General features: G+C 54.5%; 48 protein-coding genes, 1 pseudogene and 1 riboswitch (2 of these 50 cut by a window edge). Of the genes and pseudogenes, 30 read left to right on the plus strand and 19 right to left on the minus strand.

Annotation, left to right across the window (positions count from 1 at the left end; genetic code table 11):
• Nucleotides 1–117: the final stretch of an ABC transporter permease gene (locus FLT43_RS22225; RefSeq protein WP_087440622.1), read on the plus strand. Its footprint begins 720 nt before the window's first position; the window shows 117 of its 837 coding nt (coding positions 721–837); its start codon lies off the left edge, out of view; it ends in the stop codon at nucleotides 115–117.
• A gap of 63 nt (nucleotides 118–180) precedes the next feature.
• Nucleotides 181–1185, plus strand: a complete 1005-nt coding sequence (locus FLT43_RS22230; protein ID WP_087440623.1) for a hypothetical protein — start codon at nucleotides 181–183, stop codon at nucleotides 1183–1185.
• A gap of 739 nt (nucleotides 1186–1924) precedes the next feature.
• Here the strand turns inward: FLT43_RS22230 and FLT43_RS22235 are convergent.
• A complete protein-coding gene (locus FLT43_RS22235) occupies nucleotides 1925–2311 on the minus strand; it encodes a helix-turn-helix domain-containing protein (RefSeq protein ID WP_087440624.1) in 387 nt (128 codons plus the stop codon).
• 179 nt (nucleotides 2312–2490) lie between these two features.
• On the opposite strand from FLT43_RS22235, the gene FLT43_RS22240 reads away from it, so the two are divergent.
• Nucleotides 2491–2799, plus strand: a complete 309-nt coding sequence (locus tag FLT43_RS22240; protein ID WP_087440625.1) for a hypothetical protein — start codon at nucleotides 2491–2493, stop codon at nucleotides 2797–2799.
• A gap of 163 nt (nucleotides 2800–2962) precedes the next feature.
• Here the strand turns inward: FLT43_RS22240 and FLT43_RS22245 are convergent, their stop codons facing one another.
• Complete coding sequence (locus FLT43_RS22245) at nucleotides 2963–4168, minus strand: MFS transporter (RefSeq protein ID WP_087440626.1); 1206 nt, start codon at nucleotides 4166–4168, stop codon at nucleotides 2963–2965.
• A gap of 541 nt (nucleotides 4169–4709) precedes the next feature.
• Between FLT43_RS22245 and FLT43_RS22255 the strand changes: the two genes are divergently transcribed.
• A complete protein-coding gene (locus FLT43_RS22255) occupies nucleotides 4710–5150 on the plus strand; it encodes an OsmC family protein (RefSeq protein ID WP_087440627.1) in 441 nt (146 codons plus the stop codon).
• 181 nt (nucleotides 5151–5331) lie between these two features.
• Here FLT43_RS22255 and FLT43_RS22260 read toward each other — a convergent pair whose 3' ends face one another.
• Both FLT43_RS22260 and FLT43_RS22265 read right to left on the minus strand, forming a co-directional pair.
• Complete coding sequence (locus tag FLT43_RS22260) at nucleotides 5332–6174, minus strand: WYL domain-containing protein (RefSeq protein WP_087440628.1); 843 nt, start codon at nucleotides 6172–6174, stop codon at nucleotides 5332–5334.
• Nucleotides 6143–7474, minus strand: coding sequence for a helix-turn-helix transcriptional regulator (locus FLT43_RS22265; protein WP_087440629.1), 1332 nt, complete (start codon nucleotides 7472–7474; stop codon nucleotides 6143–6145). The genes FLT43_RS22260 and FLT43_RS22265 overlap by 32 nt, the downstream gene beginning before the upstream one ends.
• A 189-nt stretch (nucleotides 7475–7663) precedes the next feature.
• On the opposite strand from FLT43_RS22265, the gene FLT43_RS22270 reads away from it, so the two are divergent.
• The 5 genes from FLT43_RS22270 (at nucleotide 7664) to FLT43_RS22290 (ending at nucleotide 12328) form a co-directional block, all read left to right on the plus strand.
• Nucleotides 7664–8461 carry a nucleotidyltransferase domain-containing protein gene (locus tag FLT43_RS22270; protein WP_087440630.1) on the plus strand — a complete coding sequence of 266 codons (798 nt, stop codon included), beginning with the start codon at nucleotides 7664–7666 and terminating at the stop codon, nucleotides 8459–8461.
• Between the two features lie 145 nt (nucleotides 8462–8606).
• Nucleotides 8607–9833: an RtcB family protein gene (locus FLT43_RS22275; RefSeq protein ID WP_087440631.1), complete on the plus strand. Its 1227-nt coding sequence runs from the start codon at nucleotides 8607–8609 to the stop codon at nucleotides 9831–9833.
• Between the two features lie 229 nt (nucleotides 9834–10062).
• A complete protein-coding gene (locus FLT43_RS22280; protein WP_087440632.1) occupies nucleotides 10063–10443 on the plus strand; it encodes a BlaI/MecI/CopY family transcriptional regulator in 381 nt (126 codons plus the stop codon).
• Nucleotides 10440–11714, plus strand: coding sequence for a M56 family metallopeptidase (locus tag FLT43_RS22285; protein ID WP_087440633.1), 1275 nt, complete (start codon nucleotides 10440–10442; stop codon nucleotides 11712–11714). The genes FLT43_RS22280 and FLT43_RS22285 overlap by 4 nt, the downstream gene beginning before the upstream one ends.
• A gap of 29 nt (nucleotides 11715–11743) precedes the next feature.
• Nucleotides 11744–12328, plus strand: coding sequence for a copper amine oxidase N-terminal domain-containing protein (locus FLT43_RS22290; RefSeq protein WP_164776407.1), 585 nt, complete (start codon nucleotides 11744–11746; stop codon nucleotides 12326–12328).
• 173 nt (nucleotides 12329–12501) lie between these two features.
• Here FLT43_RS22290 and FLT43_RS22295 read toward each other — a convergent pair whose 3' ends face one another.
• Nucleotides 12502–13107, minus strand: a complete 606-nt coding sequence (locus FLT43_RS22295) for a hypothetical protein (RefSeq protein ID WP_087440635.1) — start codon at nucleotides 13105–13107, stop codon at nucleotides 12502–12504.
• Between the two features lie 393 nt (nucleotides 13108–13500).
• Here FLT43_RS22295 and FLT43_RS22300 point away from each other — a divergent pair, with 393 nt between their 5' ends.
• Nucleotides 13501–14064, plus strand: a complete 564-nt coding sequence (locus tag FLT43_RS22300) for an RNA polymerase sigma factor (RefSeq protein ID WP_087440636.1) — start codon at nucleotides 13501–13503, stop codon at nucleotides 14062–14064.
• 241 nt (nucleotides 14065–14305) lie between these two features.
• Here the strand turns inward: FLT43_RS22300 and FLT43_RS22305 are convergent, their stop codons facing one another.
• Nucleotides 14306–15352, minus strand: a complete 1047-nt coding sequence (locus FLT43_RS22305; RefSeq protein WP_087440637.1) for a lytic polysaccharide monooxygenase — start codon at nucleotides 15350–15352, stop codon at nucleotides 14306–14308.
• A gap of 691 nt (nucleotides 15353–16043) precedes the next feature.
• Between FLT43_RS22305 and FLT43_RS22310 the strand changes: the two genes are divergently transcribed.
• Entirely contained in the window at nucleotides 16044–16832 is a 789-nt protein-coding gene (locus FLT43_RS22310) for an arylamine N-acetyltransferase family protein (RefSeq protein WP_087440638.1), read from the plus strand.
• Nucleotides 16833–16987: 155 nt separating this feature from the next.
• On the opposite strand, the gene FLT43_RS22315 is transcribed toward FLT43_RS22310, so the two are convergent.
• Nucleotides 16988–17821, minus strand: coding sequence for a 1,4-dihydroxy-6-naphtoate synthase (locus FLT43_RS22315; RefSeq protein WP_087440639.1), 834 nt, complete (start codon nucleotides 17819–17821; stop codon nucleotides 16988–16990).
• A 2-nt stretch (nucleotides 17822–17823) separates the two neighbouring features.
• On the minus strand, nucleotides 17824–18504 hold the full coding sequence (locus FLT43_RS22320) for a futalosine hydrolase (protein ID WP_087440731.1): 681 nt from the start codon (nucleotides 18502–18504) through the stop codon (nucleotides 17824–17826).
• A gap of 369 nt (nucleotides 18505–18873) precedes the next feature.
• Here FLT43_RS22320 and FLT43_RS22325 point away from each other — a divergent pair, with 369 nt between their 5' ends.
• Together FLT43_RS22325 and FLT43_RS22330 are read left to right on the plus strand one after the other, a co-directional pair.
• Complete coding sequence (locus FLT43_RS22325) at nucleotides 18874–19638, plus strand: acyl-[acyl-carrier-protein] thioesterase (protein ID WP_087440640.1); 765 nt, start codon at nucleotides 18874–18876, stop codon at nucleotides 19636–19638.
• 220 nt (nucleotides 19639–19858) lie between these two features.
• Nucleotides 19859–21010, plus strand: coding sequence for a phosphodiester glycosidase family protein (locus FLT43_RS22330; protein ID WP_087440641.1), 1152 nt, complete (start codon nucleotides 19859–19861; stop codon nucleotides 21008–21010).
• 104 nt (nucleotides 21011–21114) lie between these two features.
• On the opposite strand, the gene FLT43_RS22335 is transcribed toward FLT43_RS22330, so the two are convergent.
• Both FLT43_RS22335 and FLT43_RS22340 read right to left on the minus strand, forming a co-directional pair.
• On the minus strand, nucleotides 21115–22212 hold the full coding sequence (locus FLT43_RS22335) for a hypothetical protein (RefSeq protein ID WP_087440642.1): 1098 nt from the start codon (nucleotides 22210–22212) through the stop codon (nucleotides 21115–21117).
• 187 nt (nucleotides 22213–22399) lie between these two features.
• A complete protein-coding gene (locus tag FLT43_RS22340) occupies nucleotides 22400–23236 on the minus strand; it encodes a helix-turn-helix transcriptional regulator (protein WP_087440643.1) in 837 nt (278 codons plus the stop codon).
• A gap of 128 nt (nucleotides 23237–23364) precedes the next feature.
• Between FLT43_RS22340 and fabF the strand changes: the two genes are divergently transcribed.
• The 5 genes from fabF (at nucleotide 23365) to FLT43_RS22365 (ending at nucleotide 29997) form a co-directional block, all read left to right on the plus strand.
• The gene (fabF, locus tag FLT43_RS22345; protein WP_087440644.1) at nucleotides 23365–24606 is read left to right on the plus strand and encodes a beta-ketoacyl-ACP synthase II; all 1242 of its coding nucleotides are present in this window, start codon (nucleotides 23365–23367) and stop codon (nucleotides 24604–24606) included.
• A 326-nt stretch (nucleotides 24607–24932) separates the two neighbouring features.
• Nucleotides 24933–26648, plus strand: coding sequence for an ABC transporter ATP-binding protein (locus FLT43_RS22350; RefSeq protein WP_087440732.1), 1716 nt, complete (start codon nucleotides 24933–24935; stop codon nucleotides 26646–26648).
• Between the two features lie 359 nt (nucleotides 26649–27007).
• The gene (locus FLT43_RS22355) at nucleotides 27008–27604 is read left to right on the plus strand and encodes an ECF transporter S component (protein WP_087440645.1); all 597 of its coding nucleotides are present in this window, start codon (nucleotides 27008–27010) and stop codon (nucleotides 27602–27604) included.
• Between the two features lie 63 nt (nucleotides 27605–27667).
• Nucleotides 27668–29209, plus strand: coding sequence for an ABC transporter ATP-binding protein (locus FLT43_RS22360; RefSeq protein ID WP_244194028.1), 1542 nt, complete (start codon nucleotides 27668–27670; stop codon nucleotides 29207–29209).
• On the plus strand, nucleotides 29206–29997 hold the full coding sequence (locus FLT43_RS22365; protein WP_087440647.1) for an energy-coupling factor transporter transmembrane component T family protein: 792 nt from the start codon (nucleotides 29206–29208) through the stop codon (nucleotides 29995–29997). Before FLT43_RS22360 ends, FLT43_RS22365 begins: the two co-directional genes overlap by 4 nt.
• A 36-nt stretch (nucleotides 29998–30033) precedes the next feature.
• On the opposite strand, the gene FLT43_RS22370 is transcribed toward FLT43_RS22365, so the two are convergent.
• Both FLT43_RS22370 and FLT43_RS22375 read right to left on the minus strand, forming a co-directional pair.
• Complete coding sequence (locus tag FLT43_RS22370) at nucleotides 30034–31338, minus strand: MFS transporter (RefSeq protein WP_087440648.1); 1305 nt, start codon at nucleotides 31336–31338, stop codon at nucleotides 30034–30036.
• Nucleotides 31339–31373: 35 nt separating this feature from the next.
• Nucleotides 31374–31871 (minus strand): helix-turn-helix domain-containing protein, encoded by a 498-nt coding sequence (locus tag FLT43_RS22375; protein ID WP_087440649.1) that lies wholly within the window; start codon nucleotides 31869–31871, stop codon nucleotides 31374–31376.
• A 173-nt stretch (nucleotides 31872–32044) separates the two neighbouring features.
• Here FLT43_RS22375 and FLT43_RS22380 point away from each other — a divergent pair, with 173 nt between their 5' ends.
• Nucleotides 32045–32323: a hypothetical protein gene (locus FLT43_RS22380; RefSeq protein WP_087440650.1), complete on the plus strand. Its 279-nt coding sequence runs from the start codon at nucleotides 32045–32047 to the stop codon at nucleotides 32321–32323.
• A gap of 82 nt (nucleotides 32324–32405) precedes the next feature.
• On the opposite strand, the gene FLT43_RS22385 is transcribed toward FLT43_RS22380, so the two are convergent.
• Entirely contained in the window at nucleotides 32406–33182 is a 777-nt protein-coding gene (locus FLT43_RS22385) for an HAD-IIB family hydrolase (RefSeq protein ID WP_087440651.1), read from the minus strand.
• A gap of 487 nt (nucleotides 33183–33669) precedes the next feature.
• On the opposite strand from FLT43_RS22385, the gene FLT43_RS22390 reads away from it, so the two are divergent.
• Nucleotides 33670–35559, plus strand: coding sequence for a sensor histidine kinase (locus tag FLT43_RS22390; protein ID WP_087440652.1), 1890 nt, complete (start codon nucleotides 33670–33672; stop codon nucleotides 35557–35559).
• Between the two features lie 45 nt (nucleotides 35560–35604).
• Here FLT43_RS22390 and FLT43_RS22395 read toward each other — a convergent pair whose 3' ends face one another.
• On the minus strand, nucleotides 35605–35850 hold the full coding sequence (locus FLT43_RS22395) for an NHLP leader peptide family RiPP precursor (RefSeq protein WP_087440653.1): 246 nt from the start codon (nucleotides 35848–35850) through the stop codon (nucleotides 35605–35607).
• 76 nt (nucleotides 35851–35926) lie between these two features.
• Nucleotides 35927–36862 (minus strand): methionine synthase I, encoded by a 936-nt coding sequence (locus tag FLT43_RS22400; protein ID WP_087440654.1) that lies wholly within the window; start codon nucleotides 36860–36862, stop codon nucleotides 35927–35929.
• Nucleotides 36863–37118: 256 nt separating this feature from the next.
• Here FLT43_RS22400 and FLT43_RS22405 point away from each other — a divergent pair, with 256 nt between their 5' ends.
• Complete coding sequence (locus FLT43_RS22405; protein WP_244194029.1) at nucleotides 37119–39020, plus strand: sensor histidine kinase; 1902 nt, start codon at nucleotides 37119–37121, stop codon at nucleotides 39018–39020.
• Nucleotides 39021–39599: pseudogene (locus tag FLT43_RS22410) on the plus strand (Rpn family recombination-promoting nuclease/putative transposase); the annotation flags it as partial. It lies immediately after the preceding gene.
• Nucleotides 39600–39738: 139 nt separating this feature from the next.
• Here FLT43_RS22410 and FLT43_RS22415 read toward each other — a convergent pair.
• On the minus strand, nucleotides 39739–40440 hold the full coding sequence (locus FLT43_RS22415) for an AIM24 family protein (protein WP_087440655.1): 702 nt from the start codon (nucleotides 40438–40440) through the stop codon (nucleotides 39739–39741).
• A 12-nt stretch (nucleotides 40441–40452) separates the two neighbouring features.
• Complete coding sequence (locus FLT43_RS22420; protein ID WP_087440656.1) at nucleotides 40453–40869, minus strand: MreC domain-containing protein; 417 nt, start codon at nucleotides 40867–40869, stop codon at nucleotides 40453–40455.
• Between the two features lie 203 nt (nucleotides 40870–41072).
• On the opposite strand from FLT43_RS22420, the gene FLT43_RS22425 reads away from it, so the two are divergent.
• Together FLT43_RS22425 and FLT43_RS22430 are read left to right on the plus strand one after the other, a co-directional pair.
• Nucleotides 41073–42107: a LacI family DNA-binding transcriptional regulator gene (locus FLT43_RS22425; protein WP_087440657.1), complete on the plus strand. Its 1035-nt coding sequence runs from the start codon at nucleotides 41073–41075 to the stop codon at nucleotides 42105–42107.
• A gap of 198 nt (nucleotides 42108–42305) precedes the next feature.
• Nucleotides 42306–43520, plus strand: a complete 1215-nt coding sequence (locus FLT43_RS22430) for an acyltransferase (RefSeq protein ID WP_087440658.1) — start codon at nucleotides 42306–42308, stop codon at nucleotides 43518–43520.
• A 22-nt stretch (nucleotides 43521–43542) separates the two neighbouring features.
• Here the strand turns inward: FLT43_RS22430 and FLT43_RS22435 are convergent, their stop codons facing one another.
• Nucleotides 43543–43983: an arylsulfatase regulator gene (locus FLT43_RS22435; protein WP_087440659.1), complete on the minus strand. Its 441-nt coding sequence runs from the start codon at nucleotides 43981–43983 to the stop codon at nucleotides 43543–43545.
• A 213-nt stretch (nucleotides 43984–44196) separates the two neighbouring features.
• On the opposite strand from FLT43_RS22435, the gene FLT43_RS22440 reads away from it, so the two are divergent.
• On the plus strand, nucleotides 44197–44487 hold the full coding sequence (locus tag FLT43_RS22440) for a helix-turn-helix domain-containing protein (RefSeq protein ID WP_255321581.1): 291 nt from the start codon (nucleotides 44197–44199) through the stop codon (nucleotides 44485–44487).
• 1599 nt (nucleotides 44488–46086) lie between these two features.
• Here the strand turns inward: FLT43_RS22440 and FLT43_RS22445 are convergent.
• Nucleotides 46087–46557 carry a helix-turn-helix domain-containing protein gene (locus FLT43_RS22445; protein ID WP_087440661.1) on the minus strand — a complete coding sequence of 157 codons (471 nt, stop codon included), beginning with the start codon at nucleotides 46555–46557 and terminating at the stop codon, nucleotides 46087–46089.
• 116 nt (nucleotides 46558–46673) lie between these two features.
• Nucleotides 46674–46763: riboswitch (cyclic di-GMP riboswitch) on the plus strand.
• Nucleotides 46764–46850: 87 nt separating this feature from the next.
• Between FLT43_RS22445 and FLT43_RS22450 the strand changes: the two genes are divergently transcribed.
• The 5 genes from FLT43_RS22450 to FLT43_RS22470 form a co-directional block, all read left to right on the plus strand.
• The gene (locus tag FLT43_RS22450) at nucleotides 46851–47564 is read left to right on the plus strand and encodes a 4'-phosphopantetheinyl transferase family protein (protein WP_164776592.1); all 714 of its coding nucleotides are present in this window, start codon (nucleotides 46851–46853) and stop codon (nucleotides 47562–47564) included.
• Between the two features lie 6 nt (nucleotides 47565–47570).
• The gene (locus FLT43_RS22455; protein ID WP_087440663.1) at nucleotides 47571–54323 is read left to right on the plus strand and encodes a non-ribosomal peptide synthetase; all 6753 of its coding nucleotides are present in this window, start codon (nucleotides 47571–47573) and stop codon (nucleotides 54321–54323) included.
• Between the two features lie 319 nt (nucleotides 54324–54642).
• Nucleotides 54643–55005 carry a protein kinase gene (locus tag FLT43_RS22460; protein ID WP_087440664.1) on the plus strand — a complete coding sequence of 121 codons (363 nt, stop codon included), beginning with the start codon at nucleotides 54643–54645 and terminating at the stop codon, nucleotides 55003–55005.
• Between the two features lie 127 nt (nucleotides 55006–55132).
• Entirely contained in the window at nucleotides 55133–56791 is a 1659-nt protein-coding gene (locus FLT43_RS22465; RefSeq protein WP_087440665.1) for a methyl-accepting chemotaxis protein, read from the plus strand.
• Nucleotides 56792–57140: 349 nt separating this feature from the next.
• Nucleotides 57141–57671 carry the 5' portion of an ABC transporter ATP-binding protein gene (locus tag FLT43_RS22470; RefSeq protein WP_087440666.1) on the plus strand. The gene runs 1215 nt beyond the window's last position, so the window shows 531 of its 1746 coding nt (coding positions 1–531); its start codon is at nucleotides 57141–57143; its stop codon lies beyond the right edge, outside the window.

Below are 57671 nucleotides of genomic sequence, written 5' to 3' on the forward strand. Positions count from 1 at the left end.
AACGAACTGAGCGCCGGGGATATCGCTTGGGCGGCTGCGGCGCCGCTTCTGCTTCTGTTGCTGGCAAGATGGTGCTGGAAGCGGGCGGTAAGCGGGTACAGCAGCGCGGGCAGCTAGTGAGGGGCCGGCGGTACGGCATGATTCATCATCATGACAAGATGAAGGAAGGAGAGCGTTGCTATGATGGACGTACGAGAGAGACAACGGTTCGAGACTGGCTTCTTCAATTGCCGGGCCATTCAGTTGTCTCTGGCGCTGCAAGAGTGGGGAATGCCGGTCGAGGCGCTCTATTATAACGCGTGGGAGAGCACGAAGGAGATTTACGAGCATTTATATGTGAAAAAATCGAAGCCATGGTTTTACCGTTCCCCTTGTCTGGAGCCGTCCGAGCTGGAGCTGATCGGTATTCCTTATGAACAGGTCCCTTATGCGGATGATGAGGAGATTGCCCCGCTGCTGCAGCGCATCGATTACGGCGCTTGCGCGGCGTTTCTCTGGATCTCCTGCGGGGAAGCGCCTTATGTGAAGCCGGGAACGTTCGGCGACCCGGAAGCGGCGCATTCGGTATGGGTCTGCGGGTGGTCGCCAGAGCCTGGCGGTTCGGGCCGCTATGCGATCCGCGATACGTATCCCGGCTATGAAGGGGATATATCGGAAGAGGACCTTCGGCGGATGTGCAAGGTTCCGGCGTTGAACACAGAGGACAGGGCCGTTTTTCTAATGCGCAAGCCGGAAGCGAAGGCGAGTCCGGACTGGAGCCGGATTCGCAAGAGGTATGAGGAGCGCATGGCGCGCCAGCAGGGGGATACTGCATACTATGAGATTGTCCGCGCCTATGCGTCCGGCGGCGGGACGGGGCCGTTCACAAATCTGGCCGAGCTGTATGACTGCCATGCGCATGCTTTCAAATTCATTGCAGGCTCCCGCTATGCCTTCTCCTGCTTCGTGGAAGCGGCGGAGGGGGACCGAAGCCTGGTGCAGTTGCTGCGCGGCATAGCGCGCAAGGCGGATATGCTGAAAAATTTCTTCCTCATGGCCATCCACGGCGGAAGCGATCATGCGGCAATCATCGCGCAGTTGTGCAGTGAGATTCAGGAGCTGGAGGAACTGGCTTGGGGCTATATCGTATCGCCAAGCGGCGTGGCTCCCGGCATCGCGCCGCAAGTAACGAATTTCCTCGCGTGAGGCCGATCGCAGTATGGAGCTTTTGCGACATTCATGCTCGGCTTGTGATGAACGGCGAGGCCTCTGATCCAACCCTATCCTATATTTCAGATCCAGCCAAGCTTCGGCACACTTCATACGTTTAATGGGCCTTTCAGACTGGAATTGATATTGCGAGAAAGCAGTCCCTGGACATATGGGGCAGAACCGAGACAAGCGAGGTAGAAAGTGCCGGATGGAGAAAGGAAAGTCCTATATTCCGAAATGCGGAAGAAAAGGAGAAGAAGTTCGAGAAGCCTATGTATACAAATGAGGAAGCCATTGCAACGATGAACCCGTTAATGAAGAAGATATTTCGGCGTTGATCTGACAGGCTATCATGTCAAAGTGAACAAGGATTGGTATACATTCTCTAAGAAAGGGGCGATCCTCTCGGCGCAAATTAATGGTGCGGGAAATGTTTATCAAGTTAGCCGGTCTAGTCTACGAAAATAAAGAAGACCATCTAATCTGTGAATAGACAATTGGAGGTACGCTATCATGAAACCGTTCAGAGTATTTCTTTATTCCATTGTTTGACCGTTACGGCGAAAGTCAATGAAAAAGGAAAGATTTACGGGGTGGACCAAGCCGGCCCAAGGAAATAAAGATAGGGCGGCATGAAAAGAACATCGAGGCAACCCGATGGATATCCATCAGAGAGCGCACCGCTCTCTGATTTTTTTGCATTACGGCTCCGGGAAGCGGCGGGGGCAGACCATTAACGCCTCTTATTTTCTTTGGCAGCTTGGGCATCTATCGTTTCAAGAAAGTCCTTTGCGGTCCGAACGACATATTTGACCTCGTCAATCGATCTTTCCATCAGCGCAATTTTATGGAGATCAAGCAGCATTTGCTTCTCTTCGATGCCAGCCTTGCCGTGGAGCTTCTGAAAATGAAACAATTCGGCCGGTCCAATATCCAGTGCATGCATAAGCGATTCCAATGTTTTCAAGGTTACGTTGACTTTTCCGGATTCGATATCCGAAATTCGTGACTTGCTCATTCCTTCTTTACCTGTTCTTTCCGCAACCTGCTCCTGACTTAATCCCTTTGCGGATCGAATCATTCTTAGCTGTTCGCCAACAAGTTTTAGTAAATCTGACATGATAGTCACCTCAGTTAGAGGTTAGTAAAACATTGAAGAAAAAGAGATATCACTATAACATAACAAAGACAAAAATGTTATACTATAATAGAACGTTTCATAGAGATTCCAATTCAAGCAATTCAAGCAGATCAAGGAGGCAAAGCTGATAGTTCAGAAATCGATGTGGAGGAAGTAATATGTCCGATTGGGTAAAAGAAACCTTGCATCAACGCCTGGAATATCTAAGAGAACAAGTGGAACTGCAGCCGGAGATCGCAATATTGCAGAATAAACGGAAAGCATTGGAACGCGCATTGCAGCGCGAATTCGAACGACAAGAAAGCGGCTTGCACATGGAATGGCTGGATGCGCACGAGGAACTCGCCTTAGTTAAGATGGGCTGGTTCTACGCCAAGGGGGTTCAGGACGGATTGAAAATGCTCATTTTTTTGCAAAACTCGGAAGAAGAGCTGGAGAAAAGCATGACGACAACCATGAAATCCTAATTTGCAGCGGAAAAGGGCAATCCCTCTCCCGGCTTTTGATCAAGAGGGGAACAAGGAAGCCAAAAGGCCGAGTCAGGGTTCATGTACCCGGAACTCGGCCTTTTGCCTTGTGCATTCCAACTTACAGTCTGAAGAGTTTGCCTTCTTCATAGGCTTCCCAAGCTTACATTCTCTGCTCTGCCGATGCGGAACTCCGCTTCGCGTTGCGCTGTGACCAGGATGCGAGCCCCATCGTGGAGAGGAGCAGGATACCGGTCACCCAGAAGACGGCATGAATGGAGAACACGCCGCTGATCGCGCCGCCGACCAACGGGCCGAGCATGCCGCCAAGCTGATTCGCCGTCTGATTCAGGCTGAACGCGCGGCCCCGGAACTCGCTGTCCGTCGAGCGGACGACGAGGCCGTTCAAGGCCGGGAACACGGCGCAGAAGAAGATGCCGTAGGCGAACCGGATGAACGAGAACCACCAGATGTTGTGGAACGGAATCTGGGCGAGCGTTCCGATGCCGCCGGCGAGCAGGCCGATCATCAGGACGCGCTGGAACCCGACCCGATCGGCCATCTTGCCCCAGCGCGGCGCGAAGATGATGCTCGCTACCCCGACGAGGGAGAAGACGAAGCCTGCCGCGAGCGAGGCGTTCTTGTCGGAGATGCCGAGCTCGACAATGTACAGCGGCAGCACCGGCTCGATCGTCATGACGGAGAACTGGGTGCAGAGCGACAGAACGAGCACGATCAGGAGCGGCTTATTGTGGGCTGCCAGGCTGAACGTGTGCACGATCGAGACCCGGTCCTTGCTTGGCACGAACGATTCTTCCTTAACCCAGAAAATAATGAGCAGTGTCGCCAGGAAGCAGAGCACTCCCGCGCTGCCGAACGCAATCCGGTTGTCGAATATTCTCGCCAGCACGCCGCCCAGCATCGGCCCCATGATGCTGCCCGTCGCCGTCGCCGTGGACATCATGGACAGCGCATACCCGACCTTGCGCTCCGGCGTATTGGTGCCGACCAGAGCGATCGAGCCCGGAATGAATCCCGACAGCAGCCCCTGCAGCAGCCGCAGAATAAGCAGCTGAACGGGACTGGTGACGAAGGCCGTCAGCAGATAGATGACGCAGAGAGCCAGCCCGGCCCGGATAATCATCGGCTTCCGTCCGTATTTGTCCCCGACGGCTCCCCAGAACGGAGAAGAGATCGCTCCGGCGAGGAAGGCGCTGCTGAACAGAATTCCGGACCACAGCTCCAGATGATCCTTGACGCCGATCTGAATCAGGAAGAGCGGCAGAAAAGGAACGACCATGGAGAAGCTGGAAGAGACGATGAATGCCCCGAACCACAGTATCCACAGATTTTTCTTCCATGTTTCCATTAGATCTTCACTCCCGATATCCCTTTTTCAACGTACGTTTCGATTGGAGTGTCATTCTAACGGCACTCGATATGTCAGACCGAACACATTATCCGCTTCCTATTATACAGCAAGCAGTCAATCTTTTTTTGCTCCGGCACGGCCGGAGAACAGGAGCTTGCCTTCGTCGAGTGCGGTTGCCGCAAGGGAAATCGGCGGGGGAAAATATTTTTTATTTTGGGGGATTACGCTAATTATGAACCTAGTTGATTCACGGCCGAGGCCCCTTCTAAATAAGCGTCAGACGCCGCGCAGAAGCTCTCCGGGTCGGGGTGTCCGTTGATCACGAGAATATTCGGTTTCATAGTCGTTCCTCCTCTTAGGTTGTCTCTTCTTCTACTCACTGACCTTAACACCGCCGTTCGCGATATAATATAGGGGTGCATGTCTATAATCAGCATAGAACGAATGCTCATCTTGAGCATGATATTTTTCGTTCTCGCTATTCTTGCTTTTTAACTATGTTATAATGAAAGTTAAAATGTGGGAGAGGGGTTATCCTATGCCAGTTGAGACGTTTAGAGCAACCGCACATTTACAAAATGGGCTTGTCGTAAAGGCGAGAGCGAGAAACTTCGAGATTACGATCGATGAACCGAAATCGCTGGGCGGCACCGACACGGCTATGAATCCGGTGGAGGTCGTGCTCTGCGCTCTGGGGGCCTGCCAGTCCATCGTCGCCAGAGCCTATGCGCGCAAGTTCAAGATCGATCTTGAGGAGTTCTGGGTGGAATTAGAAGGGGATCTGGATACGGACGGCTTTATGAACAAGTCGGATGTGCGCCGCGGATACTCGGAAATCCGTTATAATATTCATATCAAAAGCAACGCCTCCTACGAGCAGGCGAAGGAATTCGTCGAGTTCATTGAACGCACTTGCCCGGTCGGCGACACGATCAATAACCCGGTGCGTCTCGTCTTGAATGACATTGTGTTAGAATAGAACAGTCCGGCCTCCTGCGATTGGGCAACCTTTTGCAGGAGGCTCATTTTATTTGCATCATTCACACAGCCCGTGTTGCGCATTTTGACTTTTCCAAAATAGAAGCGCTGTCCGACGATAGAATGCAGGTATATACATAGAACAGGCCAGTGGAAGTATTTCCGGACTTTTACCGTGCACTTTAATCGTTGTGGCTGCTCCCCGCCTCGCTGTCCTCTGCTGCGATGCCGTAGCGGGCGAGCGCCTTCGCCGCGCTTTCGCGCATGCGCCGCTGCAGCTTATCTCCATCCACGATGCGGACGCGCATGCCGAGGAAGCGGATTTTGGACAGCACATACTCGCATTCATCGCCCAGGAAGGTGAGCCGAATCCGGTAGGTGTCCTCCTCGTCCGCATACTCCACTTCCTTCTCGAAGCAGGAGAAGGCATACATGATCCGGGACAGCTCCCGGTTGTACATCCGGACGACCTCGATCACGGCATGCTCCTTGCGGGTGTCCAGGACGGCCGCGATTCGGCTCAGCCATATCTCGGCCATGCCGGCCGGCACCGGTTCCATGTCCGCCTCCGCGATGTTCCGCAGCCGCGTGGACATGAGCATGCGCCGCCGCGGATTGTACCAGAGCAAGTACCATTCGCGCTTCACCATGGAGTATTCCAGCTTGTAAGGGAAGCCGGACTGCGCAGGCTGCATGCCTCCATGCTTGAGCTGGTAAGAGACGCGGATGCCCTGTTGGGCCGCGATAATGCGGCGCAGAGGGCGAAGGAGCGGATGGTACGCATGGCGCTCGATGCTGGCGGCCTTCTCCGCAACATGCTCGGCCAGCTCGAAGTCGGCCTCGTCCCGCAGCGCCGCCGCCAGCTTCGCCAGCGTCTCCGGCGAGAATGCTTCTGCCGAGGCAGGATGATTCAGCATCGCTTTCAGCCACGAGCGCTCCTGCGAGGTGATGGCGAACGCGCCCGCTTCCCCCAGCTTGGACATAATCTGATAATTAAAAATTTTCTCGAACAGGTTCATCGCCATAGTACGCTTGAATCTCCTTCCACTCGGCAATCAGCTCCTGCCGGAGCTTGCGCGGCTCCAGCACCTCGCAGCTTGACCCGAAGCTGCGCAGCCAAGGCTTGATCTCCGTAATGCCGTTGACCGTAATCTCATAGAGGAACCAATCCTCGTTCTCCTCGATGATGCGTCCCCATTGTCCCTGCATCAGCACGCGCTCTTTGACGAAGTTTTTGCGCGCTCCTTCCGGGTTGAAGAACCGGGCCCGCACCGTGACCGGCTCCCCGGTATCAATAAGCCAACTGAAGCGCATCTGCTCCTCCAGCTCCCGCAGCCTTCGGCCGAACCGCTCTTCCGGCACGGCTTCTCCTTCCCGAATCTGCGTCAAGCCTTCCATCCGGTATTTCATCAGGCCGAGCCGGGAAGTGTGGCCGAGCAGATACCAGCGGCCGTATTGATGGTCGTAGACGATCTTGAGCGGGAGCACGGTTTCCTGCTTGCCCTCGGCCTCGCGCATGAAGAGCGGATTCGTATTTTGCGAGGCATAGGCTGTTCCCTTCTTCGGCGAGAAATAGAGAAAGGACAGCATCCGCCGCTCCCGAATCGCCTGCAGCGCCGTATAGAGATGCGCCTCATCCAGAATGCGCGAGAAAAAATGATATTTATATAGAAACGGTTCTGCCGCAACCCCGGCCATCTTCCTCCGCTTCATCGCTTGCTTGAGATTATCCCGCAAAAGATAGCCCTGCACGGAAGGAACCTGCGTATTCGCCATTACATTGACGTAATCGTATAGATCAATCAATTCCTCGTCTCTTAAGTCGTGGGTCAGATCATGATTCATCGAATACCGGTAAGGCCGGCCGCCCTTTTCCTTGCGAATGACGCCGATTTCCTCCAAATATTTCAGATCGGAGCGGACCGTCTTCTCGTCAGGCAGCGGATTCGGCTCCGGGATGCGGGAACTGCACTCGTCCATCAGCTCCATTGCCGTCAACGGCTGCTCCTGCAGGACGGTCAAAATGATCGCCAGGCGAAGACTTTCGGATTCTTTGACCGATTTGGCACGGAACAAGAACAGGAGCATCGGATCCGCCGAATCATAGTAGCTGAAGCGCAGCATCTCTGCGAACTGCTGCCCCTGATCCACAGGAAGCTGCTCGGTGACCGTATGTACAATCTCCTTCAAGCGGCGGATCGTCTTGTCGAAGGTGTGGACCGAGATGCCGAGCCGCTGCGCGAACTGGTCCCGGCTATATGCGCCGCTCGTCAGGACGAGCATGCGAAGGAACTGAATTTCTTTATCGAAGCTTTCTTTTGCCATCGTCTGAGAAGCCTCCTTATGAGCCCGGCTGGGCTTATCTTTCATTGTAGCAGGGGAGGCCTAAGGGGAGAACGGAAAACTTTTGATCTCCTCGTAATACTTTCGCCATGTTCCCGCTTCCGAAAATAAGCGAAGATAGGGGTGTGAAGCCGACATATTACCCATTTTGAGAAAAGAGGAGGGACTTCCATGTCCACACTATCCACGATTCATCAGAGAATAAAACAGGAGCTGTGGCAGATCGAGCGCCAGGAGAACGTGCACATCATCTATGCCTGCGAATCGGGCAGCCGGGCATGGGGGTTCCCGTCGCAGGACAGTGATTATGATGTCCGCTTCATCTATGTGCGGCCCGTGGACTGGTACTTGTCCATCCGGGACCGCAGAGACGTCATCGAGCGCCCGATAAGCGATCAGCTCGACATTAACGGATGGGATCTGCGCAAGGCGCTGCAGTTGTTCCGCAAGTCGAACCCGCCGCTGCTCGAATGGCTGCAGTCGCCGATTGTGTACGAGGAGTCATCCTCCGTGACGGAGCGCATTCGCAGCCTGTCTTCGCATACCTTTTCACCGAAATCATGCATGTATCACTATCTTCATATGGCCAAAGGCAATTACCGCGAATATTTGCAGGGCAGCCAGGTCAAAATCAAAAAATATTTTTATGTGCTGCGCCCGTTACTTGCATGCGGCTGGATCGAGAAGCATAATGCCATGCCACCGATGGAGTTTGACGCTTTGGTTCGGGAGAGCGTTCCCGAAGGCAGCGAGCTGCGCCGTAATATTGAACGGCTGCTGGAGCGGAAGCGCTCGGGGGAGGAATTGGATGTGGAATGCCGAATTCCTTCTATAAATGCGTATCTCGAAGAGCGCATCGAGCACTACACGCGTACGGCGGTTCATCTGCGATCGCCGGCTGGACAGCAACGTCAGGATCAAGAGCTCGATAAGATGTTCCGTTCCGCCTTGCAAGAAGTATGGGCATAGCTGCACAGTGGAGCCATCAGCAAAGCATCTTGTGAACGGAGCGGGCGGAAGGGAAGAACATGTTCAAGGAGTGCGAGGATGAATATTTTTGCTCTATTTTATATAAGCTCAACCACGGATGGTAGAGTAAGGAGAGTTGACAGCAATGGCATATATAACAACAGACGGCGTGCGGGTATGGGGCCAGCCGGAGGAGAGTGCGGTCGCCCAGGCGAAGACCTGCGCGCGCCACGGGCGCGTCGTCCAGGCGCTGCTGATGGCCGACCATCATAAAGGCTACAGCCAACCGATTGGGGGCGTCATCGTGTATGATGGGCAAATCTCGCCTTCCGGCGTCGGCTATGACATCGCCTGCGGCAACAAGGCAGTGCGGACGAATCTGTACGCGGCGGATATCCAGCCGCGCATCGGCGTAATCATGGACGAGATTGCGGGCAAAATTTCATTCGGCGTCGGCCGCAACAATAAGGAGCCGGTGGATAATGAGCTGTTCGATGATCCGGACTGGGCGGTCTATCAGGCGATTGGGCGTCATGAGCATGACACACTGAAGGCGCTGGCCCGCAACCAATTGGGCACTGTCGGCAGCGGCAATCATTATGTCGACCTGTTCGTGGAGCCGGAGAGCGGGAGACTGTGGATCGGGAATCATTTTGGCAGCAGGGGCTTCGGCCATAAGACGGCGAGCGGGTTCCTGAATCTGGCCGCCGGGCAGGAATTTCTCGGCAAGGCGCCAGGCGAGAGCATGGATCAGCCGCCGGTGCTGCTGGAGCTGGACAGCGAGCTCGGCGACATGTACTACCGCGCCATGAAGCTGGCCGGGCGGTACGCCTACGCCGGCCGGGAGTACGTCATCAGCCAAGTCTTGTCCATCCTCGGGGCGGAGGCGGACTTCGAAGTGCATAATCACCATAACTTCGCGTGGCAAGAGCGGCATAACGGGCGGGACACCATCGTCGTCCGCAAGGGGGCCACGCCTTCGGCGCCCGGACAGCTTGGCTTCATCGGCGGTAGTATGGGCGATATTTCCGTCATCGTGCGCGGCACAGATTCAGAGGAGAACCGGGATGCTTATTATAGCACGGTTCATGGCGCCGGCCGGATGATGAGCCGGACCCAGGCGGCTGGCCGCATGAACTGGAAGACGCGTACCCGGACGGGCGGACAGATCACGCCGAAGCAGATGCAAGAGGCGGTCCGGAGCTTCGGCGTCGAGCTGCGCGGTGCAGGCACCGACGAGAGCCCGTTCGTCTACCGCAAGCTGCAAGCCGTTCTCGATGCGCACCAGAACACGCTCGACGTGCTGCATGTGCTGAAGCCGATCGGCGTCTGCATGGCCGGTGCGAACGAGTTCGACCCGTACAAAGACTAGACATCTTAGCCGTCCTTTCTCAACTATCAACTACCTTCACATAACAAGCAGGGCACAAACACAGTGCCCTGCTTGTTCCGCGTTGGCAGAGAAATGACTATGCGGCCCGCGATGCCTTATAAGCGTTTGCTTACAAAAAAATGTTTTGTAACTTATTGACAACTGCGACAACTCGTCGTATATTCAAACTACGACGAGTTGTCGCAGTAATGTTCAGAGGTGCGCGCCAATGAAAAATTTAGGAAGACTGTCTGAAACCGAAATGGAAGTCATGGAGGTGATATGGGGATTAGAAACGTCTGTAACGGTTAACCAGATCATGGAAATATTTAAAAGCAAGGACTGGAAAACCTCCACGTTATCGACCATACTGAAACGGCTCATTGAAAAAGGTTTTTTGACAAAATCAATGAGTGGCAAGGTGAACTATTACAATCCTGCTTTGACATTGAGTGAGTACAAAAAGTATGAGACCCAAAGTTTTATTAGCCGCTTATACAATGGGAAAGTAAAAAATTTTATTGCTGCCTTGGTTGATGATAATGAACTCAGTCATGAAGACATCGCGGAGCTAAAAGATTGGTTTGCCCGCAAGGATGGTAAGAAATGATGTCTTTAGCCGTGTCCCTCATTATTGCATCATTCGTTGGAATGGGCATTTGGATCTTGCAAAGCAGCATAAAGCCTGTCACGAAAAGAGTATTTTCTCAAACATGGCATTATTTTAGCAGCATGATTCCGGTCTTTTTTCTTCTTGGCGGTACAGAGATTATAAACAGACTTATTCCTGTTTTACGTTCTGTCTTGACCGGAATAGGACCACCTCCAGCATCAGGAACGATTGCGGAACAATATGCGCACGTCACTCCGCTCGAGCATACGGCAACAAACAGCTCATTATTGATGAGGGAACTGTTTGACTATCTGGTACGTTTTGATCATCTAGAGGAACTTGTTCTATCCGCAACTTTAATTTGGGCTGTCGGAGCCATTGTCTTTCTTGGTGTAAATATTAAAAAATATCGGGCCTTTAAACAATCGGTCTTACAAGAAAGCTGGATATGTAATGCGGTACGATGCCCTGTAAAGGTAATCGTAAGTACTCGTGTAACAACGCCAATGGTTATGGGGTTGTGGAAACCTGTTGTTGTACTGCCGAACGTCCACTTTGAGGAAAAAAGGCTTGCCATGATACTATCCCACGAACTCGTTCATATACAGCGCGGAGATCTCCTTGTGAAGCTGTTGATGCTTATAGCCAATGCGGTTCACTGGTTTAATCCGGCAGCTTATTGGCTCAATAAACAGATAAATACGCTGTGTGAACTGTCTTGTGATGAAAAAGTCGTTAAGGAAATGGATATGGAAAACCGAAGATTTTACGGTGAAACGCTTTTATCCATGCTCGAATATGGCGTTATGCAGAAAAATGTAGTTTGCACCAGCAGTTTATGCAACACGAAAAAAAGCATGAAAAGGAGACTTTTAAATCTTATGAATGTGAAGAAAACAAACAAGTCTATTATGATGCTGTCCCTTGTTGCAGCAATTGCACTGGTTGGAAGCGGCGGATTTGCTGCGTATGCTGCCGGAACGGCTATGCCGTCTTCCGTATCCAAGGAAGTTGAAGGGCTTAATGTCAGCGTAGAATATCCAGACGGAAAAGTTGAATCTTTTGATAAGGATGGCAATCGGATAGCAGCCAAAGCGAAAGTTAGGTACAAGCCGAAGAAATTAACCACTGAGGAGATAGTCGATCGCACGAAAAAACATATTGAAAAGGGGCTTGATGTGCCGCAGGGATATATTGATGATCTGCCGCAAAAAGATTTGGATGCACTCAATGAGACATATGGCTTGGAGCTTCAAAAGTCAAAATAAAAGAAGGATTCGTAGGGGAGATGATGATTTTGTCAAAAACAAAATGGAAATTTATCTCTATGAGCTTGCTTGTCGTCCTGTTGACCGGAAAAATAACATATGCCGCAGAGAATTTTTTTTGGTCGGATGTTGAACCTGCCCTTTCCTGTTACACAAGCCGAGACGGGGAAGCTAAGGAAATGGGTGTAGTGGTAGATGGCAAAAAAGTTAGCCAGGATATTCTCCCTTGTGAAGAAGCAAAGAAAAACCGTGTAATCGTCCTGGTAAATGGGAACTATTTGCATACCGGAGCCGGAACCGGGGCAGAGCCGTTTATTGAGAAGGGTCGTACGATGATTCCGTTAAGGGCACTTGGGGACGGATTCGGATTTGAAGTAGGATGGGAACAAAGTGAAGGCAAAATTACGTTGAACAAAGGCGATAAGAGTATCATGATGTATACTGGAAAAACGGAGATGTTGGTTGACGGCAAAGAGGTAAGTTTTGAAGAGGCAGCACCTATGGTTAAAAACGGCGTGACATTCTTACCCGTCAGACAACTTGCTGACATACTTGGCGTTAAAGTTGACTGGGATGGTAAAACAAGGACCGCGACGTTTACAGAAAAAGAATAGATTTTCTCAGCCTTAGTTCAATTCAATGGACTAAGGCTATTTTATTTGGAGAGACTTATGCTCTGACCGGTGAAAGATTGGTTTAGAGACTGACCCACCTTGGTCATAAAGAAGATCCCCTTACGTCAACTGAGGATAATCAGTTAGCGATAAGGGGATTTTCTTCACTCAGTTTAATCTGTAAATGATCTCAGTCTGGCAGTAGACGGATACATTTCATTAGTGCTGACTTTGGCCGCGTACTTCTCATTAGGATAAGCTGCTTTCATCCAAACGATTTGATCCTGTTGAATGTTGGCCAACCAACCTGTATCATCACCAAATTCATTTGAAAAACTAACGTTGATCGTAGGCATTGAAGTTTGTGGCAAGGATACGACATGGAGATTCACATACACATCCGGGGAAACAGTATAATATCCCCCTACGACCGCACCTTGATTACCATTTATGTTTTTTGGGACATACATATTTATTTCACCTGAATTATAAGACATTGTCCCGATCTGATCCGTTGAGGTTGGGCTGAACTCGGCAAGCTTCTCTTCGATTTGTTCTTGCGTTAAAAAGATCGTTGTTTTCACGCCGTTATCGTCATACGACTCCAGTTTCCCATCTTTCAATGAAAGAACGTTAACATTCCTGCCCTCCAATGAAAAATCAATTTCGGCGGAATTTTTTTCACGGGCCGACACGGATCCGTTATCTGCCGCAAATACCGGAGTAGCCATTAACATCACAATAACAAGCATTAAAGAAAACAGTTTGTTTACTTTCATGAGTTTATTCCTCCCCAATTTTTTTTTGCAAAAGCGACAATAACAATTAGCAAATCGGCCTTCAATCAATAAAGACAATTCACCTCCCATAAGCCGCTATTATCTTTTCGGGGGTATTCTTGGGTGTCCGCTTCGGCATTAGGCAGCCCTACTCAGATATGCATCAGAGCATGCAAGCGAGCGAATCTACGCTTATAACGATTTATCTCCAGCAAACTTGACGAAATAAATGATGCCGGACGAAAAGATTTTTGTAGAGAGCTTAAACAAAGCATAATTCCTTAAAATAGCGTATAATCTAATTCTGTGTGTAATTAACAAAATATGTCTATCAAGAAACTTAATACTTTCAAATAATCATTCTAAGAAAATTATGGTGTTGGAGGTACAAGCATGGAGCAATGGCTCACGTTTTTACGTGGCAATTTCCATCACCTAGACAAATCATCTCAAGAATTGATTTATCATTCTTTTCGGGAACTGATCTATCGTGACATATGCTTGCTGTTCAGGGATCATGCATTAGCCGAAGATGTTGTGCAAGAATCCTTCATAAAAATAGTTGAGCAAGCGCCAAAACTGAGAAATACTACAAATATGAAAGCTTGGATTAAGAAAGTGGCCCGGAATACAGCTTATGACTATTTGAAAAAAAATAAAAAATATCGTTATGTTTCGGACTTGCAGCTCGTTAAGGAAAGTGAATTCGTTGCCCCATCCATACAAGTTACGATACCCGAACAGGTGGAAGAACAAGTTCGTGACGAAATGCTCCATGAAGCTCTCAACCAGTTGAATATAAAATACCGGAATGTGTTATTTTTATTTTACGTCGAAGAAAAATCATACCGGGAAATTGCAGAAAAATTACAACTATCGGAACAAGCTCTCGGCCAAACATTAACAAGAGCGCGCAAGAAATTATTACATTACTTTTCAAGAAAATGGGTTGATTAAAATGAAGACCTGGCTCGACGGGATAGTGATGCAAAGAGCGGTAACGTATAAGGGCTTGCTCCAATAAAGATGGCAGAAATAGCTGCCAAGGGGGCTAGCGAGGGGACAACGCGGATATGCGATTGCGATTTATTGTCCGCAGTGTGTTAATGATGGCATTCAATACATTTATACAGCAGAACAGGCTAACGGCGCATTCGCACCGTTAGCCTGTGTCATGAGCGGGCTTATCAGGCTTGCCTTAAAGCTTTTTCCACACTTCCGCTTGGCCTGGCTCTTCGCCGGAGGTCCACCAGCGCGCCTCGTAGACAGCGCCTTTATGGGTTACCCGGTCGCCACCAAGGTAGGTCTTGCTTGCGTCCCAAGCCGGATATTGCGGGCTGTCGCCCAACGTTTTGACGGTCAGGGCCACAGATGGCTGTGATTTGTTGCCTGCCGTATCGACGGCTCTTATCGTGTATGTGTAGAAAGTATTCTCTGTTAATCCCGTATCGGTGTACGAGGTCTGTGCCGTCGTTCCGATCAGCGTGCCGTTGCGGTATACTTCGTACTGCTGAATTCCGTTCGGGCCTGAAGAAGGACTCCAAGTTAAGGAGATGCTCGTCTGCGTCTGTGAAGGCGAAGCTACGCCTGCTGGAACGGATGGCGTTACGCCACCGGAACCATTGTTCAGGTTGACGTCAATGACTTGATAGAACGCGTTGCCGGTATCGGCAACTTCCCATACGCCGAGGATAATATAATAGCCGCTGCGATCGGTTGGCACGCTGCATTGATGCGAGACGGATTTGTTCGGCCGTTGCCCGCCATCGTTATAGTAGCAGAATGGGTCCGGCTCAAGCTGGGCCCGGGTCAATGGCTGATTTGGATCCCAGTCTTTTTTCGTAATATAGTATTTCCATTCTTTCGTGGCATGCGGCGCTGTCAGATACCAAGTGAAGGTGTTGTTGCCGCCGTTCATATCGACTTTGTTCCAGCGGGTAGATGATTGTGCATCCAACTCCGGGAACACGCCGCCCCCGGCGATATGGCCGTCCGCCGGACCGCCGATCGGGAAGTTGCCCCTCGCTTCAATGCTTTGCGGCTCGTACTCCACGAGTCCGCAATTGGTGTTCTCCCCGAGCTTGCACTGATAGGCGCGGCTGTGCGGAGATTCGATATAGCCATGGGCGGACGCCTGCCCGGCGAATACCATCATGCAGAAGAAGGCGGCCAATACGGCGCCAAAAGCGACAAACATCGGGGATACTTTGGACGCTAGCGGATTCCAGACTCGCAACTGATTCATAACAATACCTCCTAAAAAGTTGAATTTGGACAAGTTCTACACAACGTCAGACCGCTGCTTTGGAAGAGATGACCACCTCCTTGATAGAATGAAACCGTTTTAAAATAAAGTTATCTCGTTTTAACTTTTCCGCGTAAAAAAGAAAAGTAACCGGTAAAAAAGGCTGAAATAGCGTCATTTACAACAAGAAAGCAGAAGTCAGGTCATGGATTGGAAGCTGGTGCTGCTAGCAGATTGTTGATTAATATGCTGGACTGGAGCTGTCGCATGTTGGCGGCATCTATCGCAAAGGCAGAGTATGCGCGCAAGGTGCCGAAAAAGAAGTCGGATTCCACGATGAAGTCTTCGTGTCGCCGCGTCTACTGCTCAGGATTCGACAGGAGTGGAGCGGGACATTCGTTGGTTTCATATTACAAAATTTTAACCAAATTGGCTATAACTAATTTTCATTATTTTGGAATAAAGTCAAATTGCATCCTTTGATTGGAGAATTATCCGAGGCTGAGTTTACGTTTTATCGTGAATATGAAAGGGGACATCTGTCTTTCCTTCACTTTACTTCACCAAGAGGATGAAGTCTTCTTTTGCAGTAAGATAGTATTATATAATTGTTCAGCGATAGATTCCGGACCATCTTGTTGGGCGATGCGGATGTTGCTATGATGGGAGGAAACATAGAGGTAAGGAGACGATGAAGTTGGAGAGACGCGAGCATTTGAAGTCTGATGTATACGCTTACTTGAAGCGGATAGGTTATGATGGTCCGCTTGACGGCGGTGCCGCTGTGCTGGCCGATCTGCAGGAATGTCATCTGCATGCCGTGCCCTACGAAAATTTTGATATTTTGAACCGAGTGCCGTTGTCGCTCGACATTCCTGATCTGATAAACAAAATTATAATCCGCCGCCGGGGCGGTTACTGTTTCGAGCTGAATGCATTGTTTGGATGGCTGCTGCGGGAGCTTGGCTATCCGGTCACCGATTTGATGGCTCGCTTTTGGCGAGATGAACCGAATCTCCCGCCCAAGCGCCGCCACCAGGTTCTGCAAGTCCGGGCCGGGGACAAGACGTATCTGTGCGATGTCGGAGTAGGCGGAATTGTTCCGCGCCGGCCGGTACGCATCGAAGCGGGCCTGGAGCAATGGCAGGGGGATGAATGCTATCGGCTGGAACGGGATCCGGACTATGGCTGGATGCTGTTCGAGTTCAAGCGGGACGGATGGAGCCGTCTCTATTCCTTTACGGAGGAGCCGCAGCTCCCGCGGGATTTCATTATGCCTTCGTTCTGGTGCGAGCATGCGCCGGAGTCCATTTTTACCCAACAGGCGATGGCGGCGGTCCGCACTCGTGAAGGGCGCAATACGCTCGCCGGAGATGAATTCCGCATCTTCACGGCCGATGGCGTCCATACCTTTATTCCACAGTCGAAGGAGCAATATGATGAAGCGTTGAAAACCTACTTCGGCATCGTGCTCGGATAAGCTTGAGGCCGCACGCCAAAAAGAGCGCTCCCTTGCAGGCAATGCCTTATCTTAATGACATTGCCCTTGCGGGACGCTCTTTTTGCCTTCTTCGCTTCCTTCATCTGGTGCCGTTCAAGTTCCCCATGCTACAGTTGCTTGGCGGTGAACGGAGGTTATAAGCGCAGCAGGGCCGGATCGAAGGTTGGCACAAGCCCTTCTTCTGCGGCTCTTCTCAGAAGAGCCTCTACGGCAGCGTATCCGTCCTCGCCTAGATTTGCGGTGAACTCGTTCACATAGAGATTGATATGGGCTTGCGCCACCTGCGGATCCATTTCCTGCGCATGGTGCAGCACGTAAGACAGGGACGCCTCCGGGTGCGCCCAGGCATATTCCACGGATGCGCGCGCCCATTCGGCGATCTTGCCTGCATCAAGGGTCCGGCGGGCAATGATTGCCCCGAGCGGGATAGGCAGGCCGGTATCGGCTTCCCACCAGCTTCCCATATCGGCCAGCAAGGTCAACCCGTAAGACGGGTAGGTGAAGCGCGCTTCATGGATAACGAGTCCGGCGTCGATATGGCCGTCGCGCACCGCCGGCATAATCTGATGGAACGGCATGACGACGATCTCCCCTACGCCGCCGGGCACATGCTTCGCTGCCCACAAGCGGAACAGCAGGTAAGCCGTCGAGCGCTCGCTCGGAACGGCTACCCGCCGGCCGCTGAGCGCCGCCGGATCGCTTCCGCCTTCCTTCGTCAGCACGAGCGGGCCGCAGCCCCGGCCGAGCGCGCCGCCGCATGGGAGCAGCGCATAATCGGACAGCACCCAGGGAAGCGCCGCATAGGAGATTTTAAGCACCTCCGGTCCTTGGCCGCTGGCCGCCAGACCGTTCGTAATATCGATGTCCGCATAGGTTACGTCCAGCTCCGGCGCTCCGGGAATAAGCCCGTGCACCCAGGCATGGAAGACAAACGTATCGTTCGGACAAGGGGAAAAGGCAATTTTCATGATTACAGCACCTCCGGTAAGACTGAACAAGCGGCTTCCAATGCTTTCAGCGCCTCTGGGATGCGCCATGCCGCCCGGTTGCGCGGACCGACCGCGTTCGAGATCGACCGGATCTCGAATGCCGGCAAGCCGAACTGGCGTGCGGCCACAGCGACGCCATAGCCTTCCATCGCTTCGGCGGCGGCCCCGGGCACCCGCTGGGCGAGCATCGCGGCCGTCTCGGCCGTGCCTGTCACCGTGGACAGGGTCAGCACAGGTCCGGCGCATGCCTGCAGCGGAATAGCCTGCACTGCTTGACAGATACGCTCGGCCGTACCGGCATCGACCGGGATATAGGCCGAGCCGAAGCCAAGCTCATCCACGCTGCAGAAGCCGTCGGGCGTCTCGGCTCCCAGGTCGGCCGCGATGATCGGGCTGGCCACGACGACGGAGCCGACATCGGCCCGCTCCGCGAAGCCGCCCGCAATGCCGGCGCACACGGCCGCGCTATAATCTGCGGCGGCCAGCTCTCGGGCGGTGCTCGCCGCGGCGGCCGCCGTCCCGACGCCGCCGACGATTACGTTGAAGCGGGCGTCTCCGTCCAAGCCGCGCAGGACGGCATCCCGCTCGGCGGGCACGGATGTTACTATGAGGATGCGAGCCCCCGTTTCCGCTGTCTCACTGCGGAGAGGGGAGGCATCCATCGTATCATTATGATGTGAACTCATATTACTGACTCTCCTTGAATGTCGTTCCAGCCGGAACGTTGTCCTACCTCCACGTTATCCGCTTCCCGCCCAGAAGTAAAGGGAGTCCGGATAGGATTTTAGAGCATAGGGCAATACTCTGCCGAGGAATATGTTTATAGTAACATATGAGAGCAACGATGTGCATCGCATAAAAAACGCCTTGAAACCTATTGGTTCCTGGTTGATCTCTAATTCATGTTGAGCCGTCATCGCGGCCCCGTCCCGCGTTATGCATTTCCCTCCTGCCATCCGGTTGAGGTACAATAAAGCTGTTCCACTCGCGCAAGCGAGGAAGGCTCAACGGAGACAAGGAGATGTTCGGATATGGGAGTACAGTGGCGCGAGAAGCATTACATACATTCGGACAATTGCGATTATAAGAAGCGGTGCAAGCTCTCGACCCTGCTCGAATGGATGCAGCGGGCGGGCGATGCGCAGCTTGGGCACTACGGGGTCTCGCTGGACGAGATGATCCGCCAGGGCATGGCGTGGATGCTGGTTACGATCGATTTGGAGTGGAAAAGGCTTCCCGTCTATGGTGAGACGATCGAGATGGTGACATGGAACCGGGGGGCGACTGGCGTTCAGTGGCAGCGCGACTTCCGCATTTATGGTCCGGATAGCGCGGACTGGATAGCGCAGGCCCGGACTTCGTGGGTGCTTGTCGATCTGAACAAGCGCCGCATTTTTCGCGCATCGGCCTGTCCTTACGACCTGCCGGTGCATCCCGATGATTGCGTAGGCGGCATGCCGCGCAAGGTCGAGGTTCCGGCCGGGCTTAAGCAGGAACATGCCTATGATATGACGGTGCGGGTAAGCAGCATCGATATGAACGGGCATCTGAACAATGCGCGTTTTGGCGATATTTGCCTCGATGCGATGCAGCCGGAGGAACTGGAACGGGGGCTGTCCCGCTTCCGCATCACGTATCACCGGGAAGCCGTCCTGAACGACAAGATTGCGGTCATCCGCTCGGCATGGCAGGATGGTCACTGCTTCATCAGCGGGATATCCGATGAAGGCACAGCGTATTTCGACGCAGTGATTGCCGCGGATCGGGATGAAATGCACAGGAACGAAGTGGAATAGACAGCAACGGACAGGAGTGAATGTAGACTCCTGTTTTCTTTTTAATCAGGAAATAAGACATCGGTCAAAAAGTCTGTAAAAATAAGGTTTGTGGGTAAAACGTCCTATATGGTAATATTTACACGGTTAATCAATTCGAGAAGGCAGGGACGGGGGAAACCGATGGCGGGGCCCGGTACTCTGCCAGGATATTCATCAGAAGAGAATGGGAGCAAAGAGAATGAAGAAGAGAGCAATCATGGCCGTACTGGGGGCTGCCTTCCTCGCGGCGGTCTTGGGCCAGCATGGCGAGACTCAGGCTGCGGGTCGCAGCGTCGGGTATATGGATACGGCGGCGAACCGCACCTACGTGCCGATTCGTTACTTGAGCGAGCAATTGAAATATCAAGTGAAATGGGACAAGGCCGCCCAGCGCATCGATGTGCGCGCGAATGAGGACACGTTGTCTTTGACGGTCGGGAGCAAGAAGGCGCAGGTGAATGGTGCGGTGAAGCAGATGGATGCGGCGCCTTTTGTCGAGGGAGGGACGACCTATGTGCCGATTCGCTTCATCGGAGAAGCGATGAAGCTCCAGATGAAGTGGGACAAGGCAGCCTCTGCGCTCGTGTTCGATACAGCTAAAGGGAAGCAGAAGCTCCCGGTCGTCTCCATGGAGCGATTGAACCGTGCCGCGGCTCCTATGGAACAGAAGCAGAAAACGTTCACTGTCGGCAAGAAGCGGGTGTCGGCTTCGATCGTGGAGATCGATCTGCTTCATCCGAAGATCCGGCTCGATGTGGCGGTGGCTGGAGGCAAGATTGGCTCCGTGGACAGCCTGAAGCATATGGCGGATGCCAGCAAGGCGGCGGTGGCGATGAACGGGACGTTTTTCGATGCCTATACGAAGACGAGCTATAAGGCTCCGTACGGCCATATCGTGAAAAAGGGCGAGCTGGTGCATCCAAGTCCGGCCGACCGCCGAACCGTGCTTCTATTCACGAAGGACAACGAGGTGGGGTTCGTGCAGGGCAAGGAGTTCCCGCAGCGCTTCGAGGAAGGCGATGTGGAAGGAGCGCTCCAGGCGGGACCGCGCTTGGTGACGAACGGTCAGGTCAGCGTCGATCCGGTGCCGGAAGGCTTCAAGGATCCGAAAATATTAACGAACAGCGGCGCGCGCAGCGCTGTCGGCGTCACGTCGGACCATAAGCTGATTCTGTTGACGACTTCCGGGGCCACGATTCCGGAGCTCGCTCAGATGATGAAGCAGGCCGGCGCGCACCAGGCGATGAATCTGGATGGCGGGGCATCAAGCGGGCTGTACTACAAAGGTAAATATATCACCTCCCCTGGCCGGGAAATCAGCAACGCGCTGCTCATCCATTACGGCAACTGATAGCTAAGTAGCTAACCGGGAGGCATGAACGCGTGGGAGGATTCCTGCCGCGGGTTCACACGGACAAGGCCCACGCCGAGCGAGCGTGGGCCTTGCTGTGTATGCTAGGAGCCGGTCGTCACGAATATGCCGAGCGGCGTATTCGATTCACCGGCGGTCATGAGGGAGAAGGTGAAGGTGGACAGGCCTTCCGGCGCCTCATATTCGGCGATCCGGCATGCATCCTTATTCGTTGGCAGGGCTGGTATACGGAATACCTCCCCGCCGAGCCGGACGGCGCCGGCATATTTTCCCCCGCGCGGATTGACCCAAATGTGGACCTTGGCCGGAGCACCCGTCTCGTTCCGGATCGGAAGGCTTACCGTGTAGATCGCGCCGAATTGGGCAATATTATTCACCGCTCCGCTGCCGCTGAGCGGATCGCTGCTGCCGGACGTGAACAGCAGGTCCACGGGCGGGCTCCCGCCGAATTGGCGCGATTTCTCCAAGGCGCGATAATGATGCGTCGTCCCGCCGATCTCGTATTCCGGCATAAGCGCCAACGTCTCCGAGAACGGCCAGCTGCCGCGCGGATGCGGCTGTCCGGCGGCAGAGAGCGGCTCTGCTACGATCGTTCGCAGATCGGCATCGGCTCCGCGGCTGGCTGCAGTCCGCACGACGTAATGGAGCGGCCCATCCCCTGAGCTCCGGCAGACGGTAAATTCATAAATGAAGCCGATAAGATGGCCATGCGGCACCTCCCGGGCTTCGAGCAGGCCAGCCTCCTGCGCCAATGGCCTGCTATCGGCCGCAGCATGATCTTCCATCGTCCCGGCCAAGCAGGCCGCAGCCAGACATTGGCCCGCTTCGACCAGTATGTTCCCGGACGCCTCCACGATCCGCACCTCCCGCTTCAGATCCTGAATCTGGATTGTGTTCGCTGCGGATTGATTTTCCAGGGTCAAGCCCAACCGCAGCGGCTGGCCGGTCTGATTGATATGCCAGCCCATCACCCGGTGCTTCACCTCATCCTCGCCGCTCTGGACGACATCATGCCAGAGCGTCCCATTTGCCTCGGGGAAGCTGGCGTCATCGATCACCTCCGGATTATCGCTCAGCATCAGTCTGCGGCGGCTTCCAGGCGCCGCGGCTGCAACTTCTTGGAATGGATAAGCCGCATCCATCTTGCTTGCGGATAATTCAGGCTGCTTGCATCTCATCATTAGGGTTCGCCTCCATCTCCGTGATTGGCGAAGAGCGTGAATGTGAACCGGATGCAGCGGCGGATTTTCCCGGCTTCCCGGGATCCGATTCCGTGTCGAATTCACGCCTTCACTTTATAAGGCAATTCGGAACAACGATCTACAACCTGCTGCGCAAAATTTTTTTCTCTCTGCTGTTAGATCCAACTCAGCGGTCCATCAGCTTCACGAGCTTGAATTCCGTGGAGGATTCGGGCGCCGGCGTGTAGATGCTGCAGCGCAGATCGGCGTCGCCTTGCACCTGCAGGGAAGTCAGATGGAACAGCATTTTCCCCGCCCGGGCATGTCTGAACTCAATGACGACCTCCGGGGCGGTGCTTACCTGGCTCTGGTTCCATAACCGCTGGAAGTCCGGGTGAACCTCCTTCATCTCCTCCAGGAAGCGATCATACCATCCATCCTCTACGTACTGGCCGTAATACGCGCGGAATATCGACAGAAATCCTTTGACGAAATGCTCCCAGTTGACCGCCAGGCTCTGGAATTCCTTGCGCGTGAACAGCAGGCGAATCATATTCCGCTCTTCCGGCGGGATGACGGTGAAATCAAGGAAGACATGGGACGCTGCCTCATTCCAGCCGACGATATGGCAGCGCCGATCCGACACAATTGTCGGGCAATGCCGCAGCTCCTGCAGAATCCGCTGCAGGGCGGGGCTAATCTGCGGCTCTTCCTCTTCCCGTAAGGCGGGGCCGGCCCCTCCCTCCAAGGCCAGCGCATACAAATATTTGCGCTCGTCCACGGTCAGCTTCAACGCCTCCGCGATACTGTCCAGCACCGAAGCCGACACTTGAATATCCCGTCCCTGCTCCAGCCAGGTATACCATGTCGTGCTGACGCCCGCCAATTGGGCGACCTCCTCGCGGCGAAGCCCGGGGGTCCGGCGCCGGGTTCCTGCCGGGAGACCTACGGATTGGGGAAGGATCTGCGCCCGCTTGGCGCGCAGGAACTCGGACAGCATTTGCAATCGGGTCGGTGAATTCATCGATGGCACCTCACACTCGCTAATCTGGTACTAATTATACTAGGATAAACAACAACTTGTAATAGGATAATTGCTGTGACAAAATAAAGCCGACACGACAACCAGTATGGATGAAGGAGGACATGGATATGGAGAGAGTCGTCATTACAGGGATGGGAGCCATCACGCCGCTTGGCCAGGATACGGATTCCCTATGGCAGGGGCTGATTCGCGGACAATCAGGAATCTCCGCGATAGATGCGTTCGATGCCTCCTCCTGCAAGGTCCGCATCGCGGGCCAAGTGCGGGACTTCGATGCGGAAGCCCGCTTCGGGCGCAAGGAAGCGCGCCGTATGGACCGGTTCACCCAGTTTGCCCTGGCGGCGGCCGAAGAAGCCTACCGTCAAGCGGAGCTCGATCGCTGGAGCGGGCTCGACGGCGAGCGCATGGGCGTCTATGTCGGATCGGGCATCGGCGGCATCCAGACGATGCTGCAGCAGGAGGCAATCCTGCGCGAACGGGGACCGGATCGGGTCAGCCCGACGCTTGTGCCCATGATGATCGCGAATATGGCCGCGGCCCAGATCAGCATCCGGTACGGCGCGCTCGGGCCATCGATGGCGCCGGTTACGGCATGCTCGATCGGGAACACGGCGATCGGGGAAGCGTTCCGCCTCATTCGAGCGGGCGGCGCGGATGTGGTCATGGCGGGCGGAACCGAGGCGGCCCTCACGGACTTGGCGTTGGCCAGCTTCAGCAACGCGACGGCCTTGTCGGCTCGCAATGACGAGCCGGAGCGGGCGAGCCGCCCCTTCGATCGGGGGCGGGACGGATTCGTGATGGCGGAAGGCGCCGGCATCGTCATCCTGGAGTCGCTCACACATGCGCTTCGCAGAGGAGCGCCGATCTTCGCCGAGGTCATCGGCTATGGAGCGAGCTCCGACGCGTATCATATGGTGGCGAGCCATCCGGAGGGACGCGGGGCGAGCCAGTCGATGAGAGCGGCGCTGCGGGAAGCGGGAATCGCGCCGCAGGAGGTGGGCGTCATCAGCGCCCATGCGACAAGCACCGAGGTCGGCGACCTGTCGGAGACGCGCGCGATTCATGAGGTATTCGGCGAGCATGCCCGCCGCATTCCGGTCACCGCCAACAAATCGATGCTCGGCCATATGCTGGGCGCGGCGGGCGGCGTCGAGGCGATCGCGCTCGTGAAGACGCTGCAGGAAGGCATCGTGCCGCCGACGATCAATCTGGAGGAGCCGGATCCGGCTTGCGACCTCGATTATGTTCCCCATACGGCCCGCCGAATCGAGGCCCGCATCGGCATCTCGAATTCCTTCGGCTTCGGCGGGCATAATGCCGTCATCGCCTTGCAAACTTACGAAGAGTAGCGGCGGCTGGCGGCCGAGCGGGGCGTCTCAGCCGAGCGTTGGGGTGTGGATCGGCCGGCTGGCGGCTCTTAATAAGTGAAATCGCTCGAATCTAGGGCAAGCGCGCTGACGGCAATTAAGGGGCAGGCGCGCAGCCGATTTGGGAACGGGAGAAGGAGTTTCTTCATTTTTGTAGAATAGGTTTATGGCAAAAGCAGAGTCCATTGGAGGCGATTGTGCCCCGGTGGACTTTTCGCATTGTCATTGTCCTGCGCGAGAACGATGCTGCACCTGCCCTGGAAGCGGCAGCGCTTTTTCTATTTCTATCCGAGAAAAGAGGTACTTTTATGCTTCGCCGTTTTTTTGCTTATTACCGGCCCTATAAATACTTGTTCCTCCTGGATTTCGGCTGCGCGGTTATCGCGGGGCTGCTGGAGCTGGGATTCCCGATCGCCGTCAACCAGGTGGTGGACAAGTTGCTGCCGGGCAATGACTGGCCGCTCATCGTCTGGGCCTGTGCCGGGCTGCTGGCGCTATATCTGCTCAATATGGGGCTGCAGTATATCGTTACCTATTGGGGCCATATGCTCGGCATCAACATCGAGACCGATATGCGCAAAAAGCTGTTCGATCATATTCAAAAGCTCTCGTTCCGCTTTTTCGACAACAACAAGACGGGCCATCTGATGTCCCGCATGAGCAATGATTTGTTCGAGATCGGCGAGATGGCCCATCACGGGCCCGAGGATGTGTTCATCGCGGTGATGACGCTTATCGGCTCGTTCGTGCTGATGCTCACCATCAACTGGAAGCTGGCCTGCCTCACGTTCGCGATTATTCCATTCCTCATCTGGCTCGTCGTCGTCTGCAACAAGCGGATGACCCAGGCGAATCACCGGATGTTCACCGACATCGCCGATTTCAACGGACGGGTTGAAGACACGTTCGGCGGGATCCGTGTCGTGCAGGCGTTCGCGAACGAAGGCTTCGAGCAGAAGCGCTTCGCCGTCAACAACCAGCGCTTCCGTACGACGAAGCTGATTGCGTACCGGATTATGGCGCTCAACTCGTCGGTCAGCTATATGCTGATGCGGCTCGTCACCGTATTTGTACTCATCTGCGGCGCGTGGTTCGTCATTCGGGGGGAGCTGTCCTATGGCGAACTGGTCGGCTTCATTTTGCTGACGAACGTGTTCTTCAAGCCGATCGACAAGATCAATGCCGTCATCGAGAGCTATCCGAAGGGGATCGCGGGCTTCAAGCGCTACCTTCAAATTCTTGATACGGAGCCGGATGTGAAGGATGCGCCCGATGCGATTGAGGTGGCCCATCTGCGCGGCGATATCCGGTACGAAGGCGTCACCTTTGCCTATGACGGCCTGGCTCCGGTGCTCGAAAATATTGATCTGACGATTTCTGCCGGAGAGACGGTCGCGTTCGTCGGGCCTTCCGGGGCGGGCAAGACGACGCTGTGCAGTCTGCTGCCGCGCTTCTATGACACCGAGGAGGGCCGCATCACGATCGACGGCATCGATACGCGAGAGATGACGCTTGCTTCGCTGCGCCGGCAGATCGGGATCGTGCAGCAGGATGTGTTCCTGTTCGCGGGCACGCTGCGCGAGAACATTGCCTACGGGAAGCTTGGCGCGAGCGAGGATGAGATTATGGACGCGGCGCGCCGGGCACGGCTGGAGGAGTTCATCCGCTCGCAGCCGCTCGGGCTGGACACGGTCGTGGGCGAGCGGGGCGTGAAGCTGTCCGGCGGGCAGAAGCAGCGGCTGGCCATCGCCCGCATGTTCCTCAAGAATCCGCCGATTCTCATTCTGGACGAGGCGACATCCGCGCTGGATACCGAGACCGAAGCGGCCATTCAGCAATCGCTGGCTGAACTGGCGGCCGGGCGGACGACGCTTATCATCGCCCATCGCCTGGCTACGATTAAGCATGCAGACCGTATCGTCGTCGTTAATGAAGACGGCATCGCCGAGCAGGGGCGGCATGACGAGCTGCTGGCGCTGGGCGGCAGCTACAGCCGGCTGCATCACGCCCAGTTCGGGGCATAATTGCCGTCAGGGCTGGCACGGTGGAGGCACGAGCTCTGGTAACTTTACCGTGGCTGGCGGCGATATGCGGGGCTGCTACTTCTTCCCCGCTTGGCCCATCCTGCCATTGCCAAGCGGGCGGGAATGCGGTATTATAGGGGCGATTACATATTCATACAAATTCGGGGGCTTGAGGAGTCAGGCTGAGATAGTAGCCAGTATACCGCTACGGACCGTTAATCTGATCTGGATAATGCCAGCGTAGAGAACCAATGTATTTGTCGTGCGATCATGCTTGAAGGATGATCATCGGCTTACTCTACCGTCTGGGTTCCAGACGGTTTTTTTGTATGAACGATGGGATAAGGGAGAGGGTAGCAATGCAAGAACAGGCAAGTGACAAGAAAGGATTGCGCTTCCAGGACATTCTCATTACCGTCATGATCGGGGTCGTCTTCGGCGTCATCTTCAAGCTGTGGGATAGCGTGTACAGCATCGTGAAGCCGCTGTTCCCGCAGGCGGGGCAATTGACTTACGGCATGTGGTTCATGGCCGGGCCGTTCGCCTACTTGCTTATCCGCAAGCCGGGCGTCGCGCTCATTGCCAGTCTGGCCGCAGCCAATCTGTCGGCCCTGCTCGGGTCGGGATGGGGGCTGGAGACGATCATGTACGGATTCGTCCAGGGCTTGGCGGCCGAGCTCGTCTTCGCCTTGGCGCGTTACCGCCGGGGAGGATTAGCGATTGCCGGAGCGGCCGGAATCATGTCGGCTGCCGGCTCTTTCCTCCTCGATCTCGGTTACGGCTATGCCAATTACGAGACATGGGTGCTTGTGCTGAAATACGGGCTGCGCGTCATCAGCGCCTTCACGTTCGCCGGCATCTTCGCATACTTCCTGATGCGCGCGCTGGAGGCGACCGGGGTAACCAATTCGATTCGGCCAGTTGGGAAGGAAGAATATGCGGCTCTGGACCGGTAGGCGCAGGACACCGGCTGGCGGGCAGGCCCGCAAGCCGGTCATCAAGGGCACAACAACGATGGGGTGTTGGGATTGACACAAGAACGAGCGGCCTCAACCTCGGCCGCGATTACGAATCTGAGATTGAAATTCCCGGGAGAGGCGTCCTTGCTGTTCAAGGACCTCTCCTTCTCGATTGCTGCGGGGGAGAAGGTGCTGCTGCTCGGACCGAGCGGCTGCGGCAAATCGACGCTGCTGCAAGTGCTGAGCGGCATTATGCCGGGCTCGGTGGAAGTCCCGCTCAAATACGAGCGGAGGCAGCTCCCGGATAGCTGGGGCTTCGTGTTCCAGGATCCGGATACCCAGTTCTGCATGCCGTATGTCGATGAGGAATTGGCATTCGTCCTGGAGAATCTGTCGGTTCCGCGGGAGCAGATGGAGCCGCGCATGATAAGCATATTGGAGCGGGTCGGGCTGCGGCTGGATGAACTGCATACGCCGATTGCGGCGCTATCGCAGGGCATGAAGCAGCGGCTGGCGCTCGCCTCCGTCCTGCTGCTGGAGCCGGAGGTGCTGTTCCTGGATGAACCTTCGGCTCTGCTCGATCCGGAAGGGACGCAGCAGATCTGGGAGACGGTGAAGGACATCGCCGGCTCGCATACGCTGCTGATCGTGGAGCACAAGCTGGAGTTGGTAGCCGATATCGTTGATCGGGTTGTACTGTTCGACAGCGAGGGCCGCATTATGGCAGATGGCGAGCCAGGTGCTATTTTCACGATGCACAAGGAGAAGCTGATCGAATACGGCATCTGGTATCCGGACGTGTGGCGGGATCATGTGAAGTCGGAGGCGTACCGCGCCGTCGCGAGCGCCAAGCGGCGGCAGCGCCAGACCGAAGCGGCGACCGCTCTTCGGGAGGAGCCGATCATCGCCTTGCGCGGGTTCTCCGGTTACCGGGGAGAAGCCGAGGCCATCGCCGTCGAGGCGGCCGATGTCTATCCGGGCGAATGGATCGCCGTCACGGGCCCGAACGGCGCAGGCAAGAGCACGCTGCTGCTGTCCCTGATGCGGCTGCTTCGCACCAGCGGCTCCTATGTTATCGGGGGACGTCCGGTCCCGGAGCCGAAGCAGCGCGGCTGGTTCCGGAAGGCCCGGCCGGAACCGCCGGACGAGCTGGCCTTCGTCTTCCAGAACCCGGAGATGCAGTTCCTGACCGATTCCGTCTACGAGGAGCTGGCTTACGGCTTGCGGCTGGCGGAGTGGTCTGACGCTGAGATTGAGCGGCAGGTGACGGCCTTGATGGCGGCCTTCGATCTGGATATGGGAGCGGGCCGGCATCCGTACCATCTCTCGCTGGGGCAGAAGCGCCGCCTCAGCGTCGCCACCGCCGTCGTGCGGGAGCATCCGGTTCTGCTGCTTGACGAGCCGACCTTCGGCCAAGACGCGAGGAACACGTTCGCGATCCTCGACAAGCTGGAGCGTCTGCGGGCGGCAGGGACGGCTATCGTGATGGTCACGCATGATCTGAATATCGTGCGTCACTATGCCGATCGCGTGTGGCAGGTCGAAATGGGCCGACTAACGGTGTTGGATACGAGCAGGGAACGGGAGGCGCAGCTTACATGAATCTACTGACACCGCAGACCGAGACCTGGCTGCATCGCGTCAACCCGGCCTATAAGCTGTTCGTCTTCGTGCTGCTGCTTCTTGTCACCTTGCTGAACAGGCAATTCGACTTCGCCTTGAATCAGCTGATTGCCTATACGGCGCTGCTGTTCCTGTGCAGCGGCCACTCCCGGAAGAAAGTGCTGCTGATTACGCTGCCGTTCCTGTTCTTGTTCATCTCTTCCGCTTCGACGATGATCCTGTTCGGCAAAGGCGAGCATATCTGGTGGTCGTGGGGGCTGATTCGCATCTCCGAAGAGAGCTTCTACCGCGGTCTGATGCTGGGCTGCAAGACGCTGACCTTCGGCATGCTGGGGCTGGCCTTTGCCTTGACGACGAAGCCGATTCAGCTCTTCTACGCCTTGATGCAGCAGTTCCGGCTTCCCGCCAAATACGCCTACAGCTTCATTGCCTCGATCCGGATGCTTCCCGCGGTCTGGGATGATATCCGCACGCGATCTGACGCGCTGACCGTGCGGGGTGCGCGCTATGCCAAGGGAATCAAGGGCATGTTCGAGCGGCTGCGCAATTACGCGCTGCCGCTGCTGGCGCAGAGCATCCGCCGGGCCCAGCGCGTCGCCGTCGCGATGGAAGCGAAGCGGTTCCAGATGGGAAAGGCGCGCACGTATTACTATGTGACACGGTATACCCGTGCCGACATCGGCTTCACGCTCGTGATGCTCGGCCTGATGGCGGCAGCGTATTATATGGCGGTTCGGCTGCCGCTTGTCGGGTGGGGGCTGGGCTGAGGCGGGTCTCCCGCCCGTTGCCCATGCCGCTGCCGGCTATCCTTGAAGATCTGACTGCTGGCGTTCCAGCCGGAGGGATGGATTGCGTGCCGCGAAGAACCCCTCCTTCATCGCATCGGTGGCCGGCAAGCTCCGCGAGACGGCATCGAGCGACCAGTAGAGCCCGACGGCCGCCACCGCTAATCCGCAGGAAGCGATGACTCCGGCGCTGGGCAGCAGCGTGCCGAGGCTGCCGCCGATCAGGCTTCCGATCGGTGAAGCGATTCCGCTTAACCCGGAAGCCGCCGCGAACACAACGCCCAATTGGCGCTGCGGGACGCCTTTTTGAATGACAGTGTTGATAAGGACATTGACGGCTCCGCCGGGAAGCCAGGCCAGGCCATAGAGGAGAACGGTAAGCCATATCCAGGGGCTGAATACGCTCAGCGACCATAAGATTCCGCATGACAGATAGGCGATGGAATACAGGAAGCCTAGCCGGAGGCGCTCCAGCTTCACATAAGGCGAGCATATGGCGCCGATCAGACTGCAGAGCGCTTGCGCCGTCAGCAGAATGCCATAAATTCCAGGTCCTCCAATCTGGCTGCTAAAAGCAGGCAGAAGACTGAAGGTCGCTCCCCCGGCGGCATTAATGGCGATGACCCCGAAGAGAAGCCGGGAGAGGGGCGTTGCCACCAGAAGCCGTATGCCTTCTCTCATGTCGGATATATATTTCCTCACCGGATGAGAGGCTGGCTTCGGCTCCGCGTGCAGCTTTCTTTCCTCGGTTGCGGTAGCGGGAATACGGATCTGCGCAAAGAGAAGGGCTCCAATGAAGAAGCCGACCGAATTCCAGAGATACAGCGAGATGGCGCCGAGCAGTGCGATGAGCGCGCCTGACAATGCATTGCAGGCTACTTCCATGCCCTGATAGGCAATCGAGAACAGGGAATTGCCCTGGGTAAGATGCTTCTTCGCCACCAATCGGGGCAGCGCCGACAATTGCGCCGGATAGACCCACATATTGCATGCGGACAATATCGGCGTAAGGGTGAGCACCAGGCCAACGCTCAAAAATCCGCCATACGCCGCCAGCGGAACGATGAGCAGCAGAATGCCCTGCAGGAGCTGGGTGTATACGAGAATGCTCCGAATGGGGAGGCGGTCGATGATGGGCCCGGACAGAAGCTGAATCAGTCTGGGAATAAGGGATAAAAAGCCCGCCAGTCCCGTATACAGCGTGGAACCGCCCAAGTCATACACAAGCCACATCGCTGCCACGGCATAGAGGCTGTCTCCGATGTTCGTCAGGATGCGCCCCGCGAACATAAGCGTGAAATTCCGGTTTTGAAAAATGTCCAATACAATCCCTCCACGTTATGGCACTCGGACGCCAATCAAGACTTCTGCTCCGTTGACACCATCTTCACGCCAATCGCGAACTCCTGACTGTTATCTTCATGATTGTCCGCCGTTTTCCGGACCCACTGCTCCAGCAAAGAACGAAACTCGGATACAAGCTCCTCCCGCTGCTCGGGTGAGAGATACAACCGGAGGCTGAGCAGGGTACGGGATACGTCATCCAGATCTTGCGCCAATGCCGGATCGTTGAATTGATCGCCCTCCGAGCTGTACCATTTGGCCTTCGCCTTGTAGTACTTTTCAATAATTCCGCCCGCTGACTGGGTATCCACGAGATCAATCAGCCCGCCTTCATACAGCTTCTGTATATGGTAGTGAATGCTGCCGGGTGTCTGCTTCAGTTCATCGGCGACCTGCTTCGCTGTCTTGGGCTTGTCTTGAAGGGCGGCAATAATCTTGATTCGCTTGGCACTGCCAAGCAGCTTGGATTGTTCGACTGAGATCGGAAGAGAGGACTGCGGTGTTACGTCCATTGATAGGAACCTCCTTAATAAAATGGAGTAGTACGAGCAAATATGTTGGATAATCTAATTATTTAGTTCGTTCTAAAAAATTAGATCGTATATGCAAATTATACTACCGTACGTGGCATGTTTTGTAAACACCCATTTATCCTTATAAATAATCTTCTCAAAGGGGGATGATCATGACTACTAAAGAAGTAGTACAGTCCATTGTTATCCACGGCTTTTTAGGTTATTTGTGGGTTCTTTTCATCACCCATATCGTAAACGTGGCTAATTCAATGGACTATATGATAGCACGATCTCTTCTCATCCTGGCAGGTACACTTTTGTTTTGGTCGATCGTTAACCGGATTACTCCATTTCACAGTTATAAATTTACGCACCCTGCCAAAATCGCAGGTATTATTTCCTTTGTCTTGGTTGTATTGCTACAAGTGTTCGGACTCACTATTGTATAAACCGGACGGAAAATCCTCAAAAAAGAGACGATCGCACCAGATCGTCTCTTTGGCAATCTTGTTGATAATACGGCAGCCCGGTTCAACTCGAGGCCAGCAATGGAAGCCGTGCCGCGAGCTCCTGGATCTTGGCGATAATGCGCGGTTCATCGTCTCCTTGTAGCGGAATTTCTTCCGTTGCATAGGCCGCCAGCTCCGGATGATGGCCGATCATGACCGCATGCCCGGCCGTCCGGAACATCGGGATATCATTCGCGTCGTTGCCGAAGGCGATGAAGCTGCTTTCCTTGACGCCGAGGCGTTGGAGCGCGTTCCATTTATGAATATTCGGCGGACTGAGGTCGATGACGTCCTCGTGGCGGTGACGATGCACGACGACCCCGAGGCGGGACAGCTTCTCCGCCAGACCTTCCATATCGCGAGCAGATAGGATCAGAATCTTCACTATCGTCTTCAGCTCTTCGAGGGCAATGCAGCGCGCCAGCCGGGACGGGTCGAGATTGTTCCGAATCGGATGGTCGTCCGGACCGGTATAAGCATAATCCCAGTCGCTATCGATGAGGTAGGCGGCTTCATGCTCGGCGATAAGCGCAAGCAGTGTCGAAGCTTGCTCTGCCGTGAAGGCTTCGGTGTGCACGACCCGGCCTTCCTTGGCAATCATGGAGCCGTTGCCCCCGATAAGCGAACCGCCATGGAGAGATTCAGGGAGCACAGGCAGCATATCCCGAAGCGGGCGGGCAGAGGCAAAGATCACTTCATGGCCCTTTTGGCCCAAGTCCTTCAGACATTGCACAATCGGGTCCGTCAGCGGCTTCCCGCGGAAGCATATAGTACCATCCAAGTCAAACACAAATTGCAACAGGATTCCCTCATTTCGACAGATTATATGTAACAGGATGATAGATGTAACATAACGTTTTCTTGAATTTACCGCTCTCGTCCAGTAGCATAATCATTATCGCAGAAAAGAGTGCTTCTCTCAATTCGTCGGCGACACGATGTGACGCGATTCTATCAATTACAACAATCTCATCCTATTACGATAACTCCACAAGATAAAACCCGCAGCGTGCCAATCCATCTAGCGTTGCTTCCATACATAGATATAGATACGGCTGTTCCTCTCTGCATCTGCGGCAATGGGGAGAATTCTCCTAGTCCATTTCTCTTATATATAACGGTGTTTTGGAGAAGGATCCCAGACTATAGTACAGGCCGTAGAACGTTCGTTAGTTGAATATAAGTAAATATTTGAAAATTTAAAGAAGGATTTGGCTCTCTTTTTGTAGAATTATTGCGAAATGGGGTAAAATGGCGAAACTAAGAGAAACGTGTAGGGGTGTGCGATGAGTGTGCGAAGATACATAACCGTCTTCTTCTTATTCCTGATGCTGTTCGGGTGGCTTATGGACCCTGCCATCGCCCAAGCGGAGCCGGAGCCGCAGAGCATCAAGCTGTACGAATGGGAGATGCAGTGGGAGACGAGTCCTAGGATGTGGGAGGACATCGCTTCTACCCGGGAAGGCTGGGAGAAGGTAGATAGCAGGAAATCGATTCCGAAGCTGCCGGAGGGCGTAAAATCGGCATGGATTCGGATTCGGTTGCCGGAATTGGATTTGAACTATACGACGTTATATTTTAAGAAGCTGTACGCCAATGCGGTGGAAATATGGGGAGATGACGGCAGAAGGCTGTTCCATGATGAAAGAAATTACTTTTATGATGTTTACCATATCCTTTTGCCTTTAGATCCGAACTGTAGAACGGTATACATTCATATGACCGCAAGCATTGATCGAATCGGCATCCAGCTTCCGGTAGTTATGGGTGAATATCAACAAGTTCAAGCGGAGTATGCCAAAGAAGGAATTTTAGAAATCGTGCTTGGCAGTGCAATGATTCTTATTGCCCTCATAATGTTGTTATGTGCAATTTTTTTACGTGGAATTGAACTGCCGAGTTGGCTCTCGCTGACACTTGTCATATTTTCGCTGGGCGTAATATCAATTACGTATTCCAAGTTTACTTATATGTTTTTTGATAATTTTGGACACATCAGCGTCATGTTATTTGATTTGGCGATGATGCTTTTGTTTCCTTGCCTGACCTACTTTTTTATGAGATTTTTAGGAAACGGTCCTTACAAAATAATTTGGAAATTCTTTATTTTCCAGGTTGTCTTTTCTGGAGTTTGGCTCCTATTATTTTTGTATTTCTTTATTATCATAGAAGAGCCTGCTCATCCTTTATATACCTTATTTTCATTTGAAGTATTCAGTGTCTATATGATTATTCAATTTACTCTATTGATAATGTTCTCAATTAGCCGTGCCATTCGAAAGAACAAAGATGCTATTTTATTTGCAGTTGGTTTTAGCTTGTTCTCCATTATGACAGTTGCAGAAGTCATTTGGTATATTTTTGTTTCCCGGGATTACGAACTGTATTTATGGAAATGGGGCCTTCTCAGTTTTGTTATCTGTCTTATCCTTATACTGGGGCGTAAAATTGCGGAAAATCATCGCCGTGTCATCTCCTATGCCAAGGAGCTGGAGCTGTTCAACGGTAAGCTGCAGCAGTCCGAGAAGATGGAGATATTAAGCGAGCTGGCCGCATCGGTTGCGCACGAAGTAAGGAATCCGCTGCAGGTGACCCGTGGATTCCTGCAGTTGCTCGGTGGCAAGAGTGGAACGAAGGAACAAAAATATTTGAACCTTGCCTTGACCGAACTTGATCGGGCCTCCGAAATCATTACCGATTTCTTAACGTTTGCGAAGCCGGAGCTGGATGAGATTCAAGTCCTCGATGTAGCTGATGAGTTGAGGCATATCGAGGGCATTTTGATGCCGATGGCCACAATGCATGGGGGAGCGATCGAATTGGATGCTAATCCGGATCTCCGGATTCAGGGGAACTCATCTAAGTTCAAGCAAGCTTTTATTAACATGATTAAAAACAGTATTGAGGCTTTCACCCAAAAAGGACTGATTCGGATCGAGGCTTATGAGCGGGGAAGTCAGGTTATTATCCGGATAGAGGATAACGGTATCGGCATGGACGAGGAGGAGCTGAAGCGGCTTGGGGAGCCGTACTTCTCGAACAAGACGAAGGGAACTGGTCTCGGCCTAATGGTTACCTTCCGTATAATTGAAGTGATGCAAGGGAAGCTGCATGTTGCGAGCGAGAAGGGAGTCGGAACCGTTATTACCATTTCCTTTCCCGCTATCCCAAAATAAATAGAAAAGAAGAGGGCTTCAAAAAGCGCCTCTTCTTTTTTCGAATTAATGCCACACGCCTTTTTTTGCAACTGGGGTATCATTCACAACTTCGGACGGATTCGGCGGCAGGACCAGTACATACTGATTCAGCTTTTCTTCAACCGTAGTCAATTGAATATGGTCAGGAATCGAAATGCCTAATAATTCCTTGACGGCGGACTTTGGATCAGCAAGCAGCTTCTCTTTGAACGTGGCATCTTCCCATGCTCTTTGCACGATTTGGTTCATATGCATTTGATTAATAGACATATAACTTATCCCTCCATATTTGTAGAATCAGAAGATTACAGGTAGATTACCATTGATAGATTCGGACCCGCCAGTTCTATTTTGCTAGATTAGACAATATATATGAAAATCCGCCCGACATCAGCTTATTTCTTTCTTCATATATGTACTCCGCTTCTTGCCTCAGACTGTCAACCATCGCCTGATGGAAGGCGAGCAAGTTCGGGGAGGCGACAGGAAGCTGCTGGAGCCGGGCATGGTCCTCTGTCGCGATGGCAGCATAGCCCTGCAAGGCGTCGGACACCGTGATGGCCTGGCGCACCTCGTCGGGCGTCAGCGGAGCGCCAGACGGCCGGTCCGTCATGGAGCGGATCCAGGACAAAAGGCAATTGTAACTCCCTTCCCGCAAATCCTTCTCCCAGTCCTCTGCGTCATCGGACATTTGTAGCGTGACGAGCACAGTCTCTACCGCGGCCGTGATGTCGGGCAGTAAATGATCCGTTCCGCCAAGATAAGCGGCTCCCACGGCGGACAGCTTGACGGGTGACGCTTTGTGCGCGATTTTAATCCGTTCGCTCTGGAAGAAGTCCTGCTCCTGCTCCATGCTGACGGCTTCGGCCCATTCGGCGCTGTAGCGGTTGAAGGCATGCCAGAACGGCGAGCAGGAAGGGAACAGTTCACGGTAGACCCTTTCATATTCGATGTAGCACAGATGTCCCAGCGCCAACGTCTTATGCCACCCTCTCTGCTCAGGGCTGTCCATGACATCATCGAGCAAGCAATAGTGCAGCATCATGAAGACGCCGGCCATTCCCAAGCGTCGGCAATCGCTTCGCTCCGCTTCGGTGGCCTTCTGCAGCCAGAACGGCAGCAAATAGCAGACATAGTTACTGGACTCAGTAAGCAGCGGGTTGGACTTTTCCAAATAGTGAAGGCCCATCTCCTGCAACGGTGCCGGGAATGATGAGATAAGGCGCGCCGCCTCTGCGAATATCGCCTCCAAATCCTCCTTGTAGTCGTCGAACCATTTCATATTACTATCCTCCTGGGTCGAAATCGGACTTTCTCCTGGATCCGCTGCGACAAAATTCCTACATACCTAGTCTCTCTATTATAGAAGCCATTGATCATCGGAGCAACAACATAAGAAACAGGATGTCGAAAAACAAAAGCCAGGTAAGGGATTCATGGCGGATAGAGCAGGAAATTAGCGATAACTGTCGAATTAGTGCCAGTGTAGGATTGCGGTTCACCATCTCATTACATATTGGAACGGACAGAGGTGTCTTGTGAGAACAATTTTTAAATATTCAGCGGTATCGTTCCTGCTTCTCATGGCGGCTCTTCTTCTGTGCCCTTCTCTTCTGCGGGCGGAAGCGGAGCAGGGGGAATTGCAGGTGACGCAATGGCAGGTGCTGTGGGAGACGTCGGCCCGGGATTGGAAGGACATTTCCTCCACGGATGAGGGCTGGATAGATGTCGATATTCGGGAAGACGGGCCCGATAAGCCCGAAGGGATTCAGTCGGCCTGGCTCCGGTTAACGCTGCCGCCGCTGCAGTGGGACAAGCCCGGTCTCTGGATTGAACAAGTATATGCCTTCGAAGTAGAGGCATTCTCGGAAGAAGGACGAAGACTGTTCCGCTCTTCGCGGCTGTTCTCCTTCGACATGAATTCGGTGCTTATTGGGCTGGATGCCAGCGAAGAGGAGCAGGTGGTTTATCTTCATGTCAAAACCCCTGCAAGACAGTTGGGCATTCATGACACGATTAGGATCGGAGACTATCAAGAGCTGCTTCCCGAGTATGTCAAGCAAGGACTCGTCAATGTCGTCATGGGGAGCGCCCTCATACTTATTGCGGTGGTCATGCTCATTTGCACTCTTTTCCTCCGGAACATATTTTTCTCAAGCTGGTTGTCACTCTGCGTGCTTATTCTGTGCGCGGGCATTATGATTTTTACGTACTCATCGTTCACATATACGTTTTTTATCCATACCGAAGTATGGTCGCTCGTTATTTATGATTTTGCGATGCTGGTCTTTTTTCCGCTGCTTACCTATTATTTCGAAGTGACGTTCGGTCCGGGCCCATATTGGATTATCCGCAGGCTCCGGCAGATCCAGACCGCGTATTCGATTCTATCTCTGGCTGTGCTGCTCCTTAATGTTTTGTCGGATAACCGCTTTTATGATATGTACTATTTCCTGTCGATTCGGGTGCTCGGCTTCCTGATCCTGATTCAGTTCGTCGTGCTGATCACGGCGTCCATCCGTTATGCGTTCGACAAAGATAAAGACGCTCTTCTGTTCTGCGCCGGATTTGTCGCCTTTGCGTTGATTACCGGATGCGAATTAATCTGGTTCCTGCTTCATCCGGGCTATTATTATATGGTGTACTGGAAGTGGGGGATCCTGCTCTTCGTCGTGGCCCTTATCATTATTCTGGGCCGCAAAATCGCGCGCAATCACGAGCAGGTCGTTCAATATTCGAAGGAGCTGGAGCTGTACAACCACCGGCTTCAACGTTCGGAGAAGATGGAGATCATTAGCGAGCTGGCCGCTTCCGTCGCCCATGAAGTACGGAATCCGCTGCAGGTGACGCGGGGCTTCCTCCAACTGCTGGAGAAGCAATCCGGCTCGAAGGAGAAGGAGTACTATCATTTGGCGCTGACCGAACTGGATCGGGCATCTGGCATTATTACCGATTTCCTCACCTTCGCGAAGCCCGAGCTGAATGAGCTCGCCCTGCTGAATGTGCGGGAGGAATTGGAGCATGTCCAAGGGGTTCTCCTGCCGCTGGCCAACATGCAGGGGGCGAAGATTACGCTCGAAGTGATGCCCGATCTCACGATTGAAGGGAACTCGTCCAAGTTCAAGCAGGCATTTATCAATCTGGTCAAGAACAGCATTGAGGCTCTGCACAGCAACGGATGGATCCAGATTGCCGCTCATAAGCAGGACGGGCAGGTCATCATCCGGATTCGGGACAACGGAGTAGGAATGGACAAGAAGGAACTGGCGCGGCTGGGCGAGCCTTATTACTCGAACAAAACGAAGGGTACGGGCCTAGGGTTGATGGTGACCTTCCGCATCATCGAAGTAATGCAGGGCAAGCTGGAGTTCCACAGCGAGAAAGGCGTCGGAACCGAGGTTACCGTAACTTTTCCGGCCGTGGAGAAGGAACAGAAGTAAGGCAGCAACTACGGGGAACTCAAGAAATGTGTGACGATCAACATTTTGAACTATTCGTGCCTGCCGAATGAACGATACCATAATGTATTTCATTTGCGCGAAGATCATTCGCTTATTCCGCTTATTGATGACATTGAGATTCATGTCATGGAACTGCCCAAGCTGGATCAATACGAGGTTCCATTGAAGGGTGGTTTAGTGAACTGGTTATTGTTTTTGAAAGGTGCATACAAAACCAATTGGGAGGTGTTGACAATGAACGAACCCATGCTGAAAAAGGCGATGACGACCTTGGAATTTTTGAGTCAGGATGAACAGACGCGGATGGAATACGAAGCCCGTCAGAAATATCTGCTTGACCAAGCCTCTCGAGTCGAGGGGGCTAGAGCGGAAGGAAAAGCAGAAGGAAGAGCAGAAGGAAGAGCCGAAGGAAGAGCCGAAGGAAGAACCGAAGGAAGAACCGAAGGAAAGGAAGAAATGGCCCGGAAACTGCTTGCTCTCGGCGCTGACATCACTCTTATCGCAAAAGCCTCGGGGCTGTCCGAAGAAGAAGTTAAAAAGCTGAGACCGCTCCATTAAAGGGTAACAGGTGCACGTATTAAATAAACGTACAGAAGAATAGAAGAGCCGAAGATTAATTTTGCGGTTTGATCTTCGGCTCTTTGCGATCTGAGGCCATTCCTTCCGAGATGGGATCACAGGATTACGGCTCCCCGCTCTATTTGATAAATACGCCCCCGAACGGGATAACCTCGCGCAGAATGCGCTTGAACAGTCCTTCATCGTTCATCTCGTGCACGAGCGATTGATTCTGCCGTCCGGCCTGGATGAGAACGGTACCCCTGCCCGTCATTTTCCAATGATAATTCATATGTTGGCTGGCCAGATGATTGCCGTATACGCATAATTCCAGCTTCGCATTCTCGGGGTAGGCGATAACGCTGCCTGCGTCCACGTAGAGCGGCTGATCCGGATGGAGCTCGGCATCGCAAGCGGTGCCTTGGGTCAGGATGCCAATCTGCCCTTCGCCGGAGAATTTCACCTTGACGACATCCTGCGTGATGAGCATGTTCTTCATGCTCAAAATGCGTGTCTGCATCGTGATGCCTTCCGTATAGAACAGCAGATGCCGCACGTCATAGAGCAGGTCGCTCTCCCCGGTCAATGGAACGGGCTTCATGCTGAACCCGGGGGGCAGCGCGGTCAGAAATTCGCAGGGTCCGGTGAAGCGGGCCTGGATAAGCTTCTTCTTGCGGTACATGCCCTTGGCGGTCATCAGCCGATCAGTGCGCCCGTCGGGAGCGCCGCGATAGGCGATAATCTGCTGCGGATGGAGCACGTTCACCTGTTCTCCCTCTTGAACGCGGAAGGTGACGGCTTGTCCGTTCATCTGGCTCTCGTGTTCAAATATAATGTCCATCCGGAACTCCTCCTATCTTGCGCGGACCCGCATCCAGACACGCAGGCCGCGCAGCAGCACGAAATACCCAATCAGAAGACCGGCAAGGGTGAGCACCAGCGCCTTCATCTTGCGGTAGTTCGCCTGGCGTTCCTCTTCGAGCTGCTTCAACTCGGCAACCATGCGGGTGAGCTCCTGATTCTGCTCGAGTAATTTTTGGTTTTCCTGCCGGTATATCTCCATATTTTGATGGGCTTGCTCTAATTGGTCGACGGTCTGGCGGTAATTTTCCTTCAATTCATTGACTTCGGCGGGCAGTTCGGAAATATCCTTGATGGTGCCCCACCATCCGGCATGCGCCGCAGGCTGGCCGGACAGAAGCAAGAAGCAGAACATCGATACGATAAGTGCACTGCGGCGGAGCGGCTGCGCTATGTATGGCTTGTTCATTCCCGGTGCCCCCTTGTATGCGAACAATGGCTTCATACCAAGAAATACGAAAATAATGTCGAATCGTTTCCTATTTTGGCCAATCTGAATGATAAAAGCAAGAATTTATTGCAGGTTGCCGCGGCAGGAACGTTGACTCTTGGTAACGGACTCCGCTACACTGAGGAGATACAAATGATGACAAGAGGAACGGGATATATACGATGGATAGATTCGCTAAGCCCCCGTCGGCGGGAGGAGCGCCCAGCACCACGCCTCCGTTGATCAGCGGTGCCGCCAACATGCATCCGGAAGCGCCAGGCAACGTACGCAGAGCAGGGGGAGAATATCAGGAACAACCGACCGGGGACGCCCGGAAGCACTCCCCCCGGAACTCAGGTACCATCGGGCTGTTCATTGTCCAGGACCATAACAGGATCTATGAGGATGACTTGTTCTATGGCGCGATCGTGGGCGCCATTATCAGCCAGTGCGGGGAACGGGGCTACCGGACGCTGGTCACCATACTGGACGTGTCAGATGCAACCCCGCTGCTTCGCTTATATGAACAGAAGAGCATCGACGCGGGACTTCTTATTAGCTGGTCTGATGTGCAGGGCATCGTCGATCAAGTCAGCCGGGCCGGGTTCGTGATCGGGGTTCTCAATCAGAACAACGTCTCCCAGTCCGCTACCGTGCTGCCGGCTCCTTATTTGGATAACCGGAAGAGCGCTTATGAGGCGACCCGCTATTTGCTTGAGCTGGGCCATCGCGACGTGGCCATCATTACAGGTCCTACGGGGCAGCCCTGCTCTTCCGAACGCCTGGCCGGATTTCTCGATGCGGCGCTCGGCCAAGGTGTGGAGGTGCCGGATTCACGCATATGGTGCGGGGATTTCACCGAACAGGCCGGGGCGGCCGCCGCTATGCAATGGCTGGAGGCAGACGATCTCCCCGCTGCGGTGTTCTGCTCCAATGATCTGATGGCGTACGGGCTGCTGAAGGTGCTGCGTCGGCAACAGGTAGCGGTCCCTGAACGTCTGTCCGTCGTTGGCTTCGACGATCTGATTATCTCGCGGTATACTTGTCCGCCGTTGACAACGATGTCCATCCCGCGGACAGAGATGGCCGCGTATGTGACGAACCGGCTCATTCATCAGTTGGAAAACCCGGAAGAAGCATATCCGCTGCCGGTCTTCCGCGCGAAGCTCATGGTGCGGGAGTCGTGCCGGGCCGTCCGCGTTCCGGATTTCGTGTAGCCGTGCCCCTTCCAATTGAACAGGCTGCTCCGTTCCCGGAGCGGCCTGCTTGCGATCAGGGGGAACTGAGGAGGAGAACTCTGCACAAAGTTTTTTGTTATTATGTACACATTCCGTGTTTTTTTAGTTTATTTTCAGGTTAATGAGATACAATGGGGGTTCACATCACCTTGTTGACGGAGGGGAGAGGAACTGGCCATGGCAATTGATCGTTCTCACGCCGCACCGAGGAAGGAACGAATTGACGAAATCACCATCTTACGCGCGTTCGCGTTCTTCGCCATTGTGCTCCAGCACAGTATCGGAGAGTATATTTACCGGCCGGACATTCCGCCGGAACAAGCGATTTTTCTCGGGATGATCTATCATTTTACCCGGTATGGGACGTTGACGTTTGTTTTCTTGTCAGCGGTTATTCTATTCTACAATTACGATTACACCGTACCTTACGGGAACTTTTTGAAACGCCGGGCGGCCGCCATATTGGCACCGTTCGCCATCTGGACCGTCATATACGGGATATATTCGCTGCGAGGGCAACTGCTGGCGCCGGAAGGATGGTGGCTGCTGGCGAGCCAATTCATTACCCCGACCTACGGCTATCAGCTCTGGTTCGTGCTGATGATCTTCCAGTTATATCTTATCTTCCCATGGCTCGATCGCGGGGCCCGAGCTATCGGACGGCGGATTCGGTCCCGTGCCGCCGTGCAGGGGCAGATCGAACGGCGCGTTGTCCTGCTGTTGGCAGCATTGGCCGCAGCCTATGCGGGCCTGATGTACTGGTCCTACAGCATGGCTCCAGCCTGGGATGCGCCAGCCTGGCTGCGTCCGCTGCTCGGGCACCGGACGATGCTGCTGCCGTTCTATTTCTTCTATATCGCGCTAGGCATTGTCTGCGCATGGCATGTGCAGCGCTGGCGCGATCTGATGCGCCGAAGCGTGCCCTGGAGCCTGCTGCTGTTCATTATCTTCTACACCTATGCAGGCTATCGGCTGCTAGAGGCCGGTGTAGCGCCCATTAATTTGAATATTTCCACCTATCTCAAGCCGTCGGTGTTCCTGCTTATTCTCGCCCAACTGCCGCTGATGTATGCTCTTGCGCTCTATGTCTGCCGGCGGAAGGGAAGAGTTTACCGCATTTTGCACAAGATAGGCACCTATTCCTTCGGCGGTTATCTGGTTCACGCACTTGTCCTGGGACAGATTGCCCGCTTTACCCGCGAGACCCCGCTTGCAGGCATGCATGCTGCATTGACGCTGATGACGTGGGCCGCCGTCGCCGCCTTGTCGATCGGGATTATGATGCTGCTGGATCGGTTGCCGTTCGGCGTCTGGCTGACAGGACCGATGGGCCGCCGTCAGGCAGCTTCAGCCAAGCAACTGGGCAGTCCGGCTGCGCTGCCCTATCGATAGCAGAAGCAGAGCAAGACCGCATTTACGAATCGCGGTCTTGTTGCTCTGTCAGGAAATGCACATAATCCGCACCTGTCTGCAGGAAGAAGGCATATGCGTCCAGCGGATGATCGTCGGAAGCGAAAGAGATACAGATGCTGTAGTTGCATTTGGACTTGACTTCATTATACGTGAAGGCGATCAGGCGAAGCAGTACGGTTGGATTCATCACGGATGGCTGGAGGGCGGCAAAGACGGCGGGGTATTCATGTTGTAGCATCCGTGAACGTTCGTAGCTCAGCGGCTGCAGATAACTGTAAGGGGCGCTGTCCACAATGACGAATCCGTACAGACTCTCTTCGCGCTGCAGCATGACGATATGTTCCTTGTTGAGCATGTACAGCCCTTTGAATTGGTACCAGAGATGCTCGTTCCGTTCGTTGCATAGTACGACGTCTTGAACGTTGTGGATTTTGACATTCACGTCATCACCTCGCAGGAAACATAAATAACTTCATATAGAACATAATAACATTTATAAGTTTTAAAAACAATAAAAGCATGAATATGGGTATTTTGCTTCCCTGAAGTTTTTTATAAGCTTAACTGTGAGGTGACGGGCATGTCGGACTTGAAAATATTTTTGGGTGCGCGGATTCGCGAACTTCGGAAGCAGAGAGGCTATACGTAGGCAGAGCTGGGAGAACAGTGCGGAATGAAGGCTTCGTATATCGGCGGCGCTGAACGCGGCAGCTTGAATATTTCGCTTGATTCGCTGGAACGGATTATTCGTGCGCTGGATGTCAGCATTGAACAGTTTTTCTCGTTTGACACGGCAAGCGTAGATGCGGAACGTCTGGGCATCGCCGGCACCCTTGAACTGCACGTGAAGCTGTTGAAGGGGCGGGAGACAGAGGATGTGAAGCTGGTCCACCGGATTGCGAAGGACATGCTGGAGACGTTCGATCGGAGAATGAACAATAACTAGAGCAGTGATGAGTATTGAGAGCGGGGAAGCGCGCCATTGGCGAAGCTTTCCTTTTTTCTGTGAAAATAAATACGCACGCTTGATCGAATCTCGTCTTTGAAAAGTTGCAGATTTTACGAAAAATGATAATAGGATGCCCGGCCCGCTTAGTTAAAAGGGGATATATTTATAAGCTTATTGAACCGTCTATACTGTTAAGTCAGCCTGTTTGTATAACTGTATGCGGACCGCCCCTCGTCCCGAAGTAATTTTCCAAACGTTGCCAGCGCAGTAGTTCGTGAACGAGCGATTGCCCTAGCCGCTTCACATAATGCGACTTTGACGTGCGGGTTGCCTTTTACGCTTTTTTTGTTTTTTTGCGTGCACTTTCTTGGTTGCCGGGAGCTGCGCCTGCCCACGAAGCATCTACTGAGAGACGAGCTCTACTTTATAAAAAATGAACGTGTGGAGGGAATTGCTGCTATTTTACAGGAATTTCGGCTCAATGAGTCCACATCCCGAGGAATTGCTGCAAATCTACATCATTTTAGGCCCTTTTGCTTCAAGTCGAAGCGAAACGGGTGAAATTCCTGCAGTTTTGCAGGATTCCCTTTCTGGGAAAGTCGTCCATATCGAATTGCTGTATTTGCACAGGATTTCGCTTACCGAATAGGTGTTGAAATCATGCAGTTTTGCAGATTTTGCTTAGCGAATAGGCGTGTCTGGAGAAATCATGCAGTTTTGCGGATTTCGCCTCATGGACAGACGTGTCTAGGGAATTGGTGCAGTGTTCAGGCCGTTGGAAAACCCCTGTTTTTTACGAAGGGGTGGAGATTGTCCATTTTCCTACTCAAAACTTGGCACCCATAACGTTTTAAATCGATTTTTTCTACGGAGAGACGAGAGCCACCACACAAAAAATGAAGTGCCACAAAATCCCTCGGACTTTCTCAATAGCCTGAAATCTATGCAGCTTTATTAATAACTTGCAGCCAGTAGAGTTGATGTGTAAAATATATCCAGATATATATTTCTATTTATGGAACACCAATATTTGATAAGGAGGTAGAGTATGATTGTCGAAGTACGCTTCGGACACGAGCGAACGCCCGGGACGCTGTATTTGGATTGCAGAGACGACGTTGCGCTTCACATCAAAAAATTGCAGACCGAGTTCGACAGATGGTGCATGCATTTGCATCGGATATGGAGAACAGGTAGTCAAGAGAACATAGCAGCCGGAAGAGGATCCGACAATTATCCTAAATTTTTAAGTAAATGGAACGAGACTTATATTATTGCTGGAAAATCTCCATTGGCCGGGACATGACCAAGTGTTTTTCTCTCCTTTGCCCTCCCGCCCAAACATCCCGCAGCCCCGCGGCCTTCCAAGAATAAATTTCTCTCTCTTATGTATACTTATTTTTTTTGAGTGAGACTTATTTATCATTACTGCTAACGGGTGTATAATTCTATTTACCTATTACGTTTTCTTCTCTTTTTCCTCAAAAAGTGACATATATTGAGTTGCAATGTCGAATTTTGCTCCGTATTATTAAGGGGTGGCGTTAATCAAACGACATATAATTGCCGATATTCTGAATAGAGCCAGAGGAGGATCTATTCGGTACGATTGAGCACATAGCCGGATGAGGTGTACTTAAGACCTAATCTGCGCAGCATATCCCGAACGCCCGTCCGTGTCATATGCACCTGGAACTGCTTTTCCAGCAGATCCTGGATGTCACGCATCAACCAGCCCGCAGATGACCCGGCAGAGGGTTTGCGGCTGCTGATGATGCCGATCAGTTCTTCTTCCTGCTCAGGGGTCAGTATTCTTGGCTTCCCGGGAGAAGCAACGTTGGTTAGCAATTGTTCGAGGCCGCCGTTGTTGAAGATTTTGACATAATTCGATACCGTCTGTCGGTGAATGCCCAGCTGCTGCGCGACATCCTTAGCGGTATGTCCGGACATGACAAGACGGATGGCCTCCACCTTGATCCGCTGCTTCGGATCTTGGATGGTGGGCGCCAAACGGTTCAAGGAATAGATATTCCATCCATGACGGTTCGTAATCAACAGTTTTCGCATTATCGGCTCACGCTCATATCTATACTTTTATTCGTAGTATGGGTATAGAAGCATGACGCTATACAGAGAGAGCCGCTGCCGCGGAGAGAGCAACCGTATTGGATTCATACAACAAAACTTGAAAAAGGCAAACTTGTCGAAAGGCAAGGACGCAAAGCCTCGGGCCTAACTCTCCTTCATGGAGCTATGGCGGCCGGGTTGCCATGTTGAATAGGGGACCATTCACGTTCTTTATGGTGATGAGGCTATTGCTGCATGTAGCCTTTTTTCTATGCATAGAGGATGCTGAGCCTATGAAGATTGCTGCTCTCCGCTGGGACCGACACTCCGATGACCGCATCGTGCACCGTCTCGTTCCGTTCCTGTCTGCCGATCAGCAGGAGCGGTACGCGAGGCTGAGCCAGCGTGCGGACCGTCATCGCATGGTTATCGCCGAAGTTCTCGTCCGGTGCCAGATTTGCCGTCTGACCGGGAGGAGGAACGACGAGATCGCATTCATCCGGAACCGGTACGGCAAGCCGTATTTGGCCCCAGACAATTCAATATATTTCAATCTAGCGCATTCGGGTTCCTGGATCGTGACGGCGATCGATCGCTGCGATGTCGGCATTGATATCGAGCGGATCGGGCCTATGAATCCTGAGGCGGCCCGCACCCTGTGCACGCCTCGGGAATACCGGATCGCTATCGGTCTGGCGGCGGATGCGCGCGCCCGCTTTCTTCACTGGCTGTGGACGGCCAAGCAGAGCTATCTCAAAGCCCGTGGAACCGGACGATACGGTCCGCTGGATGAATTGGAGATACTGCCGGACGGGGTTTACCCTTGGCGGCTTCCGTCCGTATGGCATGCGCGGGGATATGTCTTTACCCGGATCGAGAGTCTGGATGCCGGGTATTGTGTGATGGCATGCGGTGTCGATTCCAAGATTGCGCCCATAGAGCATTGGACATTGGAACAACTATTGGATCGGTTTCAACCCTATTGTTCGTCAATGATAAGGAGCTGAATCATTTTGTCTGCCATTCCATTTACAACCGAACAGCTTACGGGCTATGACGCCCATACCTTCGAGATTCCTTCTGCCATCGTGGATAGACTGGAACTGCTCACACGCACCCGTTCGGTCACATTGGAGGCTGCAGTGGGCGTAGCATGGAGCGGTCTGGTCGCACGGTACCATAACGCAGAGGAAGTGATTCTTCATGTGATGGCCAGCCAGAGCCGGGACGGAGTGCAAGTGCCGGTTCGCCCGGAGGGGACGCTGTGGAGCGCGGCCCAGGTGCTGTGCGGCCAGTTGAAGACCGGCGGGCAGGAACTGGGCGCCGGCGGCGGCATCACGACTTGCTGCTGGTGCCAGGATGCCGAGGTGCCTGGCAAGACGAGAGCCGATATTTCAGCCGGAGACCTGCATGGCCGGATCTTGGGTAGGGAAGAGGCTTTCCTTGCCCCTTATTTATTTACGATTTATTATCGGCCGGAGCGCTTCAGCCTGGATGGCGCCAAGCAGATGGGTCAGCAGTTCAACCAGATGCTGGGCGAAGCGGTGCAAGCTCCGGACAAGCCGATCGGAGAGTGGGATCTCCTGACGAAGGAGGAGATTCAGCGCTTCATCGAGCGGCACAACCGGACGCAGTATCCTTATCCGAAGCACCGGACTGTGCCGTCCTTGTTCGAGGAGCAGGCGGAACGCATACCTGACGAACCGGCCATCATTGAAGAGGGCCGTCAATTTACATATAAGGAATTGAACCTTGCCGCGAACCGGCTTGCCCATTATTTACGCAAGCATGGGGTGCAACGCGAGCAAGCGGTAGGGATACTCGCCGAGCGGACGGCAGAGATGGTCATCGGTATTCTCGCCATCATCAAGGCCGGCGGCGCGTACGTCCCAATCGATCCGGATCATCCGCAGGATCGGATTCAATATTTGCTGGAAGACAGCGGAGCGCGGTTGGTGCTGACGAGCGCCGAGCTGTCCGGGCGTTTGCCGGCGGATGCGGAGCAGGTGCCGTTGGAAGGGACGGCCTGGGCCGAACAGCCGGATCATAATCCGGAACCGGTCGGCGGCGCGAAGGATTTAATTTATATTATCTACACCTCGGGATCGACAGGCAGACCGAAGGGCGTCATGGTGACCCATCGCAACGTGGTCCGTCTTGTCAAAAATACGAATTTCGTTGATTTTCAGGCGGGAGATCGCATCCTGCAGACCGGATCGCTCGTGTTCGATGCGTCCACCTTTGAAATCTGGGGCTCGCTCCTGAATGGAGTTGGCCTCGTGCTGGTCGACAAGACGACAATATTGGATAGCCGCAAATTGGAGGAAGCGCTGCGCCGCTTTGGCATCACGACGATGTTCCTCACGACGGCACTGTTCCTGCAGCTCATTGACCGCAACCCGGCCATGTTCAAGCCGGTGCGCCAGTTGTTCGTCGGCGGCGAATTGATGTCCCCGAAGCATTTCTTCCGGGCGGCGCAGGAGTGCGCGCCGATTCGGCTGTCGAACATCTACGGCCCGACGGAGAATACGACCTTCTCGACCTGCTATGAGCTGAAGGAGGAGCGGGAGGGCCCGATTCCCATCGGCACGCCGCTCGGGAACTCGACGGTATATGTTGTCAATGCGCACGGTAAGCTGCAGCCGGCTGGAGCAATCGGGGAGTTGTGGGTCGGCGGAGACGGCGTCGCCCGCGGTTATTTGAACCGCGACGATCTGACGGAGAAAATGTTCATCGACAGCCCGTTCGTACCGGGGGAACGAATCTACAAGACCGGGGATCTGGTCCGCTTATGCGAAGACGGACAGTTGGAGTTCGTCGGGCGCAAGGACCATCAGGTCAAAATTCGCGGCTACCGCATGGAGCTGGGCGAGATTGAAGCCCGCATCCACAGTCATAGCCAGGTAAAAGAGACGCTTGTCACGGACTTCGAGGAAGCGCCGGGCCAGAAGGCGTTGTGCGCCTACGTCGTCGCGGAAGGCGGGCTGGATGCGGTGGGGCTGAGAGCCTATCTGGCGCAGCTGCTGCCGGAATATATGGTTCCCGGCTATTTCATGTTCCTGGAGCGGATGCCGCTGACGATCAACGGCAAAATTGACCGGGCCAAGCTGCCGCGTCCGGAGAAACAAGAGCGGGCGGCGGTCCATTACGCGGCCCCGACGAACGAGACGGAGCGCAAGCTGGCGGCCATCTGGGAGGAGCTGCTTGGCATCGAGCCGATCGGCATCGACGATCATTTCTTCGATCTGGGCGGACACTCGCTCAAGGTCGCTCAATTGCAGGCGCGAATCTATGAGACGTTCCAGGTGACGCTCTCCTTCAAGCTGCTGTTCGAGATGCCGCATATCCGCTCGCTCGCCTCGCTGATCGCCCAGCTGGAGCAGGGCGGCTTCGAAGCGATCGAGCCTGCGCCGGACAAGCCGCATTATCGCCTCACCCCGGCCCAGCAGCGGATGTACGCCTTGCAGCAGCGGACGGATATCGGCATGGCGTACCATGTGCCGCTTCTCTACCGCCTGCCGGGGGACTGGGATCCGGAGCGGCTGGAGCAGGCGCTGCGGAAGCTGGTGGAGCGCCATGAGGCGCTCCGTACGTCCTTCCATTGGGAGGAAGGCGAAGTCGTCCAGCGGGTCCATCCGGCAATCAGCTTCGCCATGGAGCGGCTGGAAGCCGATGGCCGTACGGCAGAGGAGGCGGCGGAATCGTTCCTGCGCCCGTTCCGCATGGAGGAGGCGCCGCTGCTGCGGGCGGCCTGGATCCGGCTCGCGGAAGGCGAAGCGGCGCTGCTGCTCGACGTTCATCATATCGTCTTCGACGGAACGTCGCTGAGCCTGCTGGCGCAGGAATTGGCCGCCTTGTATGGGGGCCAGGCGCTTCCGGCGCAGACGCTGCATTACAAGGATTACGCCGAATGGCAGGCGGCTCGGGAGATCCGGGAGCAGGAAGCGGGAGAGGCGTATTGGCTCCGGATGCTGGAAGGCGAGCTGCCGGTGCTGGAGCTGCCGACCGACTTCCCGCGGCCGCCGATGCAGACCTTCGCGGGGGGCATCGTCCGCGCGGCGCTGCCGGCCGCCGATGCCGCCGCGTTGAAGAAGCTGGCTTCGGAACGGGGGACAACGCTATATATGGCGCTGCTCGCCGTGTACAATCTGCTGTTGGCTGCATATGCGGACAAGGAGGATATTATCGTCGGCTGTGCCGTCGCGGCGCGCACGCATCCCGATCTGGAGCGGATGATGGGCATGTTCGTCAACACGCTGCCGATTCGCAGCTGCCCAGAAGGGGGCAAATCCTTCGCGGGCTATCTGGCCGAGCTCAAGGAGAGCTTGCTGGCGGCCTATGAATACCAGACCTATCCGCTGGACAAGCTGGTCGACCAGCTGTCCTACCCCCGGGACATGAGCCGCAACCCGTTGTTCGACACGGTCTTCGTCATGCAGAACATGGGCGATACGACGCTTGAGCTCGACGGCGCGGCCTGCGAGGCCATTCCTTATCATAACGGCACAGCGAAGTTCGACGTGACGCTGGAGGCCGTGGAGCGGGAAGATGCCGTCTTGCTGAACTTCGAGTACAATACGGCCCTCTTCCGCCGGGATACGATCGAGCGGCTGGCGGGGCACTTCCTGCAGCTCGTGCAGGAAGCGATACGGAAGCCGGAGGCGCTCATCGGCGAGTTAGACATGATTACGGAGCGGGAACGGGAGCAAATTGTCGCCGAGTTCAACGGGACCGAAGCAGCCTATCCGCGCGAAGCGACGATTCACGGCCTGTTCGAGGAGCAGGCGCGGCGCACGCCGGATCGCACGGCGGTCACCGATCCGCAGCGCTCGCTTACCTATGCCGAGCTGAATGCGGAAGCGAACCGGCTGGCCCATGAGCTGCGGCGCCGCGGCGTCCGCCGGGAGCAGGCGGTCGGCGTCTTGACCGAGCGAACGGCAGAAATGATCGTCGGCGTCCTGGCGATTATGAAGGCGGGCGGCGCATATGTGCCGATCGATCCGGATTATCCGGCAGATCGCGTCGATTACTTGCTGGAGGACAGCGGCGCGCAGCTCGTGCTTGCGAGCGGCTCGCTGGCGGGGCAGCTGCCGCCGCACATCGCCCGTGTCGGGTTCGAAGCGGCTGCAACCGCAGCCGGCTCAAGCGGCGAAGAAGAGATCGCGATCGATCAGGATCGCGTGAATGAGGCGGAGGATCTCGCCTATCTGATGTACACGTCGGGATCGACGGGCAAGCCGAAGGGGGTCATGGTGACCCACCGCAATGTCATCCGGCTCGTGCAGAATACGAACTTCGTCAACTTCCGGGAGGATGACTGTATTCTCCAGACGGGCTCGCTGGTGTTCGATGCTTCGACGTTCGAGATCTGGGGAGCGCTGCTGAACGGCCTGCGCCTCGTGCTCGTCGACAAGATGACGATTCTGGATGAGAGCGCCCTGGCACAAGCGATTGAACGCCACGGGGTAACGATGATGTGGTTGACCTCGCCGCTGTTCACCCAGCTGGCGGAGAAGAATCCGGAGCTGTTCCGGCCGGTGCGCACGCTGCTCGTCGGCGGCGACGTGTTGTCGCCGAAGCATATATACCGGGTGCGCGAAGCGAGCGATCCTATCACGATTATCAACGGGTACGGGCCGACGGAGAACACGACGTTCACGGCCTGCTATAAGATTGCCGGCGAGCGGCCCGGCTCGATCCCGATCGGGAAGCCGATTGCCAATTCGACGGCTTATGTCGTCAACGCGTTCGGCAAGCTGCAGCCGATCGGCATTCCAGGCGAGCTGTGGGCCGGCGGCGACGGCGTCGCCCGCGGTTATTTGAACCGGAGCGACTTGACCGCCGAGAAGTTCATCGACAGCCCGTTCCGGCCGGGGGAACGAATCTACAAGACCGGTGATCTGGTGCGTTGGCTGCCGGATGGCAATATCGAATTCCTCGGGCGCAAGGACCACCAGGTCAAAATACGCGGCTTCCGCATGGAACTGGGCGAGATTGAGGCCCAGATCCGCAGTCATCCGCAGGTGAAGGACGTGCTCGTGTCCGTCTGCGAGGAAGCGCCGGGGCAGAAGGCGCTCTGCGCCCATATCGTGGCGGAGGGCGATCTGACAGCGGCCGATGTCCGCGCCTATGTGCTGACCAGCCTGCCGGATTATATGGCGCCGGCCTACTATGCCTTCCTCGAGCGCATGCCGCTGACGACGAACGGCAAAATCGACCGTTCGAAGCTGCCGGAGCCGGAGAAGCTCGAAGGCGTGTCCGGCAGCATGGCGGCGCCGGAGAATGATATCGAGCAGAAGCTGGCCGATGCGTGGCAGGAGGTGCTCGGTCTGACGGCGGTCGGCGTCGAGGACAACTTCTTCGACATCGGCGGCCATTCCTTGAAGGCGATCACGCTGGTCGCCCGCCTGAAGCAGGAATTCATCGTCGATGTCGCCGACATCTTCGCATATCCGACGATTCGGCAGCTCGCTCGCCATATTGAATACCGGCCGAACCATCTGCAGGAGAAGCTGGCGCGCATACGCGAACGGTATGCCGCAGCCCCGGACGGGGAAGCGCCTGCCGTGGAAGAAGCTCGCCGCCGCTATCGCAGCGGCATCGAAGACCGGCTTCATCCGGAGGCGCAGCGCCGGACCGAGTACCGCCATGTGCTGCTGACGGGAGCGACCGGCTATCTGGGCGCCTATCTGCTGCACGAGATCATCTCGTGCACGGACAGCGAAGTCAGCGTCATCGTGCGAGGGCGGACGCCGGACGAGGCGCGCGGGCGCTTGGCGGACAAGCTGGCCTATTATTTTGGCTCAGACTGGTTCCTGATGCATGCCGGGCGTATCCATCTCGTGAACGGCGAGCTGTCGGCGGAACGGTTCGGCCTCGGGGCCGAGGAGTATGAACGGCTCGCTGGCGGGATCGACTGTATCGTTCACGCGGCGGCGAACGTGAAGCATTACGGCCGCTATGACGAATTCGTGCAGAGCAACGTGACGGCAACGGAACGGTTGGTCGAGTTGGCGCTGGAACGGACTCCGAAGGCGTTCCATCATGTGTCGACGATGTCGGTCGGCATGGGCTCCATCGAAGGCCGCGGCGAGGTGCTATTCACGGAAGATGACGGCGATCTCGGCCAGCAGCATCATAACGTCTATGTGAAGACCAAATTCGAAGCGGAACTTCGCATCCAGGAAGCCCGCGCCCGCGGCCTGCAGGCGAGCATCTATCGGGTCGGCAATATCGTATGCCATTCGGACACGGGCCATTTCCAGGAAAATATCGCGGACAACGCTTTTTACAATACAATCAAATCTTATCTTGGCCTGGGGGCCGTGCTGGCGTCGGAGCCGGATACCGATCTGTCCTTCGTCAATCAGGTGAGCGCGGCTATCGTTACGCTGTTCGACAAGCCGGCGCTGTACAACGGCACGTACCACGTGTACAACCCGCATCTGATCAGCTTGTCCGAGCTGTTGGCCGCCCACCCTGGCATTGCGGTGAAGCCGCTGACTGCCGGCCCGTTCTTCGATGAACTGTACGCCCGCTTCGAGCGGGAAGAGAACCGGGAGGCGGTCGAGAGCGTGCTGCTGCACAACGGCTGGATGGATGAGGCATCCGGCGGAACCGTCTTCGTGCATACGGCGGAACGGACGGCAGCGCTGCTCGCTCGCTTGGGCTTCGCATGGACGAAGCCGGCGGAGACGGAATTCCGGCGCCTGCTTGCGCACGCCGAGACGGTGGGCTTCCTGCCGCAAGCTGCAAGCCGGGAATAAGCGGTTCACCTGCTGGGCCTAGCTCGGTCTAATACGGCAAAGGCGGACGGATACAAACCGTACCTATTGATACGGACTGATACGGACTGATACGGACTGATGCTGTCGGATACAGACGAATACGGGGTGACTGCGGTTTGCCCCTGCTTCTACTTCGGTATGCTGCGGCCGGTCCGTGCCGCAGAGGCAAGGGTAGACCACGTCTGGGAGGGGATAAGAGAGAACAACATAGAGATTCACAGCAGGAATGCCGGCGCATTCAGGAATGGCATGAATTCTTACTATCAACGATGACTACATTTGGGGAGGACTAAAAACTATGTTTAACGTAAAATACGATGCAGCGAAAAACCGGATTTATGTCAAGCTCGAAGGCATGATGGGCATGGACGAGGCGAAGGAGTATGACAACGCCACCCGCCAGCATGTTGACAAAGCGAAAGAAGGATATACGTTCTGCATCGATATGGCGGACGCTCAGCCTGCTCCGGCCGAAGTGAATGAATATTTGGCGGGTCTGCGTGAATATATGGCCAAGAAGAAAATTGTCGGATCGGCCATGATCGTCAGCTCGGCGCTCACGAAGCTGCAGCTGTCCCGATTGATTAAGGAGCTCGGCGGCGACAACGGCGTATTCCAGAGCTACGAAGAAGCGGACAAATATCTCGACAGCTTCAAATAAGAGTGCGGACTGATTGCGAAAAAGACTTGCCCGCGATGCGGGGAGTCTTTTTCCACATAACGGCCTGTAACGAACGAAGAATGGAATGAATGGTGTTCAACGAATACAACCCGAAGGTGAGAAGACAATGAACGCTCAAATCACATCCGTGACCAAACGGCTGAAATTCATGGGCAACTGGTGGAATAAGTCGCTGTTGGCGCGAATCCTCGTTCCCATGACATTGTTGACTTTGCTTATCATCGTAGCCACAAGCATGGTCAATGTCAATTTTTTGAAAGAAACGATAACGGACCTGATGATTAAAGATACGGAGCAGGATGCGGCCCATGTCAGCACCTTGATCGAACGCGGCGGCAATATGACACCGGCAGAGTTGCTTGAGAGCATCGCTCTCAATAAACACAGCTACGCGCTCATTGTCGAGGATGGGGAGATCGCGGCGGTCGCAGGTGCCGCAGACAAGACGCAGCTGGCCGATTATCCGCAGCTGAAGGCGCTGCTGGAATCGCCACAGGCAGGTATGTTCCTGGATAATCAATTGGAGTATGGCGTATCCCGCCAGACCGGGAAGTATCGCGTCATCGTCGTGTCCAATCTGCTGGATTTCAGCGAAGGGATCGGATACTATCAGTTAACGCTGCTAGTGGTCGCGATCGCCTCTATCCTGGTGATTTGCGGAACGGTATGGCTGCTTGTAAAACGGTTCATGGTCAAGCCGATCCATGAAGTGGCCGAGACGCTGGACCGGATCGGAGGCGGCGATTTGACGCAGCGCCTCTCCATGGATGTGAACCGGCAGGATATATGGGGAATGGTCGCCCGCGGGGTGGAGAACATGACCTCAAATCTGCGGAATCTCGTCGAACAGGTCGTCACGACAAGCGACAAGGTCACCGTCACCTCGGGAGACTTCGTCCACAGCGCGCAGGAGACGAGCAAAGCCTCTGAGCAAGTGACTCTCTCCTTGCAGGACATCTCGCAGGGCGTGGACGAGGAAGCGCGCATGCTGCGCAATATCGGCGGCACGATGGAGGATATTACGATGGCCATCGGCGAAGTCGAGCAGGTCGTCAAGTCGATGACGAGCGATTTCACGAGCGCCAGCGAGCTGGTATCGAGCGGCAGCGTCATGGTCCGGGACACGGTGAGCCAAATGAACGAGCTGGCTGAAAACGTCGGCTCCAGCTCCGTCGTGATTAATGAACTGGAGCATCGTTCCGGCAAGGTCGGCGAGATTATCCAGATTATTACGGAGATTGCGGGACAGACGAATCTGCTTGCCCTGAACGCGGCGATTGAAGCGGCCCGGGCCGGCGAGCACGGTCTCGGCTTCGCAGTTGTCGCCAATGAAGTGCGCAAGCTGGCCGATCAATCGAATCAGGCTGCGCTGGAGATCCAGGAGATCATTTCTCTCGTCCAGGCCGATACGCTCCATGCCGTCGAGTCGATGAGCAAGAGCACGCAGCTGGTCGAGTCGGGAATGGAGAGCGTGAACCAGACCGGGCAAGTGTTCGAAGCGATCGTCAAGACGATCCGGGAAGTGTCAAGCAATGTTGAAATGGTCGATGCGATCGTGCAGGAGGTCAATCTGAACGCCAAAGAAATCTGGGATCGGGTTCAGGGGATTATCCAAATTTCCGAGGAATCGTCGGCCAATGTGCAATCGATCGCGGCTGCGACCGAGGAACAGAATGCGATTATGGAAGAATTGGCCCTCTCGTCTGAAGAGCTCAATCGCTTGTCGGGCAATCTGCGGGAAGCCTTGACGAAATTCACCGTGTAATGCAACAGGATAGCGTAGTATCGGCAGCGGCCGTGTTCTCTTCATGAGGGCACGGCCGCGTTGTATTCGGGGCCGGGGAGGCAGTCTTTAGCAAGCCGCAAGCAGATGCAAGAAGGAGCAGAAGGGGATGCTGGGGCAAAAATCAAGTGAACAATTCGTAAACAAATAGATTGAACCGTTATTGCAATTGTTTTATTATCTATATGTTGACATATTGGTCCTGAAAGGAGGCGAGCATGCCGATGAGAGACAGGGATGGATCCGTTCCGCCCGCCTTCAAGGACTGCGGATTCGATCATGATCTCTGACGGCGCCGGACTCGATAACGGTACGGGATGTGAGAGAGAAGATGAATGGAAAGTCATTGTTATTCGGTCATGTTCGGGCTCACTGGCTCTTTTATGTGACGGCGGTGCTGTTCATGGCGGCCGCCAACGTTATCAATGCATTCTACCCCACTCTGCTCGGCCAGTTCACGGACGAATTGCAGCAGAACGGGTTGACGCGGGCTGCGGTCATTCACTACAGCCTCTGGCTTGCGGCGATTGGCATTGGGTATGGTGTGCTGTTCGGCTTGGGACAGTACATGAATCACCGTCTTGGCCGATTGTTCGAGTTCACTACACGGCAGCGGCTGTTCGGGCAATTCACCCGGTTGAGCGAGCATTATTATTCCAAAAACGGGGTCGGCAAGCTGCTCAGTTACTTCATGAATGATGTGAGGGCCGTCCGGGAATCGATTGCCAACGGCGTCAACCAGATGACGAATGCCACGATTCTGCTCGTGTCCGTCCTCGTGATGATGATGCTGAGCCATATTCCGCTGCATCTGGTCTTCATCTGCGTCCTGCCGCTGCTCTCCATTCCGCTGTTCGTCGTC

This window comes from Paenibacillus thiaminolyticus (assembly GCF_007066085.1).
Classification (GTDB): Bacteria; Bacillota; Bacilli; order Paenibacillales; family Paenibacillaceae; genus Paenibacillus_B; species Paenibacillus_B thiaminolyticus.

Coding starts and splice junctions, on each gene's coding strand:
- FLT43_RS22230 (WP_087440623.1), top strand. CDS start 181: ATGATGGACGTACGAGAGAGACAACGGTTCGAGACTGGCTTCTTCAAT.
- FLT43_RS22235 (WP_087440624.1), bottom strand. CDS start 2,311: ATGTCAGATTTACTAAAACTTGTTGGCGAACAGCTAAGAATGATTCGA.
- FLT43_RS22240 (WP_087440625.1), top strand. CDS start 2,491: ATGTCCGATTGGGTAAAAGAAACCTTGCATCAACGCCTGGAATATCTA.
- FLT43_RS22245 (WP_087440626.1), bottom strand. CDS start 4,168: ATGGAAACATGGAAGAAAAATCTGTGGATACTGTGGTTCGGGGCATTC.
- FLT43_RS22255 (WP_087440627.1), top strand. CDS start 4,710: ATGCCAGTTGAGACGTTTAGAGCAACCGCACATTTACAAAATGGGCTT.
- FLT43_RS22260 (WP_087440628.1), bottom strand. CDS start 6,174: ATGGCGATGAACCTGTTCGAGAAAATTTTTAATTATCAGATTATGTCC.
- FLT43_RS22265 (WP_087440629.1), bottom strand. CDS start 7,474: ATGGCAAAAGAAAGCTTCGATAAAGAAATTCAGTTCCTTCGCATGCTC.
- FLT43_RS22270 (WP_087440630.1), top strand. CDS start 7,664: ATGTCCACACTATCCACGATTCATCAGAGAATAAAACAGGAGCTGTGG.
- FLT43_RS22275 (WP_087440631.1), top strand. CDS start 8,607: ATGGCATATATAACAACAGACGGCGTGCGGGTATGGGGCCAGCCGGAG.
- FLT43_RS22280 (WP_087440632.1), top strand. CDS start 10,063: ATGAAAAATTTAGGAAGACTGTCTGAAACCGAAATGGAAGTCATGGAG.
- FLT43_RS22285 (WP_087440633.1), top strand. CDS start 10,440: ATGATGTCTTTAGCCGTGTCCCTCATTATTGCATCATTCGTTGGAATG.
- FLT43_RS22295 (WP_087440635.1), bottom strand. CDS start 13,107: ATGAAAGTAAACAAACTGTTTTCTTTAATGCTTGTTATTGTGATGTTA.
- FLT43_RS22300 (WP_087440636.1), top strand. CDS start 13,501: ATGGAGCAATGGCTCACGTTTTTACGTGGCAATTTCCATCACCTAGAC.
- FLT43_RS22305 (WP_087440637.1), bottom strand. CDS start 15,352: ATGAATCAGTTGCGAGTCTGGAATCCGCTAGCGTCCAAAGTATCCCCG.
- FLT43_RS22310 (WP_087440638.1), top strand. CDS start 16,044: ATGAAGTTGGAGAGACGCGAGCATTTGAAGTCTGATGTATACGCTTAC.
- FLT43_RS22315 (WP_087440639.1), bottom strand. CDS start 17,821: ATGAAAATTGCCTTTTCCCCTTGTCCGAACGATACGTTTGTCTTCCAT.
- FLT43_RS22320 (WP_087440731.1), bottom strand. CDS start 18,504: ATGGATGCCTCCCCTCTCCGCAGTGAGACAGCGGAAACGGGGGCTCGC.
- FLT43_RS22325 (WP_087440640.1), top strand. CDS start 18,874: ATGGGAGTACAGTGGCGCGAGAAGCATTACATACATTCGGACAATTGC.
- FLT43_RS22330 (WP_087440641.1), top strand. CDS start 19,859: ATGAAGAAGAGAGCAATCATGGCCGTACTGGGGGCTGCCTTCCTCGCG.
- FLT43_RS22335 (WP_087440642.1), bottom strand. CDS start 22,212: ATGATGAGATGCAAGCAGCCTGAATTATCCGCAAGCAAGATGGATGCG.
- FLT43_RS22340 (WP_087440643.1), bottom strand. CDS start 23,236: ATGAATTCACCGACCCGATTGCAAATGCTGTCCGAGTTCCTGCGCGCC.
- fabF (WP_087440644.1), top strand. CDS start 23,365: ATGGAGAGAGTCGTCATTACAGGGATGGGAGCCATCACGCCGCTTGGC.
- FLT43_RS22350 (WP_087440732.1), top strand. CDS start 24,933: ATGCTTCGCCGTTTTTTTGCTTATTACCGGCCCTATAAATACTTGTTC.
- FLT43_RS22355 (WP_087440645.1), top strand. CDS start 27,008: ATGCAAGAACAGGCAAGTGACAAGAAAGGATTGCGCTTCCAGGACATT.
- FLT43_RS22365 (WP_087440647.1), top strand. CDS start 29,206: ATGAATCTACTGACACCGCAGACCGAGACCTGGCTGCATCGCGTCAAC.
- FLT43_RS22375 (WP_087440649.1), bottom strand. CDS start 31,871: ATGGACGTAACACCGCAGTCCTCTCTTCCGATCTCAGTCGAACAATCC.
- FLT43_RS22380 (WP_087440650.1), top strand. CDS start 32,045: ATGACTACTAAAGAAGTAGTACAGTCCATTGTTATCCACGGCTTTTTA.
- FLT43_RS22390 (WP_087440652.1), top strand. CDS start 33,670: ATGAGTGTGCGAAGATACATAACCGTCTTCTTCTTATTCCTGATGCTG.
- FLT43_RS22395 (WP_087440653.1), bottom strand. CDS start 35,850: ATGTCTATTAATCAAATGCATATGAACCAAATCGTGCAAAGAGCATGG.
- FLT43_RS22400 (WP_087440654.1), bottom strand. CDS start 36,862: ATGAAATGGTTCGACGACTACAAGGAGGATTTGGAGGCGATATTCGCA.
- FLT43_RS22415 (WP_087440655.1), bottom strand. CDS start 40,440: ATGGACATTATATTTGAACACGAGAGCCAGATGAACGGACAAGCCGTC.
- FLT43_RS22420 (WP_087440656.1), bottom strand. CDS start 40,869: ATGAACAAGCCATACATAGCGCAGCCGCTCCGCCGCAGTGCACTTATC.
- FLT43_RS22425 (WP_087440657.1), top strand. CDS start 41,073: ATGGATAGATTCGCTAAGCCCCCGTCGGCGGGAGGAGCGCCCAGCACC.
- FLT43_RS22430 (WP_087440658.1), top strand. CDS start 42,306: ATGGCAATTGATCGTTCTCACGCCGCACCGAGGAAGGAACGAATTGAC.
- FLT43_RS22445 (WP_087440661.1), bottom strand. CDS start 46,557: ATGCGAAAACTGTTGATTACGAACCGTCATGGATGGAATATCTATTCC.
- FLT43_RS22450 (WP_164776592.1), top strand. CDS start 46,851: ATGAAGATTGCTGCTCTCCGCTGGGACCGACACTCCGATGACCGCATC.
- FLT43_RS22460 (WP_087440664.1), top strand. CDS start 54,643: ATGTTTAACGTAAAATACGATGCAGCGAAAAACCGGATTTATGTCAAG.
- FLT43_RS22465 (WP_087440665.1), top strand. CDS start 55,133: ATGAACGCTCAAATCACATCCGTGACCAAACGGCTGAAATTCATGGGC.